Origin of the sequence: Megasphaera cerevisiae DSM 20462, from assembly GCF_001045675.1 — a bacterium.
Classification (GTDB): Bacteria; Bacillota; Negativicutes; order Veillonellales; family Megasphaeraceae; genus Megasphaera; species Megasphaera cerevisiae.
This window is the reverse complement of record NZ_LEKT01000022.1, coordinates 1-47,376: the sequence shown is the minus strand read 5'-3', so window position 1 is coordinate 47,376 and position 47,376 is coordinate 1. Positions and strand designations below refer to the sequence as shown.

General features: G+C 45.7%; 40 protein-coding genes, 1 pseudogene and 1 other annotated feature. Of the genes and pseudogenes, 29 read left to right on the top strand and 12 right to left on the bottom strand.

The window, feature by feature from the left end:
* The coding region (locus tag AB840_RS08020) for a transposase (protein ID WP_048514316.1) at positions 1-227 on the bottom strand (227 nt) is incomplete at its 3' end.
* A 101-nt stretch (positions 228-328) separates the two neighbouring features.
* Between AB840_RS08020 and AB840_RS08015 the strand changes: the two genes are divergently transcribed.
* The 6 genes from AB840_RS08015 to AB840_RS07990 are packed head-to-tail and all read left to right on the top strand — an operon-like array spanning position 329 to position 4,240.
* Positions 329-829 carry an amino acid ABC transporter permease gene (locus tag AB840_RS08015; RefSeq protein ID WP_078791741.1) on the top strand — a complete coding sequence of 167 codons (501 nt, stop codon included), beginning with the start codon at positions 329-331 and terminating at the stop codon, positions 827-829.
* A gap of 12 nt (positions 830-841) precedes the next feature.
* Entirely contained in the window at positions 842-1,588 is a 747-nt protein-coding gene (locus AB840_RS08010) for an amino acid ABC transporter ATP-binding protein (protein WP_048514315.1), read from the top strand.
* Between the two features lie 23 nt (positions 1,589-1,611).
* Positions 1,612-2,805, top strand: coding sequence for an aminotransferase-like domain-containing protein (locus AB840_RS08005; protein WP_048514314.1), 1,194 nt, complete (start codon positions 1,612-1,614; stop codon positions 2,803-2,805).
* Positions 2,806-2,861: 56 nt separating this feature from the next.
* Positions 2,862-3,143, top strand: coding sequence for a hypothetical protein (locus AB840_RS08000; protein ID WP_048514313.1), 282 nt, complete (start codon positions 2,862-2,864; stop codon positions 3,141-3,143).
* Positions 3,112-3,591, top strand: coding sequence for a 2-hydroxyacid dehydrogenase (locus tag AB840_RS07995; RefSeq protein ID WP_048514312.1), 480 nt, complete (start codon positions 3,112-3,114; stop codon positions 3,589-3,591). The genes AB840_RS08000 and AB840_RS07995 overlap by 32 nt, the downstream gene beginning before the upstream one ends.
* A 52-nt stretch (positions 3,592-3,643) precedes the next feature.
* Entirely contained in the window at positions 3,644-4,240 is a 597-nt protein-coding gene (locus AB840_RS07990; protein ID WP_048514311.1) for a cytidylate kinase-like family protein, read from the top strand.
* Positions 4,241-4,706: 466 nt separating this feature from the next.
* Here the strand turns inward: AB840_RS07990 and AB840_RS07985 are convergent, their stop codons facing one another.
* Positions 4,707-5,705 (bottom strand): bile acid:sodium symporter family protein, encoded by a 999-nt coding sequence (locus AB840_RS07985; RefSeq protein WP_234984896.1) that lies wholly within the window; start codon positions 5,703-5,705, stop codon positions 4,707-4,709.
* Between the two features lie 93 nt (positions 5,706-5,798).
* Positions 5,799-6,075 (bottom strand) — a binding site (T-box leader).
* Between the two features lie 210 nt (positions 6,076-6,285).
* Here AB840_RS07985 and AB840_RS07980 point away from each other — a divergent pair.
* The 3 genes from AB840_RS07980 to AB840_RS07970 all read left to right on the top strand — a co-directional run bounded on the left by AB840_RS07980 (position 6,286) and on the right by AB840_RS07970 (position 11,081).
* Positions 6,286-8,205 (top strand): ABC-F family ATP-binding cassette domain-containing protein, encoded by a 1,920-nt coding sequence (locus AB840_RS07980; protein ID WP_048514309.1) that lies wholly within the window; start codon positions 6,286-6,288, stop codon positions 8,203-8,205.
* A gap of 266 nt (positions 8,206-8,471) precedes the next feature.
* Positions 8,472-9,881 carry an FAD-binding oxidoreductase gene (locus AB840_RS07975; RefSeq protein ID WP_048514308.1) on the top strand — a complete coding sequence of 470 codons (1,410 nt, stop codon included), beginning with the start codon at positions 8,472-8,474 and terminating at the stop codon, positions 9,879-9,881.
* Between the two features lie 963 nt (positions 9,882-10,844).
* Positions 10,845-11,081 (top strand): helix-turn-helix domain-containing protein, encoded by a 237-nt coding sequence (locus tag AB840_RS07970; RefSeq protein WP_048514318.1) that lies wholly within the window; start codon positions 10,845-10,847, stop codon positions 11,079-11,081.
* Between the two features lie 106 nt (positions 11,082-11,187).
* Here AB840_RS07970 and ychF read toward each other — a convergent pair whose 3' ends face one another.
* Positions 11,188-12,294 (bottom strand): redox-regulated ATPase YchF, encoded by a 1,107-nt coding sequence (gene ychF, locus AB840_RS07965; protein WP_048514307.1) that lies wholly within the window; start codon positions 12,292-12,294, stop codon positions 11,188-11,190.
* Positions 12,295-12,308: 14 nt separating this feature from the next.
* Positions 12,309-13,550, bottom strand: coding sequence for an LL-diaminopimelate aminotransferase (locus AB840_RS07960; protein ID WP_048514306.1), 1,242 nt, complete (start codon positions 13,548-13,550; stop codon positions 12,309-12,311).
* Positions 13,551-13,702: 152 nt separating this feature from the next.
* Between AB840_RS07960 and AB840_RS07955 the strand changes: the two genes are divergently transcribed.
* A complete protein-coding gene (locus tag AB840_RS07955; protein WP_048514305.1) occupies positions 13,703-14,293 on the top strand; it encodes a flavodoxin family protein in 591 nt (196 codons plus the stop codon).
* Positions 14,294-14,382: 89 nt separating this feature from the next.
* Entirely contained in the window at positions 14,383-14,904 is a 522-nt protein-coding gene (locus AB840_RS07950; protein ID WP_048514304.1) for a flavodoxin, read from the top strand.
* Positions 14,905-15,019: 115 nt separating this feature from the next.
* Here the strand turns inward: AB840_RS07950 and AB840_RS07945 are convergent, their stop codons facing one another.
* From AB840_RS07945 to AB840_RS07935, 3 genes are read right to left on the bottom strand one after another with little or no spacing between them, the layout of a single operon-like run.
* Positions 15,020-16,237: an ABC transporter permease gene (locus tag AB840_RS07945; protein ID WP_048514303.1), complete on the bottom strand. Its 1,218-nt coding sequence runs from the start codon at positions 16,235-16,237 to the stop codon at positions 15,020-15,022.
* The gene (locus AB840_RS07940; RefSeq protein WP_048514302.1) at positions 16,227-16,934 is read right to left on the bottom strand and encodes an ABC transporter ATP-binding protein; all 708 of its coding nucleotides are present in this window, start codon (positions 16,932-16,934) and stop codon (positions 16,227-16,229) included. Before AB840_RS07940 ends, AB840_RS07945 begins: the two co-directional genes overlap by 11 nt.
* 15 nt (positions 16,935-16,949) lie before the next feature.
* A complete protein-coding gene (locus tag AB840_RS07935; protein ID WP_048514301.1) occupies positions 16,950-18,092 on the bottom strand; it encodes an efflux RND transporter periplasmic adaptor subunit in 1,143 nt (380 codons plus the stop codon).
* A gap of 283 nt (positions 18,093-18,375) precedes the next feature.
* Here AB840_RS07935 and cytX point away from each other — a divergent pair, with 283 nt between their 5' ends.
* Positions 18,376-19,539, top strand: coding sequence for a putative hydroxymethylpyrimidine transporter CytX (gene cytX, locus AB840_RS07930; protein WP_048514300.1), 1,164 nt, complete (start codon positions 18,376-18,378; stop codon positions 19,537-19,539).
* A gap of 175 nt (positions 19,540-19,714) precedes the next feature.
* Entirely contained in the window at positions 19,715-19,921 is a 207-nt protein-coding gene (locus AB840_RS07925; RefSeq protein ID WP_048514299.1) for a hypothetical protein, read from the top strand.
* 239 nt (positions 19,922-20,160) lie between these two features.
* On the opposite strand, the gene AB840_RS07920 is transcribed toward AB840_RS07925, so the two are convergent.
* From AB840_RS07920 to AB840_RS07910, 3 genes are all read right to left on the bottom strand, one after another.
* Complete coding sequence (locus AB840_RS07920) at positions 20,161-20,613, bottom strand: desulfoferrodoxin family protein (protein WP_048514298.1); 453 nt, start codon at positions 20,611-20,613, stop codon at positions 20,161-20,163.
* Positions 20,614-20,792: 179 nt separating this feature from the next.
* On the bottom strand, positions 20,793-21,944 hold the full coding sequence (locus tag AB840_RS07915) for a metallophosphoesterase (RefSeq protein ID WP_078791743.1): 1,152 nt from the start codon (positions 21,942-21,944) through the stop codon (positions 20,793-20,795).
* A 33-nt stretch (positions 21,945-21,977) separates the two neighbouring features.
* The gene (locus tag AB840_RS07910; RefSeq protein WP_048514296.1) at positions 21,978-22,592 is read right to left on the bottom strand and encodes a LysE/ArgO family amino acid transporter; all 615 of its coding nucleotides are present in this window, start codon (positions 22,590-22,592) and stop codon (positions 21,978-21,980) included.
* A gap of 171 nt (positions 22,593-22,763) precedes the next feature.
* Here AB840_RS07910 and AB840_RS07905 point away from each other — a divergent pair, with 171 nt between their 5' ends.
* Positions 22,764-24,236: an aminotransferase-like domain-containing protein gene (locus tag AB840_RS07905; RefSeq protein ID WP_048514295.1), complete on the top strand. Its 1,473-nt coding sequence runs from the start codon at positions 22,764-22,766 to the stop codon at positions 24,234-24,236.
* Positions 24,237-24,300: 64 nt separating this feature from the next.
* On the opposite strand, the gene AB840_RS07900 is transcribed toward AB840_RS07905, so the two are convergent.
* The gene (locus AB840_RS07900; RefSeq protein WP_048514294.1) at positions 24,301-26,349 is read right to left on the bottom strand and encodes a transglycosylase domain-containing protein; all 2,049 of its coding nucleotides are present in this window, start codon (positions 26,347-26,349) and stop codon (positions 24,301-24,303) included.
* A 358-nt stretch (positions 26,350-26,707) separates the two neighbouring features.
* On the opposite strand from AB840_RS07900, the gene ppsA reads away from it, so the two are divergent.
* The 6 genes from ppsA to AB840_RS07870 all read left to right on the top strand — a co-directional run bounded on the left by ppsA (position 26,708) and on the right by AB840_RS07870 (position 38,202).
* Entirely contained in the window at positions 26,708-29,098 is a 2,391-nt protein-coding gene (gene ppsA, locus AB840_RS07895; protein WP_048514293.1) for a phosphoenolpyruvate synthase, read from the top strand.
* Between the two features lie 143 nt (positions 29,099-29,241).
* Complete coding sequence (locus tag AB840_RS07890; protein ID WP_048514292.1) at positions 29,242-29,883, top strand: helix-turn-helix transcriptional regulator; 642 nt, start codon at positions 29,242-29,244, stop codon at positions 29,881-29,883.
* A 1-nt stretch (position 29,884) separates the two neighbouring features.
* Positions 29,885-30,706 carry a pyruvate, water dikinase regulatory protein gene (locus AB840_RS07885; RefSeq protein ID WP_048514291.1) on the top strand — a complete coding sequence of 274 codons (822 nt, stop codon included), beginning with the start codon at positions 29,885-29,887 and terminating at the stop codon, positions 30,704-30,706.
* A gap of 86 nt (positions 30,707-30,792) precedes the next feature.
* A complete protein-coding gene (locus AB840_RS07880; RefSeq protein ID WP_048514290.1) occupies positions 30,793-35,661 on the top strand; it encodes a nucleotidyl transferase family protein in 4,869 nt (1,622 codons plus the stop codon).
* A gap of 423 nt (positions 35,662-36,084) precedes the next feature.
* Positions 36,085-37,086, top strand: coding sequence for a Rossmann-fold NAD(P)-binding domain-containing protein (locus AB840_RS07875; protein ID WP_048514289.1), 1,002 nt, complete (start codon positions 36,085-36,087; stop codon positions 37,084-37,086).
* Between the two features lie 12 nt (positions 37,087-37,098).
* On the top strand, positions 37,099-38,202 hold the full coding sequence (locus tag AB840_RS07870) for a flavodoxin family protein (protein WP_048514288.1): 1,104 nt from the start codon (positions 37,099-37,101) through the stop codon (positions 38,200-38,202).
* Between the two features lie 55 nt (positions 38,203-38,257).
* Here AB840_RS07870 and rpmB read toward each other — a convergent pair whose 3' ends face one another.
* Positions 38,258-38,449: a 50S ribosomal protein L28 gene (gene rpmB, locus AB840_RS07865; protein WP_048514287.1), complete on the bottom strand. Its 192-nt coding sequence runs from the start codon at positions 38,447-38,449 to the stop codon at positions 38,258-38,260.
* A gap of 135 nt (positions 38,450-38,584) precedes the next feature.
* Here rpmB and recG point away from each other — a divergent pair, with 135 nt between their 5' ends.
* The 9 genes and pseudogenes from recG to AB840_RS18270 form a co-directional block, all read left to right on the top strand.
* Positions 38,585-40,621, top strand: a complete 2,037-nt coding sequence (gene recG, locus AB840_RS07860; RefSeq protein WP_048514286.1) for an ATP-dependent DNA helicase RecG — start codon at positions 38,585-38,587, stop codon at positions 40,619-40,621.
* 128 nt (positions 40,622-40,749) lie between these two features.
* Positions 40,750-42,207 carry an IMP dehydrogenase gene (gene guaB / locus AB840_RS07855; RefSeq protein WP_048514285.1) on the top strand — a complete coding sequence of 486 codons (1,458 nt, stop codon included), beginning with the start codon at positions 40,750-40,752 and terminating at the stop codon, positions 42,205-42,207.
* 20 nt (positions 42,208-42,227) lie between these two features.
* Positions 42,228-42,965, top strand: a complete 738-nt coding sequence (locus AB840_RS07850) for a WecB/TagA/CpsF family glycosyltransferase (protein WP_048514284.1) — start codon at positions 42,228-42,230, stop codon at positions 42,963-42,965.
* 9 nt (positions 42,966-42,974) lie between these two features.
* Positions 42,975-43,613 carry a phosphatidylserine decarboxylase gene (locus tag AB840_RS07845; RefSeq protein WP_048514283.1) on the top strand — a complete coding sequence of 213 codons (639 nt, stop codon included), beginning with the start codon at positions 42,975-42,977 and terminating at the stop codon, positions 43,611-43,613.
* Positions 43,610-44,284 carry a CDP-alcohol phosphatidyltransferase family protein gene (locus AB840_RS07840; protein WP_048514282.1) on the top strand — a complete coding sequence of 225 codons (675 nt, stop codon included), beginning with the start codon at positions 43,610-43,612 and terminating at the stop codon, positions 44,282-44,284. The genes AB840_RS07845 and AB840_RS07840 overlap by 4 nt, the downstream gene beginning before the upstream one ends.
* Before the next feature lie 20 nt (positions 44,285-44,304).
* On the top strand, positions 44,305-45,555 hold the full coding sequence (locus AB840_RS07835) for a glycosyltransferase family 2 protein (protein WP_048514281.1): 1,251 nt from the start codon (positions 44,305-44,307) through the stop codon (positions 45,553-45,555).
* Positions 45,556-45,569: 14 nt separating this feature from the next.
* Positions 45,570-46,367, top strand: a complete 798-nt coding sequence (gene surE, locus AB840_RS07830) for a 5'/3'-nucleotidase SurE (protein WP_327077814.1) — start codon at positions 45,570-45,572, stop codon at positions 46,365-46,367.
* A 419-nt stretch (positions 46,368-46,786) separates the two neighbouring features.
* Positions 46,787-47,082: pseudogene (locus tag AB840_RS07825) on the top strand (TonB-dependent receptor domain-containing protein); the annotation flags it as partial.
* Between the two features lie 153 nt (positions 47,083-47,235).
* Positions 47,236-47,376 (top strand): helix-turn-helix domain-containing protein (locus AB840_RS18270; RefSeq protein ID WP_152669410.1); only part of this gene is annotated, 141 nt, incomplete at its 3' end.

Below are 47,376 nucleotides of genomic sequence, written 5' to 3'. Positions count from 1 at the left end.
TGGAGCTGTAAAGTACCATATTCCGTGCGAAGTTCGCGAGAATAAAAACCGTTGCGGCTATTACCAGAAGACCAGCCGTTGGAACTATGTTTCTCATATCCTAGAAAACTAGAAAGTTCAACCTTAAGCAACTGGTTGATGGCATCTTCAAGTTCTTGACGAAAGACATCTTCAACAGATTGTTTTTCTACTAGCGCTTGCATGAGTTTTGTGTTAAGATTTGACATTAGGGAACCTCATTTCTTTAGTATCTTTGTTAGCACTTAACACTATACAGGAATGAGGTTCCTTTTCCTATGGGCCTCTTAGAGTTTACACATAAAATTTTATACTATCTTCCTTTTTCCGGGGAACGCCGCTATTGGTGCAATTGTTTTTCTTTGTGTATGGGTTGTTCCCAAATTTATTTTTAACAAAAAATATGCCGCCCATTTGGCATGCTATTCTTTGTTTGAGTTTAGCCTATTCAGCATACATGGCGGAAACGATTCGAGGGGCTATTCAATCTGTTGACAAAGGACAAATGGAAGGCTGTCTGTCTATTGGGATGAGTCAGTTTCAGGCAATGCGCCGAATTATTTTGCCGCAGGCTGTGCACTATATGATTCCCCCTTTGTCTAATAATTTTTTGGAAGTATTTAAAGGCACATCGCTGGCTTCTATGGTAGGAATTACAGAAATGATGCTGAAGGCAAAAATGATGAGTTCTAAAGATCTGCGGTTTATGGAAACCTATTTGGCGGTACTTGTCATTTATTGGGGACTAAATGTTATTTTTACAATTATACAGAAATATCTTGAAACCCAGTTAAACAAAAAATATTCATAAGGAGGGCACTGTATGCTGAAATTTGAAAATATCCGTAAAGTATTTGGTGATAATGAAGTATTAAAATCGGTATCATTGGAGGTTCCGACCGGTAAAGTGGTTGTCATATTAGGTCCGTCGGGAAGCGGTAAAACAACGCTGCTGCGTTGTGGAAATTATTTAGAGCCGCCGACAAGCGGGATTGTTCAGCTGGATGACATCATTATTGACCAAAAAAAATATAGTAAAAAACAATTGAAACAATTGCGAGAAAATTGTACAATGGTCTTTCAAAATTATAATTTATTCAAAAATAAATCAGCATTGGAAAATGTAATGGAAGGCCTGATTATTGTTAAAAAAGTCAAAAAAAATGAAGCCCGGGAAATTGCGGAAAAATATTTGAATAAGGTGGGCTTAGGAGACCGCATGGACTTTTATCCGTCGCAGCTGTCAGGAGGACAGCTGCAGCGCGTGGGCATCGCCAGAGCGATGGCAATGGAGCCAAAGGTGATTTTGTTTGATGAACCGACGGCTGCATTGGACCCGGAATTAGTGGATGATGTGCTGGAAGTGATGAAAAGCGTGGCGGAAGCAGGTATGACGATGGCCGTTGTCACGCATGAAATGCAATTTGCAAGAGAAGTCGCTGATGAAGTGGTCTTTATGGCCGAGGGCTATGTTGTGGAAAAAGGGAATCCGGAGGATGTGTTTACTCATCCTCAGCATGAGCGAACCAAACAGTTTTTAGCTCGGGTACGTCGGGCCGGGCAAGAGTGATTCGAGTCAGGAGTGTGGATAGAATGAGTTTTATGTTACCGGAAAAAACAAGCAGCAGCCGTCCCAGCTTGATCAGAGAAGTTCAGGAACGGGGCGCAAAGATACCGGGATTTATATCGCTGGCCATTGGCAATCCATCAGCGGAGGCTATTCCGCAGGCAGCACTGAAGAATGCGATTAAAAAAGTCACCAGTGAAAATTTGCTGCGAGTTTTTGAATATGGCCCAACAGGCGGAAGCGTTGGGTTAATGGAACTGACAAAACAGCGTCTGTCAGAAAAAAAGAAACTGCCTAAAGACCGGCAGGCCTTTATCATGCTGAATGGTTCCGGTCATGGACTGGGTGTCGCGGCCAGAACGCTGTGCTGTGAAGGTGATGAAGTCTATTTTGAACAATTTTCCTATCCCTGCGCCATATATGCTGTGCGTGCCGTAGGAGGGAAGCCTGTCGGCATTCCTGTTGATAAAGACGGCATGATTCCAGAGGAATTGGAAAAGCAAGCAAAATCAGGCAGAGGAAAATATATTTATCTGAATCCTAATTTTCAGAATCCGACAGGCCTGACGATGCCGCTGCAGCGGAGAAAAGAAATCTATCGTATTGCAGGTGAATATGATTTGCTTATTTATGAAGACGATCCTTATGGAGACATACGCTTCAGCGGTACTGCTGTTCCTAACTTTAAAGCGATTGACATAGAAGGAATTGTATTATTTGCCGGATCTTATTCTAAAACATTGTCACCGGGACTGCGTGTAGGGTATCTGTATGGTGATGAAAAATATATCAAACCCATGGAGGTCATAAAAAATGTCATGGATGGTCAGAGTCCGCTTTTTAATCAATTAATTGTGCAGTATACGCTGCAGGCTATAGATTACGAAAAGCATATCTGCCGCATTTGTGAATTATATAAGAAAAGAGCGGATGCCATGATTCGGGCATTGGAACAGAACGGGCCTTCTGCCGTTCAGTTTACCAGACCGGAGGGGGGCATGTTCATGTGGGTTACTTTGCCGGAATATGTGGATATAGACACCTTTTATGAAGAATTGTTCAGACAGGGAGTCGGTGCTGTTAAAAGCGAAGCCTTTGCCGTCGATGGCAAAAAAACGGGGCATGCTTTTCGCTTGAATTATACCTATGCCCCAATAGAGCAGCTTATAGAAGGAACCACACGGTTTGCTAAAGCAGCTAGGTTGTTTTGCAGGGAATAAGACAGCATAAGTAACTGTGGCAGAGGCCGGAACTTGGTATGAGGAGTGTATGAAAAATGGAAACTGCTGAGAAGAAGGTTGTATTAATTACTGGGTCAGTTCAAAAGGAGATCGTGCCGGCTCTGGCACCCTATTTCAATGTGCGGCAATGGCGGGGAGACGGAGTTATGCCTCTGACGGAGCTGGAAAAACAGATCGGCAGTGCCGATGCGTTGATGTTGGCTTATCATTCGAAGCTGCCGGCAGCAGTGATTGCCCAAGGAAAACAGCTGCACCTGATTGTACAACACTTTGTAGGCTATGAGGATGTTGATATCGCGGAAAGTTTTATACCATAACCGGCATCGCCGCTGTGAATTGGAAAGTAATATGCTGCAGTATGCCGCTTTGCCGGAATTGTACCGTCAAGCGGATGTTATTATCAATGTTTTGCCTTCTAATGCGGATACGTATCACAGTATTGCATTAGCGTCATTTCGTCAGATGAAGCATACTGTGCTGTTTATCAATATCGGCAGAGGCGATACAGTAGTGACGGCAGACCTGATTACAGCGCTGCAGACGGGAGAAATCGGAGGGGCGGCGCTGGATGTGGCGGAACAGGAACCTCTGCCGGCAGATCATCCGCTGCTGCAGCTTTCTAATGTGATTATTACTCCGCATATCGGCAGTGATACAGAAAAAACAAGGCAGCGCAAGTCGGCCATAGCGATACAGAATATTTTCAATTGCTTTTCCGGAAAACCGCTGATTGACTGCGTCAATCCGGAAGTATGGCATTCATAAAGCCGTATTCTTGGCAGTATACGACGGAGCCTCAGGATGGGGGAGACATGATATGAGAAAATTCCATGTTACGATCAACAGGCAATTTGGAAGTCTGGGTAGACCGATTGCTCAGCGTATGGCCGAACAATTGAACGTTGAATTTTATGATCGGGATATTATTGAAATAGCGGCGTCCCAAACCGGGTTACCCTTGAAACGAGCTAGCGATATAGAAGAATCGGCATCTAAAAATCAATTTTTGCAGATGTGCTTTCCGTTGGGAATCGGATCCGGGAATGAACGGGATACACTGTTTCAAGCACAACGGCAAATCCTGTTAAATTTGGCTGATGCCAGATCCTGTATTCTCGTCGGCAGATGTTCTGATTATATTCTGCGGCATGCGGAACACCTCGTGCGGATTTTTATTTATGCGCCTTATGAAAAGCGACTGAAAAATTGTACGGAATTATTGCATATGGATGGGGCAGAGGCCGACAGAATGATCAAAGAGGTTGATGCGGCGCGTGATGAATATCAGCTGCAATATGCGCATTATAAACAGGGAGATTTTCGGCACACGGATATTCTCATCGACAGCAGTATGCTGGGAGTAGAAGAAACAGCTAAGTTTCTGAGTAATATGATCATTGCTAAATTTGGCTGATATTCCGTTATAGGGTCTGTAAGCCTGAGACGATAAAAATACCCCGCCCGATTTAGAGTCGGGCGGGGGTTGTGTATTTCCATGCGAGGGACTGGGCCTCCACTGTAGTTTATACGTCCTGAAGCGTGTCTATGGCCGCTGCTGCGGCTGCACGGTTATAAATAAATAGGAGACAAAAGCAACGCAGTTTTAATTGCTGTGGGTATAGAAAAATACCAAAAGCCCTTTGTCATCATTACTACTCCTCCTTTTTTAAATATGAAACTTAATAAATAATCAGTATTTATACATCTAAAGTATACCATGTAAGTGAACTATTCTGCAATGGGGCAAAGTGAATTTTGTATGCGTATTTTGCAAACAGAAAGAACCGCAGCATATAAGGTCTGCGATTCTTTCGTATTATATATCAGGTACTGCGAAACTGGGGAGAATGCAGCCCTTTATTATATACATATAAAATGGTTTAATGACCTGCTGCCGGTGCTGACGTTTCTTTTGCAATATGCGCCTGCTGACGGGCTTCTTGGGCATCCATATGGCGGGCAAATATGCCGGCGAGCAAGGACCCGGTCACTTGATGGACAGCGGCACCTACAGCTGCCGGAATAGCTACTGCAGGTGCAAAGTAAACAGCTGCAATAGAGATGGCCAGCGCGTCGTTCTGCATACCTACTTCCAGCGTAACAGAGTGCTGCTGCAGTTTTCCAAAACCGAGCTTGCCTGTTGTAAAATATCCCAGAGCAAATCCAAAGAGATTGTGGAGTAAGACAAGAACCACCATGAAGAGGCCGAGAGAAACAATTTTAGCACCATTGACAGCCACGACGCCGCCAAGGATAGAAAGTACGGCGAAGGCAGAAAGAAGAACCAGGCATTTTTGCATTTGCGCTAAATAGGTTTCGCCGACGAGACGATGAACTAAAAGGCCTAATACCAGAGGCAGAAGAATTACTTTCATGACGGTCATGGCCATGGCGAGGAAGGAAACCGTGACCCACTGGCCAGCTAAAGCCCACACAAGAAACGGCATCATGAGCGGAGCCAGCAGGGTGGATACTGTTGTGATGGAAACAGCCAGGGGAACGTCACCCTTTGCCAGAAAGCTCATGACGTTGGAAGCCGTGCCGCTGGGGCAGGAGCCGAGGAGGATCATTCCGACCGCCAGTTCCGGAGTCAGACCGAAAGCCATGACCAGTCCATAGGCGACAAGGGGCATAATCGTGTAATGAGCAACACAGCCGACAAGAACTTCACGAGGGCGCTGCACGACAAGACGAAAATCAGAAGCATGCAGCGTCATGCCCATGCCGAACATAACCACACCGAGCAAAAGCACCGTATTATGAATAGACCAGGTAAAAGCCGCAGGAGCGGCATAGCCGCCGATAATTGTGATCAGCACCAGGTAAGTCAGATTTTTACCAACAAAATTACTGAATCTTGTTATAACATTCATCATCATACATACCTCCATCATACATCAAAAATTAAGTTATTCAGCAAAATAACAAACGGTATGATTGCCCGGGCCAATAAAAAAACACTTTGTCTCTATGAAAGAGACAAAGTGTAATCACTCTGCGGTACCACTCTTATTGTCGCATACACCGTTATACACGACCTCTTTTACAGACATCACCGGAGGATTTTTCCTGCGTTCAATGCCCGACAATATAACGATTGTCACTCGGCCATGCTTACTTACCACAAAGGTGTTCGGCTGGCAGCTCCTGGGTGATTTTCATAATGTGCTTTCATCCTGTTTCGCACCGAATAACAGGTTCTCTGTAATGTCAGCAGACAGTATTACTTTTCCCAATCAACACTGTTTTGTTATTTGTTGATGCCAATTGTACATAACTAACGCCGTATTGTCAAGAGAAAAAATCAAAAAAAGTCAAGAAATATTAAGTTAAAGGTTTAACTATTGGAACCGAAAGAACAGAAATGCGGCTACCCATGAAGGTTCCGAGTATGATATAATTTTATATCAGGCGAGAGCCTTTATGGGTATAGGGATAGGTGCATGAAAGGAATTTTGAATGGGAAGTATAAAAGTACAAAAACTTGCAAAATCATTTGGCATTCATTCTATTTTTAAAAATGTCACATTTGAAATACGGCGGGGAGAACGTATCGGGCTTATTGGAGCAAACGGTGCGGGAAAATCGACGCTTCTCAAGTGTCTGATGGGAGAAGAGGAATATGACAGCGGCGCGTTCATCGTTTCAGAAGGGGAATCTGTTGGTTATCTTCAGCAGGATATCACCTTTGATGACGAAGTCACACTGAAGCAGACCATTACCGCTGCATGGGATGACGTTCGTCATCTGGAGGAACAATTAAAGCTGGCAGAAAAGGAAATGCAGGAACGGCCTGATGATGAAATGCTTATGAACCGGTATGCACGCTTGCAGGAACGGTTTGAATGGCTGGGCGGATATGAGTATGAAGCCTTGTCGCGTAAAATCGTGCATGGACTGGGTTTCATGGAGGAAGATCTGGACCGGCCGGTACAGAATTTTTCCGGCGGGCAAAAAACACGCATCAATTTGGCCAAAGCGCTGGTACGCCGCCCCGATTATTTATTTTTGGATGAACCGACTAATCATTTGGATATGGAAATGCTCGAGTGGCTTGAAGGCTATTTATTGTCCTATGGCGGCGGCATCCTTATTGTATCGCATGACCGGTATTTTCTGGATCATGTGGCTACGGCTATTTTAGAACTGGATCACGGAACGGTTACAAAATATAAAGGAAATTATTCGAAATATGTGGCGCAGCGGGAGCAGCAGCGCAAGGCTTTGGAAAGCGCGTATAAAAAACAGCAGGAACATATTCAGGAAACAGAAGAATATATCCGGAAATATAAGGCCGGTATTAAATCCAAGCAGGCACGGGGACGGCAATCTCAACTGGATCGGTTGGAACGCATTGAACTAGCACCGGAGGCATCAACGCTGCAGTTTCATTTTGCGCCGGCAGAGGAGTGCGGACAAAAGGTATTGGTGCTGGATGCTATCTGCGGAGGTTTTGGTGAAAGGAGACTGTTTGATCATCTGTCACTGCTGCTGCGCCGCGGCGAATCGGCTGCGCTGATTGGTCCGAACGGAACGGGAAAGACTACTCTTATCCGCATGATTATGGGCGAAAAAGAGCCGGTCCGTGGTCATATTACCTTAGGCAGCCGTGTCCACATCGGATACTTTGCGCAGGAGCATACAGAACTGCATGGAGCTTGGAACGTGCTGGAGGAAATCATGAATGCATTCAGCTATGGAGAGGACGAAGCGCGGTCTGTACTGGGGCACTTTCTATTTCGCGGCGACGATGTATTTAAAAGTATTGACAGTCTCAGCGGGGGCGAACAGGCACGTTTGGCACTGCTGAAGCTGTTTTTGCAGGGGCCGAACTTTCTTATTCTGGATGAACCGACTAATCACCTGGACATCCCGACACGAGAAATATTAGAACAGGCTCTGCTGGATTTTGGCGGTACCTATCTCATCGTATCGCATGACCGGTACTTTTTGGATAAAATTACGACGCGGACACTGGTGTTGGAACAAAAGAAAATCAAGGATTTTTTGGGAAACTATACGTATTACCGTGAAAAAGAACGGGAAGCGGCGGAATTAGCGGCACAGGAGCTGGCTGAGCAGGAAAAAGATAAGGTAAAGGCATCACCTGCGGCAGTAAAATCTCCGGCACGAGCAGTTCCCGCTGTGGAATCCCGGCTGCCGTTTCAGAAAAAAACTTATGGCGCGGCGCAAAAGATAGCGCAGATAGAAATGAAAATTGCTGAATTGGAGGCTACCATCAAAATGTACGAAGTACAGATGAATGAACCGGCAAATCAGATTGATTCGGCTAAGATGATGGAGCTTACGAATTTGTATGAAGAAACCCGGTTAAAGCTTGATGCTGCCTACGAAAAATGGGAAATTCTTTCGGAGTAATTTTAAATTAGAATAAGAAACATGCCTAAAAAGTATATGCGTGAAATGCATATCAATCGTAAAACGTAAAACTATCAGCATTTATCATGAAAAGACCACCGTACCTGAGTGAGACAGCACCAGCAGGCAGGTAAAATAGGGCCTTTACAAGGCCGATTTTAGTGCTATACTGTGCTCAATCACCTTTGGAGCCGGTGGTTTTCCTACACTCGCGAGCGGCCCAAGGATGGAAAAGGTACTATTTGAGTGGAAGGAAGCGCTGCATAATGACAAAAAAATTTAATCCGGTAACTCCTGAATTACTGGCTGAACTGAAAAATGTGTTAGGTGAAAAATACGTAAAAACGGATGACGACCATTTAGTAGCATATCAGACTGATGAAGAAGGCAACTCTTATTATTTCCATAAGCCGGAAGTTGTTGTATTTCCGGGATCGACAGAAGAAGTAGCCGCAGTGGTCAAATTAGCCAATGCGCATCTTGTGCCGCTGACGCCGCGTTCTGCCGGGTCCGGTGTAGCTTGTGGGGCAATTCCCGTGTATCGTGGCATCGTTATTGAATTGGAACGTATGAACAAGATTCTGACCTTTGATGCTGAAAACATGTATGCTACGTGTCAGACTGGCGTTATGACCGGTGATCTGCAGGCCGAAGCGCGGAAGCATAATTTGTTGTATGCCGGTGATCCGTCCAGCGCCGAAAGCTGTCAAATCGGCGGCAATGTTGCCAACAATGCCGGCGGGAATAAGGCCGTCAAATACGGGACGACGCGGCATCAGATTTATAGTCTTAAGGTTGTTACACCGACTGGAGATATTGTTGATGTGGGGGCACGCCTTCAAAAATGCTCGACTGGGTTATGTTTGGAACAGCTGATTGCCGGTTCTGAAGGCATATTAGGCATCATTACAGAAGTTACGGTCAAGCTTCGCCCGCTGCCGCCATACAGCTTTAACATGGTATGCGTATTTAAAAGCGATGAAGAAGCTTTTGCGCTCCCCAATAAAATTTTGAAGGCCGGAATTGATCCAACCAGCATTGAATTTATGGATAACGAGGCTTTGGTCATGACCTGCAAATTTTTGGATATGCCTATGCCGCATGTTGATGATGGCTGCGATTACGTGATTGTCACGGTGGAAACGTTTGATGAAGGAGATTCAGACCGCAAAATGGAAAAATTATGCGATCTGGCTGAAGCCAATGGTGCTATTGACGTGCTGGAAGCGGATGCGCGTATCTGGAAGCTCCGTAAGCAATTTGCCGAAGCCGCGCGTAACATTGATATGATGTTTCAGACGGAGGATTTTGTCGTACCGCTGGATAAGATTGCCGATATTACGAAACAAATTCCGGAACTGCGCGAAAAATATGATCTCTATTGTGTCACAGTGGCTCACATTGGTGACGGAAATATTCATGTTCTGCCGTTGAATGTCAAAAAGCTGTCTCCGGAAGCATGGTTTGAAAAAATTAAGACTTTTCATCGTGACCTGTTCCCGCGTGTATATGCGCTGGGCGGGAAAATGTCCGGGGAACATGGCATTGGGTATAAAAAGAAGGAAGAATTTTCCCTTTGTACACCAGCTGGTGAGGTGAATATGATCAAAGCGATCAAAAAAGCACTGGATCCCAATGGAATTATGAACCCGGGAAAACTTGTCGATGTCGATTAAGTAGGTACCGTAAAAAAAATATATAAGGCTGTATTGAAACTGTTTGTTATAGTTTCGATATAGCCTTTTTTTTATTTCAAATCGCCCTGTTGTGAAAAAAAACGTACATTTCACGAAAAATGCTTGGATCAATCTCTTGGAATTATGTATAGTAAAAGAGGATAAAGCAGGTAAGTATATCATTACCCCCCGCATAGAGGAGGTGAAGGAGAATATGAGTCAAGCTGTCATTTGTGATGCAGAACTTAATTTGAAATCGGTTAGGAGGTATGTGAAAAAATACTTCTGATATTTGTGGAAAAGTTGTTAACTATTATTTTTTTTATGCTCCCCCTGTATTTCTGATATAGCCGTGGCAGACAGTTTGTTTTATTTATCTTGATTGGTATTTGTATTCCTGATTGTGAAAAGATAGACATAGTCAGATTGTTAAAACTATATACGTTTAGCAAAAATATTGTGTTTTGGCAATGAGTATCCGGCTGTCAGCTAAAACGAAAGTATTTTCAAAAGCGTATTGACTGCTGCATTCATTTGCATATGATTAGTCGCAGGTAAGTATGGAGACACTTATTCGGGGAAGTCGTATGCAATATTATTGCAAATTGATATTCAATCGGATGGAGAGGGGTTCAGGTTGATAAGATTGCTGCTTATGTGGAAAATCAGGATAATATGGAAGCGGCAGCTGTCTGTAAGAGAGTCGGTCCAGGGATGCCAGACAAGCTATTGAACAAGTAAAACGAGTCTTTGAAAAAGGTACTAGGACAATGCAGCTGCTATGTGAACTGTCAGACCGGGATGCATAGAGCGGTCTGAAAATATTGTTTTACTGGATAAATGGCAGTATAAAAAATTCAGGATACGTATTTTATAATTATTTTTCATCAAAAGAGTATCCGCTGCTGTGGGAGATAGCAGTAATTAAAGTAATATAAAATTAAAATGAAATGGGTGATGTATATGAAATTTTATAGCCGATTAAAATATTTGCGATTAGAAGCAAGATTATCACAGGCCGACGTGGCCAAGGTGCTGTCCTGTTCTCAGGTAGGGTATAGCATGTATGAATTAGGAAAACGGAAAATATCTGTCGAAAAATTAATTTTATTAAGTAAAATGTACCATACCTCTATGGATTATATGGTGGGACTGACGGATGAACGCGAACCTCGTTCCGGGCGGTATAGAAGAGCATAGGCACCGGTTTCTTGGCGGTACTGTGACGTACAGGAGGCATGCAAAAAAAGGACGGACTCTCTTGATTATGGCAAGAGAGTCCGTCCTTCTTTTGCATGCTATTCCATCATACATTAAAACGGAAATAAGTTACATCTCCATCCTGCATGATATAGTCCTTGCCCTCCAAACGTACAAGTCCTTTTTCCTTGGCGGTTTGTTCATTGCCACAGTTAATCAGGTCATCATACGATACGATTTCGGCACGGATAAAACCGCGTTCAATGTCCGTGTGGATTTTGCCGGCGGCTTTCTGTGCTTTCGTGCCGTTGACAATCGTCCAGGCCCGGACTTCATCAGCTCCGGCTGTGAAGAAATTAATCAGGCCCAGCAAAGCGTAACTTGCCTTGATCAATTTTGCCAGTCCGGCTTCCGGCAGTCCAAGCTCTTCTAAAAATACAGCGGCTTCATCTTCCGGCAGCTCTGCGATTTCTGATTCGATTTTTGCGGAAACGGCGACTACCTGGGCCTTCTCCTGTTTGGCAAACTCTTTGAGCTTGGCGACATAAGGATTGCCGTCTGCATTGGCGGCCTCCTCTTCGGCGACATTGGCAATATAGATAATGGGCTTTAATGTCAGCAGATTGAGCTCCTTGATCATGGGCAGCTCATCTGTTGTCAGGCCAGCCTTGCGGGCCGGTTCTCCGTCTTCAAGTGCTGCAAGAATTTTTTTGATGACGGCATATTCAGCTTTAGCCGCCTTATCTCCGCATTGGGCAATTTTGGCAATGCGGTCAGCACGCTTCTGTGTTGTATCCAGATCAGCCAGACATAATTCTGTATTGATGATGTCAATATCACGGAGCGGATCAATAGATCCGGATACGTGGGTAATATTAGAATCGTCAAAGCAGCGCACCACCTCGGCAATGGCATCAGTTTCGCGAATATGGCTAAGAAATTTGTTTCCTAATCCTTCCCCTTTAGAGGCACCGGCAACGAGACCGGCAATATCGACAAAACGCATAACGGCAGGAATAGTACGCTTGGGATGATACATATCCGTCAAAATTTGGATACGTTTATCCGGCACCTCTACCACCCCGATATTGGGTTCGATGGTGCAGAACGGATAATTTGCTGCTTCTGCGCCGGCCTTGGTAATCGCGTTAAACAATGTGCTTTTACCGACATTCGGCAGACCGACAATACCGACTTCCAGATTGGTACTCAATGGTTAAACCACCTTTATTTAAATAATTTCAAATCAGCAATACGCTGGATTGCTTTTATTGTGTTTTCTTTGGAACCAAATGCTGTCAGGCGTAGGTAGCCTTCTCCATGCGGGCCAAAGCCGGTTCCAGGAGTTGTGACAACATGCGCTTTTTCCAGCAGCAGATCAAAGAAATCCCAGCTCTTCATGCCGTGAGGAGTCTGAACCCAGGCATACGGTGAATTTGTTGCGCCGTATACCGTAAAACCGGCTTTGGTAAGACCATTTCGGATGATGTGGGCATTTTCCATATAATAGTTGACATCGGCGAGGCACTGCTTTTGTCCTTCTGGAGAATAGTAAGCTTCGGCTGCGCGCTGAATAATGTATGGCGTGCCGTTGAAGAACGTGCACTGCCGGCGGTTCCACATGGGATTGAGCTCTACCGGTGTGCCGTCTGCCTTGTAACCGGTGCAGGCCTTCGGAACGATAACGTAAGAGCAACGGGTACCTGTAAAACCCGCGCATTTGGAATAAGAACGCAGTTCGACAGCAATTTCCTTGGCGCCCGGAATTTCAAAAATACTATGGGGGACGTTGGGCTCGGTGATATATGTTTCATAAGCAGAATCATAAATGATAATGAATTTATTTTCTTTCGCCGCCTGTACCCAGCTTTCCAGTTCTGCCGTGGTCATGGCTGTACCGGTCGGATTGCTGGGGTTGCATAAATAGACTATATCCACTTTTTCTGTCGGCGGCAGGGCCTTAAAGCCGTTTTCCGCAGTGCAGGGCAGATAAACGACACCGTCGTATATACCTTTTTCTACATTCCAGCTGCCGGTATGACCTGTCATGACATTGGAATCCAAATAGACGGGATATACAGGATCGGCAACAGCAAATTTCAGATCACTTCCGAAAATTTCCTGAATGCAGGCGACATCGGTTTTGGCACCGTCGCCGACAAAGACTTCATCTGTATCCAACTCAATGCCGCGAGTTTCGTAATCCCCCTTGATAATGGCGTTGCGCAGAAAATCATATCCTTGTTCCGGGCCGTAGCCACGGAAGGTTTCTGTTTTGCCCATTTCGTCGACGGCTTTGTGCATGGCATCAATGATTGCCGGAGCCAAGGGACGGGTTACGTCTCCGATTCCAAGACGTATAATATTTGCATCGGGATTTGCCTTTGAAAATTCATCCACTTTTTTTGCGATTGTGGCAAATAAATAATTGCCGGGGAGTTTTAAATAATTTTCATTTACATGAGCCATAAATTGCCCCTCCTTATATAACATCAGTAGTATGTTAACACTTTATATTGTACTACAATACAGATATGTTGAAAAGCTATCTCTATAACTCGTGTATATGATAAAATAAAATTACCATTATTCGAGACATGAATGAAAGGGAGGCAATATGTATGAAAATTTCAATTATGATGGGAAGTCCCAGAAAACGTGGCAATACGGCGCAATGTCTGGTACCGTTTTGTAATGAATGGCAGCGGTTGGGCGGTACGTATACTTTGACCTGGCTTTATGATCAGCAGATCGCGCCTTGCAGAGCCTGTCGGGGTTGCCAGCAGGACTGGAGCTCGTTTTCCTGTGTTATTCATGATGGTATGGATGCTGTCGCAGCAGATATTATGGACAGTGATATAGTATTGCTGGCAACGCCCATCTATTCGTGGTATTGTACGGCACCCATGAAAGCGATGCTTGACCGGCTGGTATATGGCCTGAATAAGTTTTATGGAGATCAAAGAGGCCCGTCTTTATGGGAAGGAAAGAGAATGGCTGTTTTTACAACCTGTGGGTATCGTCCGGAACATGGGACGGATCTGTTTGAAGAGGGAATACGCCGCTACTGCAGGCATTCTGGTTTGCACTATGCCGGTATATTTTCCGAACGCCATTTGGGCTACAACACCGTTTTTATGGATGAAAAAAAAGCAGCTCATGCCAAGCGCTTTGCCAGATTACTGGCGGGGGAATCACTGCGCATGGTTTAGGGCTTGTTCTTCACTATTTCCAGATTTTGCCGTATAATATAACTCGGAAACCAAAATTTTAGTATCGGTGAAGAGATGGGGGAGGCCGCATGAATTACAGAGAGGAACAATGTTTAATTGCGTATTTTTCTCATGCAGGGTGGAATTATGCCAGCGGTGAAATTGTAGATCTGCCTATTGGCAATACAGAACGGGTGGCCAATATGATTCGAGTCTATACTGGCGGTAATTTGTTTCATATCAGAACGGAAATGGTGTATCCTAATGAGTACCGAAAGGTCGTGGAGATTGCCAAGCAGCAGAAAACTAATCATGAGCGGCCGAAGTTGAAAAAGATGGTAGAATGCATGGAGGAATACACCGTCATTTTTCTTGGATATCCGAACTGGTGCGGAACGATGCCCATGGCGATGTGGACCTTTCTGGAATCGTATGACTTGAGCGGCAAGATTATCAAACCGTTTTGTACGCATGAAGGAAGCGGCTGGGGGCATAGTCTGGAAGATATTCATGACCTTTGCCCGCAGGCACGGATCGAACGGGGGCTGACACTGTTGGGGACAACGATTTTGGATGCGGAAGATGATGTGCGGCGCTGGCTCAAGGAGTGACTGCGTATCGGTTTGAATAACAAAAAGGCAGTAATTTCTGGATATGTCCAGGAATTACTGCCTTTTTGTTATTCAAACTCTCATTCACAATACAAAGCAATTGCAATTGATTGTTTTATTCATATCGCAAAGCTTCAATAGGATCCAGACGTGCAGCTTTGCGAGCCGGATAGATTCCGAAAAACAAGCCGATTCCTACAGAAAAAGCAAATGAGATGATGGTTGGGGCCGCAGTTAATACGGTATTAAATTGCGTAAATTTGGAAATAATCAAAGAAATACTGATGCCGCAGGCAATACCAAGAAGCCCTCCAATCACACCGATCACAATCGATTCGATAAGAAACTGCATCATTATATTTCGAAAGGTAGCGCCCAGGGCCTTACGAATACCAATTTCACGGGTGCGTTCTGTTACAGATACCATCATAATATTCATGATGCCGATACCGCCAACCAGCAGAGAAATGGCAGCAATACTGCCTAAAAACAGCGTTAGCATGGTCGTCGTGCTAGTCATTGTTTCCATGAGGCTTGTCAGATTACGTACCGTGAAATCGTCTTCTTTATCACCAACAAGATGATGACGCTGCCGCAGTAATTCTTCTATCTGCTGCTGAACCATATCTATTTTATCGGCGCTCGAAACTTGAATATTGATAGACTTAATATATGTAATGCCCAAGAGACGTTCCTGTGCCGTGGTCAGAGGAATCAAAACCATGTCGTCCTGGTCCGTTCCCATACTGGACTGGCCTTTACTTTCGAGAACCCCTATAACCTTATAGGGCTGATTGTTGATGCGAATATTTTTGCCGACTGGGTTGGCGGCATCAAACAGGTTGGTTGCGACAGTCGTCCCGATCACGGCAACACGGTTTCGGGAATTCAAATCGGATTGTGTCACAAACGAACCAGAGGACACCGTCAGATCACGGATATTCAGATATTCCGGCGTTACGCCGTATACTGAGGAATTCCAGTTCATATTGCCATTGACGATCTGATACGAGCTGTTTACCGTAGGTGCTACATAGTCTATATTTTTGATCTTTTTCTTGATGGCGTCGGCATCGTCCAGCTTCAGCTTTTGGCTGGAACCGGCGGCAGAACGGACCCCACCTTGATTTGTGGATCCTGGCGTGACGATAATCATGTTGCTGCCCAAGCTTGCAATGGAATTTGTTACATTTTGACGGACACCCATGCCGATAGAAATCATGACGATAACGGCGCCGACACCGATAATAATGCCGAGCATTGTAAGAATAGAGCGAAGTTTATTAGATAAAAGGGCAGTAACCGCAATTCGTATGCTTTCACTAAACAACATCCATGACCACTCCCTTTCCTTCATCCCGCGTGATTTGGCCATCACACATCAGAAGCTGCCGGCTGGCACAAGACGCTATTTCCGGCTCATGTGTAACGAGGATGATTGTTTTATGCTCTGCATGAAGTTGCTCAAAAATATTCATGATTTCTCGTGTTGATTTTGTATCAAGATTGCCAGTAGGTTCATCAGCCATAATAATGTGTGGATCGTTAACCAGTGCGCGGGCAATGGCTACACGCTGCCGCTGCCCGCCGGACAACTCGTTTGGTTTATGGTGTGCCCAGGTAGAAAGGCCTACGGCAGTCAATTTATCCATAGCCCGCCGGATCCGTTCCTTGTGATCGACGCCGGCATAGACCAGAGGAAGTGCCACGTTATCCAATGCGGAAATACGGGATAGCAGGTTGAAATTTTGAAAAACAAAGCCGATACGTTTATTTCGTGTCAATGCCAGTTCATCATCTGTCAGATATGCGACTTCCTTGCCGCCCAGCTTATAAGAGCCTTCTGTAGGCCTGTCCAGGCAGCCAAGAATATTCATCAATGTTGATTTTCCAGAACCGGAGGGCCCCATAAGTGCCGCAAATTCCCCCTCCTGAATAGCCAGATCAATGCCGGACAGTGCGGCAAAATCCTCACCGCCGATGTGATATTTTTTTTTGATGTTTGTAAGTTCAATCATAGTTGTGGTCATGGTATATTGTCTCCCTTACATGGGCGGAGGGCCTTGCCGCTGGCTGCTGGAGCTCTTCGTGGAAGACGAGGTTTTGGAGCTCGTCGCATAGGTGATAGATACTTTATCGCCGTCCGTAAGACCGCTGAGAATTTCTACATATTCATCACTGTAAATCCCGGTAGTAACAGGAACCTGTTCCGTCTGACCAGCGTCATTTACGCGCAGTACGTAGGAGCCTTTGTCATTGGTCTTCAAGGCAGCAATCGGTACGACAAGTGCATCTTCCTTTTCTGACGTGTTGATATCAACGCGGGCGGTCATACCTAGGCGCAGCTCGTCATTGGGGTCATCCAGATCCAAGGTGACATAGTAGTAAATGACACTTGCTGAGGAAGAAGAGGAAGAGGAGGAAGAGGAGGTCGTATCCGTTGTATCCCAGGTGTTGCTTGTATCGGTCTGAGAGATTTTAGATACGCGGGCAGTAAAGGTTTGGCCTATGTAGGCATCAACGGTGAAAGAGGCCTCCTGGCCTATTTTTATTTTGCCGATATCTGTTTCATCTATTTTCGCCAAGATTTGCTTTTGTGTCGTATTGGCAATTCGCATAATTACCGTAGGCGTACTATTGCCTTGTACGGCCATAGTACCCGCTGTTTTTGGTTCGCCAACAACGACGCCGTCCATGGGGGCGGTGATGACGGTTTCGGCTACGTCCGATTCTGCTTCCGACAATGCGCTGACCGCCGTATCATAATTGAATTTTGCGTCATCCAAATCCTGCTTAGTGCCGGCACCGACCTTATAGAGGTAGGCTGCCCGGTCATAGTTGAGCTTGGTATTCGTTACTTTGTACTGGGCCTGATCTTTTTTTGCTTCGTAGTCTTTGCCGTCTAATAATGTGACCGTCTGCCCGGCAGTTACTTTATCATTTTCTTTTACCAGTACGCTGCTGATGCGAGCGGTGATTTTGGGAGATACTTCGACAGAATCCACAGGACTGATGGTTCCTGTTGCCGATACTGTCGATTTCAGATCCTTGCGGACGACGTCGGCTGTTTCGATAGCAGCTGCCTGTTTCTCCCTTTGCTGCAGCTGGTAATATTGGTAAGAACCGAAAGCGCAGGCTGCAATCGCGATCACGGCAAGGGCAATTTTAAATCGTTTATCAAATTTCATGGTACTCTCTCCTACAAATGCATTTTTTATAATATATATTATAAAAAGTATACCATGCTTACATTGCAATAATAAAGGTGATATAAAGCTTTAATATGCGATTTTAGTCGAAATTGTAACAAATTACACATATACGTATCTTTTTGTTACAATAAAATGCGCCATGAATATAGAAATAATTTTTCTGCTCCTAAAAATACGTTCATGACCGCAGCTTTATAATATGGTATACTTACTTGTTGTTAGTATCTGTTTTATATATGAAAGGACGGTATAATGTGGGATGAATGAAAATAAAACATCTGCTTTTTCTAATGGGCTATTGTGGTTCGGTGCTGGTGTTTCCATTGCGGAAATTCTGACAGGCATGCTGCTGGCGCCACTTGGATTTGTAAAAGGATTTGCTGCTATCCTTATAGGTCATCTTATTGGCGGGACGATCATGTATTTTGCTGGTCTTATTGGCGGACGGACTGGATACAGTGCCATGGAAACGGTGCGAATTTCCTTTGGCCGTCAAGGAGCGCAGTTATTTGCCGGACTAAACGTTATCCAGCTTATTGGTTGGACGGCGGTCATGATTGCCAGCGCAGCTGCCGCCGCTAATACCATTGCTGGCCTTGGTTCTTCTTTATGGAGCGGTATTATTGGTATATTTATTGCGTTTTGGATAGTGCTGGGATTGAAGCAGCTAGGGAAAATCAATATCGTTGTCATGGCGGCGCTGTTTGTCTTGACGATTGTTCTCAGTGCTATTGTGTTTCAGGGCGATACTCCGCAAGTTCAGGGCGAGATCACTTTTGGAGCGGCCGTTGAATTGGCTGTGGCTATGCCTCTTTCATGGCTGCCGATTATTTCTGATTATACTCGGACCGCGGCTAAACCGGCGTTGGCAACAGCTGTTAGCTGCAGTACTTACTTTATCGCCAGTTCATGGATGTTCATTATCGGAATGGGTGCAGCACTGCTTACCGGACAAGATGACATTGCGGCCATTATGGTCCAAGCAGGTATGGGAATTACCGGTATTCTTGTCGTGCTTCTTTCGACAGTTACCACCACTTTTCTTGATGCCTTTTCAGCCGGAGTCAGCGGTAAAAGCATGTTTCCAAGGCTATCAGAAAAGATACTGGCGTTAATTGTTACTGCTATTGGCGTGCTGCTGGCTGTGTTTACAGAGGCAGATCGGTTTCAAGATTTTCTGTATCTGATTGGCTCTGTGTTCGCTCCGATGACCGCGATCCTTCTGTCGGATTATTTTATTCTTCGAAAAGATCATTCGCAGCAGCGGTGCAATTGGCTGAATATTGCGCTATGGGGGGCCGGTTTTATATTATACCGAATACTTCTTGCAGTAGAAACACCGCTGGGCATTACATTTCCCGTCATTGTCATTATTATGATTTGCAGTACTGTAATTCACCGGTTGGTGGAAAATAAATCATGACGGTGTTGGTGTAATAGTGTGAAGCATCTGGAACCATAAGTATCTTTTCTTTTTCGGTATAATGCGTTTAACTCATTGATATGAATAAATCATTGACATTAAATCATACTTGAGCTATGATAATCACTAAGCGAGAGAGGATTTTATAAATGAACTCGCAAAAGGGGGCTTCTATATGAATAATTTTACATTTGATGATATGATTAACACGATGATGCCCTTGCCGTTAAAGGGTGATGCAAATGGCGAAGGGATTTACTGCCGTGGTGAAGATTTTGTCGCTTCGTTAGGAGAAAAAATACCGGAAAGTGGTATGCAAAAGCAGGAAACGCATAAAAATTTGGAACTGCGTGGTCTTCTTTCCCAATATTGTGTTGATTGATTGTGGGACGATTGCATGATTGTTGTAATAGATTAAAATTTTCTTATAAAAGTGGCATATCTGTTTTGGTATAAGAGCAGATATGCTGCTTTTTTTTTTATGAACAAACGAAAAAAGCTGTATTTATGGTAAGATGCATATAGAGAAAATACTTTTTAGCGCAGCATATGTAAAATTCCCCTCCTTTTTCCGAGAGGGGAATTTTTGAGAAGTGCTCTATGAGGAGGAAAGAAACTAGCTTAGGTATCTTGGAGTATGCAGCCAAATTCCGGCGAGCACACGACTTCCTGAAATTCACCGACGTCACCGAGAGAAAATTCTTCTTTCCACAACCCATGCAGGTTGCAGTAGGCATAGACGACGCCATGATCGCCGGCTTCAAAAACAGCTTTTGGAGGCTGACCTGGTTTTAAATATTTGATTTCTATGTTATTGTCTGTTACCAGGGCGATCCAGACAATATAATGATTTTCTTCCATAGGATGGAAAACGGATCCAACCGTTACCTCCAGGATGTTATCAATTTTTTGGAGTACAGGAACATGTTTTTCTACTGCCGCATCTACCGCACCGGCATATAGATGATCCAATACTTCGCCATTATAGGCCAATTTATTTTGCGCATTGCCGCCGCTTAATACGGCGACAACAACAGAATCTGCTTTATTGTGATAAAACTCTACGTTTTTCATGGGAAACCTCCTGCTGAAAAAAAGATGAATCATTTTTTATGTTTATCGATTAGGAATTATTATTGATTACTGTAGCTACAGTATATCGAAAATAATACAACGTGTCAATACTTTTGGATAATTATTTTCCAAAGATAGGAATTAAAAGTGCATGCATAACAATGCATGCAAAAAATATACTATCCGGTTGTGGACGACGAGTTATGCCGGAGGTGAAGCAGCACTATTTCCGGGGATGGTCCGGTACGCACAGGTATTCCCCAAAATCCGTAACCGCTGGATACGATTGCCAGCAAATGGCCAAAACGGCGGCAGCCGTAATTGAGTGTATATAGCCGCTTGTTGATATAGGTTTCCGGGAAAAACTGGCCGCCATGGGTATGACCGGCCAGATACATATCATATCCTTGCTTCTCTGCCGGAATAATGCGCAGCGGTTCATGATCCACTGCGATATTGAAATCACGTTTATCTACTGCGGGAAGCTGGTCTACCGGTTCATGCATATAATCATTAAGTCCGGTAATGGCAATGTGCGCTGCTGCATATATCCGGTCATTACAGAGAAAGCGGAATGAGGAAAACAAAGCGGCTTCTTTGCGGAGATCGCTGTCGAAATAATCATGATTACCATATACGGCATAGACTCCGAGCGGAGCTTTGATATTCATTAGATGAAGATAACTTTGATCGCGGTATATAAAATCAAGGTGGGCATCAATAATATCACCGCCGAAAATAACCGCATCTGCATGAATGGCATTAATATGCCGCACCATCTTTTTTGCGTACCAATGGCTGAGAAGAGGGCTGAAATGAGTATCAGTCAAAAACGCGATTGTCGTTTCCGGGATTTCTTTTTCCGTTGTCACTTCAATGCGGTGGTACACTGGATGAAAGGCCCGCCAGCTTCCGGCAATAAGAATAAGCATAACCAATATAAAAACTATATTGCTTATCCATACTCTGACAGCATTCCATACGCTCTCGTCACCCAGGAGAGAAACGGTTACATACAGTAGAAAATATATGCAGGCACCCAGCACGGAGTAAATCGTAAATATAAGCCAATATCCCCCGATCCAGGAAAAGCATCTGGCAGCCCATACAGGGACGTCATGAATAGCATTGTGGGACAAGGGAAAGCAGAAGGATAGAATGATAAATGCAATCAGGCTCCACCAAGGATAAAGAAACGAAAATGCGCTTCGGTACATCCACCACATAAGAAAATTTCCTATCAGGGTAAGGCCGCCTAATTTCCAGAAAAAAGTGTAACGATTGAACACAATGGCATCACTCCCTAATATATGATATCCTGCTACTATCATACTCCACTTGAGTGAGCGATTTCAATCATAGGGTTAAATAAAAAAGATAGAGAAAAAAGTCATAAGAAGCTTGGCACCATAGAAAATGATAATCACGCTGCAGAGCTGGTTGATGCGTCGGAGATGCTTTATGGTAAATTTCCGGCTGAAAAAAGAGATCAAAAGACTCAGGCCAGTAAACCATAGAAACGAAGCGGCAATTACTCCAGACATAAACGGAGCGGACTGCTGCAGCGTAAGGGTAACGTGAAATGCTCCGAGTATCATGGTGCCGTCCAACAGCGCTTGAGGATTAAGCCAAGTGACGAAGCAGGCTTCCGAAATCGTTTTTTTTAGGGAGGCTTGAGGGTGAGAGAATTCTTCAACATGAGGCGTTGTCCGTAGAAGGTGGATACCCATGTACATAATAATGAAGCTGCCGGCTAAAAGAACGACAAATTGAAGCCATTTGTAGTGAGACATGATAAGACCAATACCGTAAAAACAGCTGATGGATAGCGTAATATCAAAAAATAAGACGATTCCTGCCGTCAGTAAGGCCCGCTTGCGAGAATACTTCAAGGCGGCGTTGATGACAAATAAGTTCTGCATGCCGATCGGTGCAATATATGCCAGTCCCATGGTTAGACCTTGTAAAAAAAATTGCATAGAATCTCCTTTCTAAAACCAGCCAAAAAAGGGCCGGTATATATGCGATATGGCTTTTTCTGATGTATAATATAGGGGATAGATTTCGCTTTCTTTTTATAGTATAGCAAAGAAGCCGGTGTGTGCAACCAGCCAAAAGAGTAAAATCAGACCCAGCCAAAAGGAGGAAAAATGAAACGAATACTGCCGGTACGTGTTGATTGGCAACCAGATCGTCAAAGTACCATACCTGTATATGAACAAATTGTCCGTTTTGTTTGCCGGAAAATCGCCGATGGAGAATGGTCCATCGGTACGCGGCTTCCTTCACAGCGCGCATTGGCAAGATCGTTTGGAATCAACCGCAGTACTATCGGCATGGCTGTAGACGCGTTGACTGCTTTCGGAATTATTGAAGGCCGCCATGGGGCCGGGACAGTGATTGTCAGTAATACGTGGTCGTTGCTGCTGCCGGGACATACAGACTGGGGAAACTATGTTTCTTCCGGATATTTTCGGGAAAATAATAGGATTGTCCAGGCCATTAATCAACTGGAATTTGTGCCCAATATGGTGCGCTTGGGAACCGGTGAACTGGATCCGCGGTTATTTCCACAGGCGATGATGCGGATAGTTTTAAAACAAGTGGGTAGGCGTATTTCCTCTTTGGGGTATCCCGAACCGCTGGGTCTGCAAGCTCTTCGTCAGGCCGTATCGAAACATATGGAACGCATAGGTGTGTATGCGCCGCCGTCTTGTATTCTTATTACATCTGGGGCACTGCAGGCACTGCAGCTTATTTCGGCCAGCTTGCTGGAAGGTGGGTCTGTGGTTTATACGGAAGCGCCAACTTATTTAAAATCTATTCAGGTTTTTCAATCCGCAGGGATGAGCTTGTCCGGTGTACCGATGGATGACAAGGGTCTGCAGTTTTGGAAAATTGCAGACCGTCTGTCCGGTAATGCGGCATCGGTTCATTCCCTGCTGTACACCATACCGACCAATCATAATCCAACGGGAATCACAATGCCAGAAACGCGCCGGCAGGAATTGCTGGATTTTTGTGCGTTGCACCGGCTGCCGGTCATTGAAGATGGGGCTTATCAGGACCTATGTTTTGACGGTAAGCCTGTAAAGCCGCTGAAAGCATTAGATAAGGGCGGCATGGTAATCTATTTGGGAAGTGCGTCTAAATCGCTGGCTCCAGGTCTGAGAATAGGCTGGATCATTGCGCCGGAACCGATTGTGCAGCGTCTAAGTGACGTAAAAATGCAGGTTGATTATGGTGCCAGTCTGCTGTCCCAATTCGTTTTGACAGAATTTCTGTCCAGCGGTCTGTATCATGCGTATACGGAAGAACTCTGCAGGAAACTGCGGTGCCGCCGTGACAGTGCTCTTGATGTCTTGCAGCGGTATTATCGGGATATTGCGATATGGCATGTACCGCAGGGCGGATTTTATATATGGCTCACGCTGCAGGGAAATGTAGATATGGAACTTTTATTTTATAAAGCAGCCTCCTTAGGTATTCTTATCAATCCCGGTGATATATATGATTTTGGACATAATCGTTCACTGCGGTTGTCTTATGCCTATACGACTCCAGAGGAATTTGAGGCGGCCGCAGTAAAGATGGTGGGTATACTGAAACAACTGGCTCGGTAACATACAAAACGCTGTATAGAGTATAAAAAAAACGCCGCTTTAAACGGCGTTTTTTTTGTTTGCACTACTGCTCTTTATTATTTCGGTCTGCCTGCTGTTTCGCTTGCTGCAGATCTGCTGCGTTTTGCTGTTCCTCGGATTTTTGTTTTGTCTTGCTGCCTGCTGTTTCAGCAGCGCTTTTCTTTTTAATATCCTTTTTTTCAGCTGATTTTTCTTCCTTTGGTTTTTCTACGATACGCTCCATGCCGCTTGGAATGGAGAAGTCGGATCTTTTTTCATCTTCTGTGGCCGCAGACATATAATCATGCCAGATTTCGGCAGGAATCGTGCCGCCGTAGACTTCACCCAGGCTGTGTGCGCCAGTATCATCACCGATCCATACGGCGGTCACAATATCCGGCGTATAGCCGACAAACCATGCATCCTTGTTATCGTCGGTCGTCCCCGTTTTTCCGGCGGCTGGCCGCCCGATAGCGGCTGCCGTGCCTGTGCCATGCGTGATGACGCCTTCCAGCATATAGGTCATTTCATATGCTTCCTTTTCCGACATGACTTGCGTTTTGTTTTTTTCTCCGGAAAGAGACGAGTCGTCTTCCAGCACGTTTCCGTTTCTGTCAAGAATTTTGATGATGGCAGTAGGTGTAACATGGACTCCTTTATTGGCAAAGGTGCCATAAGCGCTGGCCATTTCCAGCGGGGTTACGCCGCGGGTCAAACCACCAAGCGCCATTGCCAGATTGTCATCTTTTGCGTCAAGCGTCGTGATTCCCATCTTCTTGGCATTGGCAATAATATTGCCGGGACCGACCTTATCGGCAAGCTGAACGGCGACGGTATTGACTGATAATGCCAGTGCCTCGCTCAAGGTCATAGTACCGCTGAAACTGTTTTCGGAATTTTTTGGACTCCAGCTGCCATAGGTGACTGGCTTGTCCTCCATTGTACTCATAGGCGTCATATCATGCTGCAGCGCCGTCAGATAGACAAAAGGCTTAAACGCGGAACCAGGCTGACGGACAGCCATTGTAGCGCGATTGAAACTGTCCTGACCGCGGCCGCCTACCATAGCCAGAATATGACCATTTTTCGGATCAATAGATACAATGGCGACCTGGGGCTGAGTCAATCCGTTTTTATCCTTATAATTGTCGGGGAGCTGGCGAAGCGCCCGTACGGCTTCATGCTGTTTTTCTACGTCCAGCGTAGTATAAATCTTCAAGCCTTCCTTGTATAAGGCATCGTCGCCGTATTTTTGAGCGACCTGCTGAGATACGTAATCGATAAAGGAAGCCGTTTCCGAATTTTCGTTAGTCTGTTTCTTTTTTGTCAGCTCTAAATCTGCTTTTTTTGCAGCTTCACCGTCAGCTTGTGAAATATAACCATATTTTACCATTTGATCAAGGACGACATTGGTGCGGCTTTTGGCTTCATTTAGATTATTGAAAGGAGAATAATAATTAGGGCTTTTGGGAAGTCCTGCCAGCAGGGCACATTGCGTCAAAGACAATTGATCGACGTCCTTGTCAAAATAGGTTTTGGCAGCCGTTTGGATGCCGTACGCCCCTTGTCCGAAGTAAATCTGGTTCATATACATTTCTAAAATTTCTTTTTTACTATATTTGCGTTCGATTTCAAGAGCCAGCATAGCTTCCTGAATTTTACGCTTCAGTGTTTGCTCCTGCGATAGGAAGGCATTTTTTGCCAGCTGCTGGGTGATAGTACTGCCGCCCTGAGCAATACCGCGATTCGTCAGATTGGTAATAAGCGCACGGACGATCCCAATGGGATCAATACCGATGTGTTCATAAAAACGATTGTCTTCAGCGGCGATAAACGCGTTCTGCAAGTTGGGCGGTACCTTGTTGATATCGATAGGCAGCCGGTTTTGATCGGAATGAAGCGTCGTAACGAGACGGCCGTGAATATCGAAGACCTGTGATGAAACAGCCGGCCGCATATTGTTTCCTACGGCGGGCAGGCTCTGATATGCCGCAAAAATATAACCAAAGCTTAAGCCGGCGATAATGACAAAACATAAAGCGATCAAAATTCGGATGCGATGCATTGCTCCTGATTTTTTGACGTGTTTAGCGCGGCGTCTGGGTGTGTACATATATCCTCCTAAACGATAATGACATGTTCTTGGTGTTATTATAATTGATAAATAAACTTTACTAATTTCTTATTATAGCACATTCAAATATATTATCCTATATATTATCAGGATATATAGATAGATCACTGCAAAGAGAATTACTCGATTGACATGCATCCGTGCTTTTAATGCTAATGGTGTATAACTAAAACAAAATAACATAACGTAAAACGTTAAAATATAAAAATAACATATGTTATATATAAAGATGATCCAAAGAAAAAGACAAAACTATTGACAAAAAAATACGAATAGAGTACCATAAATAGTGAAATCAACAAATTAGCATATACAATTAGCCAGGGAGGTAAGGGGAATGGACAGAAATAAGGTTTTGGTATTATGGTTTGATGAATTACGCCGGGTTGATGTAGCGCTTGTCGGCGGTAAATCGTCGTCATTGGGAGAACTTACGTCTCAGACCAATGTGCCGGTTCCGTATGGATTTGCAACAACGGCAGAGGGGTATCGCCGTTTTATGAGTGAAACGGGTATGGATGTGAAAATCCGGGAATTGCTGAAAGATCTTACAGATGTAGAAGACCCGGTGCAGCTGCGTACTGTGACGGCGGCCATTCGCAGCGCGATCTGCAGTGCAGAAATGCCGGAAGATCTGGCTAATGCAATTCGGCAGAGTTATATTGAACTAGGTAAGCGTGTGGGTCAGGCGGATCCGTTTGTAGCCGTTCGTTCCAGCGCGACGGCAGAAGATTTGCCGGATGCCAGTTTTGCCGGTCAGCAGGACACCTATTTGAATGTACAGGGTGCGGATATGGTGATCCAGAAAGTTAAGGAATGCTATGCCTCTACCTTCACGGATCGGGCCACCTATTACCGGACAAAAAAAGGATTTGATCATTTGCAGGTAGCGCTGAGTGCGGCTGTTCAAATGATGGTTTTTTCTAAGTCGGCAGGGGTTATGTTTACGGTTGATCTTGTCACTGGTGATGATTCGACAATTACTATTGAAGGCGCATGGGGTCTGGGCGAATATGTTGTTCAGGGGACGGTTACGCCGGACAATTTCAAGATAAAAAAAGATGATCTGACTATTATTTCCAGAATGATTAATACCAAACCGGTAAAACTGGTCCGCAAGCCGGGCGGTGACTGCGAAGAACAGCTTGTTCCTATGGAAGAACAAAAGCTGCCGGTCATTACGGATGAACAAGTGCGGGAATTGGCAAATTATGCCAAAACGATCGAAGCGCATTACGGATGTTATATGGACATGGAATGGGGCGTTGATGAACGGGACAATAAAATATGGCTCCTCCAGGCTCGTCCGGAAACGGTATGGTCTAAGAAAAATAAGGAAAAAACAGCAGAAAGTGGTGTGAGTATAGCAATGACCAAAGATAGAGTAACCGTAGTCAAAGGGCTTCCTGCCAGTCCTGGACAGGCTGCCGGTAAAGCACACGTAATTCTGGATCCATCCCGAATTGAAGAATTCAAAGATGGGGAAATTCTTGTTACGACCATGACGGCACCGGATTGGGTGCCGGCTATGAAAAAAGCAAAGGCTATTGTTACAGATGCCGGTGGCATGACGTGCCATGCTTCCATTGTAAGCCGTGAACTGGGTATACCTTGTATCGTTGGAACGAAGAGCCGCAGTGTGGAGGCGACGACGGCGATTCAGGACGGTATGGATATTACTGTAGACGCGACAAATGGTATTGTATATGAAGGAATTGTGGAAGATATTGCCAAGCCGGCAGCCGCAGGTCCGGTAGGAATTTCGACAGCGGCAGTCGAATTCGTACCGGTTACAGGAACCAAGATATACATGAATCTTGGCAATCCCGATTTAGCTGAAAAATATGGTGTACTCCCCTGTGATGGCATAGGATTAATGCGGGAGGAATTTATCTGGACAACATTTATTCATGAACATCCGCTGTATCTGATTGAAATCGGACATCCGGAACGTGTTGTTGATCAACTGGCTGATGGAATACGCAAGGTATGCCAGGCACTGGCTCCCCGTCCTGTTACCCTGCGGTTCAGTGATTTTAAATCCAGCGAATATCGTAATCTTAAAGGCGGCGATGCCTACGAACCTCATGAAAGCAGTGCTCTCTTAGGCTGGCGCGGGGCTTCACGGTATTATGATCCCAAATATATGGAAGCGTTTAAGCTGGAAGTCCAGGCAGTCTCCAAGGTGCGTGAAGAATACGGTTATAAAAACCTCAATGTAATGATTCCCTTCTGCCGCCGTGTAGATGAAATGGAAAAAATTGTCAAACTGATGGATGCGGAAGGGCTGCATCGCGGACCCGATTTTAAGGTATGGTTGATGGCGGAAATCCCGTCCAACATTATACTGGCAGACCAGTTTAATAAATTTGTCGATGGGTATTCCATCGGGTCCAATGATTTGACTATGCTGATCATGGGCTGCGATCGGGATAATGATACGGTAGCGCCGTTGTTTGACGAACGCAATCTGGCCGTCAAACGGGCTATCCGGCATTTGATTGCTGTAGCGCACAAAGAAGGTAAGACGGTTTCCATTTGCGGGCAGGCTCCGAGCGTGTATCCTGATTTTACGGAATTTTTGATCAAGAGCGGTATTGATTCAGTATCCGTTAATCCTGATGCGGTTATCTCCACTCGTAAAAGTGTTGCGCAGATTGAACAGCGCATTTTAATGGACTCCCTGACTGGCAAGGGCCGTGCCGATACAGAAGATTATACATGGTAAGCAGATAGACTGAAAAAGGCGGAGCCAAAGAAATGAGCGGAATACTTTGGCCCTGCCTTTTTTATGTATATATCATTTCATAAATATGGTACAATATTACCGGTAGTGCTTATTATTTGAAGAATAGGAGGTGAAATCACAATATGTTATCGGAACGGCAGGAAACGATTTTACAAATTGTCAAGGAACACAGCCCGATAACAGGGCAGCATATTGCAAATCAGCTGCATGTGACCCGGGCGGCACTGCGGTCCGACCTGGCGATTCTGACTATGCTGGGACTCGTTGATGCGCGGCCCAAGCTGGGCTATTTCTTTACAGGAAATAAGGAAAAAGATCTGTTGTCCCGGGCCATTACAGATATCAGTATTGAATCGTGCCTGTCACAGCCTGTTATTGTAGGGGAACATACCAGTGCGTATGATTCTATTATTGCCATGTTTACCGAGGATGTAGGGACTGTTTTTGTCGGTACGGATAATATTTTGGCAGGAGTCGTATCCCGTAAGGATTTACTGAAAACCGCAATGGGCAACAACGATTTGCGGGCGCTGCCGGTGCGCATGGTTATGACGCCGGTAAGCAAATTGATTTATGTGGAACCCAATGAAAAAGCACTGGTTGCCGCACAGCGTATGATAGAATACGAAGTGGATTGTCTTCCTGTAGTAAACGTGCTGAGTACGGAAAAGGAAGAAAAAAAAGATTTACAGATTGTCGGAAGAATATCTAAAACCAACATAACTCGTTTATTTGTAGAATGCGGGTTAGGAAGGAGAAATTAACGTGTCGAAACCCATTATTTATGCTTGCTCTGATTCCCTTGGTGATACTGCCGAGCGTGTCGCACGAGCAGCGGCCAGTCAGTATGACAAGCAGGAATTTGATATTGTCCGTCTCCCGTATATCCGGTCGGAACAGCAGATAGAGGAATTGGTGAAAAAGGCTGAAGAAAATAAGGCTATGATTTGCTATACGATCATTTCACCGGTGCTGCGCCGTAAATTAAAGGATCTGACGCAGTCTGCCAAGGTGACTGTAGTGGATATTATCGGGCCTATGCTGTCCGGTGTAGGTACGTTGACCGATACGGAACCGACCATGAAGGCCGGTATGATCCATCAGCTGGATGAAGAATATTTTAAACGTGTTGAAGCTATTGAATTTGCGGTCAAATTTGATGATGGAAAGAATCCGATGGGCTTTCTCAAGGCCGATATTGTCATTGTTGGAGTCTCTCGTACATCAAAGACGCCTCTTTCCATGTATCTGGCGCATAAACGAGTTAAAGCCGCCAATCTCCCGCTGGTGCCGGAGGTAGCGCTGCCGCCGGAATTATTTGAAATACCGGCACGAAAAGTGGTTGGACTTATTATTGATCCTTTTAAATTGAATTTTATCCGGTCTGAACGGCTGCGCAGCATGGGACTTGATTCCAATGCCAGTTATGCTAATATTGAACGCATCAACGAGGAGTTGACGTATGCTCGCAGTATCATGCGCCGTCTGCACTGCCCAATTATTGATGTATCCTCCAAAGCCATTGAAGAAACGGCAAATCTCATTATGGAAATTGTTAAGCGCAATAAGGAGCTGTATCACGAATAATGTGATATGAATTAAGTAAAAGTACATGTTTTCTTATGGCAGGTATAACATAGTATAATCGGCGTGTTTTGCATAGGAGAAGTGCGATGAAAGAAAAGAAAATTGCAGTTTTTGAATTTCTTTGCAAGGCTTTGCAGGACAGCGGCTTCCTGAAAATGACTGGACGGGATAAAAATCAAATGACAGCGTATATTCGTACCAGTCACCTTCAGGAGATGGCAGCACAACTGGCGGAGGACTGCTGTCCTGATGGGCGATTTGATTCCCGCGTGGTCGTAGCGGCGGTCCGGAAATATGTGCCCGTTTTGTCTGAAGAACCGGAAGGCGGCTGGTTGGCGTATTGCTATTGCTATGTCTTGGAACGCATGTTTCCGGGGACAGGCGCCGCTTGGAAAGGCTGGGATGGCGAAGGCGTTGCTCATGCCGCCGGTCGTACCGACCCCTATCGCAGCGGCCGGCAGCTGCTCATGCAGATTCTGCGTGGCCTGTATCAGTATGAAAACAGTGTACTTCCCTTTGATCCGACCCGAATGATTATGCTTCTCGGCGAGGAAGAAGTTCTGGCCCAGGGCTATACACGGGAATATCTGCATATGCGGAAGCTGGCGGCGGACTATTATGTGTATGAATTTATGCGTATAGGCGTGGATATTTCACCGTTTAACACGCTGGGGCATATTGGCGGCGTCCATTATGTTGCTATGTATGCAGCCCGGCAGCTGTGCCAGTTCGCCGTGCCTGTCGATTTGGCACTGATCTCGGGAGCTGCAGCTTGTCATGATATTGGTAAATATGGCTGTAAAAAAAATGAAGAGAAACGAGTGCCGTATTTGCATTATTATTACACGGGAATGTGCTGCCGCCGTATGGGACTGTCGTCTATCGGTCACATAGCGGCTAATCATTCTGTGTGGGATTTGGAACTGGAAAATTTGTCTGTGGAATCGCTGCTGCTGATTTATGCTGATTTTCGCGTTAAGAGCAGTCGGGATAAGGAAGGAAATGAAATCGTTCATTTTTATTCTTTAGCAGAGGCTTTTGACGTCATTTTAGGTAAGCTGGACAATGTGGATGAAGCCAAAAAACACCGCTATCAGAAGGTGTATGCCAAGCTCGCAGACTTTGAAAAATTTATGGTTGAACAAGGTGTAACTGTGGAGCTGCCTCAAAATCTGTCACAGGAGTGGGAAGCTCAGCCGCAGCAGGCCCGTCGCGAAAAGGTGCTGATGGAGGGAGAAGAAATCGTCGATCAGCTAAAATATGCCGCTATTGATCATAATATCCGCCTTATGAGCATTTTTCGTGATGAAAGCGATTTTGGAAATCTCATTGAAGCAGCTCGAAGTGAACGACTGTGGAAAAATGTTCGCACGTATATCGGTATATTTGAAGAATATTCGACATATATGACGGAACATCAGAAAATGATGATCTTGAAATTTCTTTACGAGCTGTTGTCTCATAAAGAGGGCGATATTCGTATGCAGGCAGCTGTTCTGATGGGACGGATAGTGGCAAAATTTAATGATACGTATACCAAGGAACTGCCGCAGGGTGTTTCCCTTCCGGATAAAGCGATTACCAATTATTCCCTGTTTTCACAATATGTGGAAATGATTATCTATCCGGAACTGCGGTTTACGGAACAGCATAAACTTTGGATTGGCTATTGCCTCAGCAGCTTTATTTGTGCTGTCCTCGCCGGCTGCCGGCCGGCTGACCGGACGATCTACATGACGGCCATGAGAAAATATTATGAAACATCGAACTATCCGCCGGAACGGTATATCATCCTTCTCAAAGTTTTGGTGGATGTGGATCGGGACTGCATCACTGCCGATGTTATGGAAACAGCAGCGATATTTATCCGGGAAGCCAGACAGTCTGCGCAAAATGATCTTTGCGTAGCTGCTTTAAATGCGGCTCGTCATTTGTTTCCGCAGTATACACAGGAGCAGTATTACCGTGATTTACTGCAGATCATGAAGCTGCCTGAAGACCGTCGGTCCTTTGCCGAAAAAGAAGGCAATCTTTTCTTGATAGATTTGAAGCAGGGAACGCACTGGATCATCAAGGTAGCGAATATAGAACTGATGCTGCGTTATGTGGATGATCCGTGTGATGTAGGCGGTGTTATGCATTTGGGAATGCATTTGACTAATTTATTGAAGGTCAGTGAAACTATTTTTGTCCGTCGCGCCGCCGGTGAAAGTCTGCTTACTATTTCTTCTAACATGACCTATTCCCAGCGCAATGAACTGGCCGTCGAATTGTTTAATGGCCTGGAAATCGGCGATCCGCAGATTTCCAAATATGTTCCTGAATTTCTGGGGCGCATGATTTTGAAACTGCCGCCGCAGGAGCTGGATGAGTTTGTCAGCACGATTGAAGCGCAGATTTTGACAGTCAATATACCTCTGGCATCGGCAATGGTTCATACCGTAGGCGTTATTTTGGAAAAATTTGCTGAATTTACCGCTGAATTTCACGATGCGCCGGAAATTAACGAATTGCGGCAGCGTCGGCTTTTATATATTATGATTAAAGCTTATGCACATTATGATAAGGAATTGAGTCGGGATGCCTTTCGGGATATTGGAAAATTTATTTTTCACAGTCCGATTATGTCCATGGAACAGAAAAATTTTCTATTTGTTCATTGCTATAAAAAAATGATGGTTCTTCTTGATGAAAATATAGAAGGAACCCTGGACTTTTACAGTAATGCTGCCGTGCTAAATCACATATACAGATACATTGGACTGCATGAGTTTGACGGTATGCCTTTTGCCTTTGCCACGGGACGGCGTGCCTGCTTTTATCCGGGGACCTTTGATCCCTTTAGTCTGGGACACAAGGCGGTAGCCAAAAAAATCAGGGATTTGGGCTTTGACATATATCTTGCCCTGGATGAATTCTCTTGGTCTAAGCATACTCAGCCCCGTCTGATGCGTCGCAAAATCATGAATATGTCCGTTGCTGACGAAGAGGATATGTATCCATTCCCGGACGATATTCCTGTCAATATTGCCAATCCGTCTGATATACGGCGGCTGAAACAGATTTTTTCGGACAAGGAATTATATATTGCTGTAGGGACGGATGTTATTGAAAATGCTTCGGCATATAAAATCAAACCGTCTGCCGATTCCATTCATACGGTTAACCATATTGCCTTTGCCCGGGAAACACGGGAAAACGAGGCGGTTGAACATACCGATGTCAGTCATGGCATTCAGGCCGATGTCATATATCTGACGCTGGATAAATTTTACGAGGACATCAGCTCGACTAAAATCAGGGAAAATATTGATTTAAACCGTGATATTTCAAACCTTATTGATGCCGTAGCTCAAAATTTTATTTATGACAATAATTTATACCTGCGTGAACCGGCATATAAGCATGTTCTGGAGGCACGGGAAATTGGGATTGGCGCCTTCAAGCCGCGCGGGGCCGAAAGTCTCTGGCCGGTCTGCGGCAAACTTTGGGATACAGGCTATGATACCGACATTCTTGATCGTTATGTTGAAAAGGATTATGTCTGGACCTTGTATATCGACGATGCGAGTCAGGACAAGGCTATGATTGCCTATGCGGCAGTGCATCGTGTCGGGACGCTGCATCTTCTGAAGGAATTCGGCGATTCCCGGATCGCAGCGCATATTCGCAGTGCCGCTGCGGGCCGCATTGCCTGTATCGGTTTTCTGTATGCTGACGACAAGTCGGGTATCGCTAACGTTAGTCAGATTATCATTACGGAAATTTTAACAGAACTGATTGCTCGTGATTTTTCCTATGCTGTATATCATCCTGTCGACGAGGCCGGCTATGACGAAAATACGATTGCAGCTCTGGAACGGCAAGGCTTCGTCAATATTGCGCCGCCTGGTGCCCAACGTCCTTTGTATGCCGTTGATATGAAATCACCTATCGTTATTTTTCGAGATGTGGAGACAACGATTAAAAATCCTTTCAATAAAAATCCCCGTGTGCGGCGGGCTATTTACGAAGCCCATAATAATCTGTTGTCAGCGTTAAACCGGATTTATCCGGGCAAGCTGCTGTTATCCTTTAACATGAGTGCGGTACATAATAAAATCATTCGCAAAGTAGCAGATATCAACGGTGTATCAATTATTGAGGATAAAAATAAACGGCGCGGTCCGTATATGTCGGTCCCCTTTGGCAAGGCACTAAGTGATGTTCTCGTGCCCAATACGGTGACGAAAACACTGCATATTGATAAATATTTCAACAGATCCGTTAAGGGCTTTACCATTGCGGAGACGCATCATTATTCATCCGTAAGTAATCAGGTCAAGACTATTAAATCCTTCAACAGACCGGTTATCCTCATAGATGACTTGCTTCATAAAGGCCATCGCATGCGCATGCTGACTCCGTATCTGATGAAAAATGACATAGACATCAAACGAGTACTGGTTGGCGTCATGACTGGTCAAGCCATGGATATGATGGCCGAAAAAAATATTCAGGCAGAAAGTGCTTATTTTCTTCCGACGCTCGAGGTGTGGCTGAACGAAAGAGATTGTTACCCGTTTATTGGCGGTGACAGTATCGACAATGCACATAATTACAGCGGCTATGACAGCAATCCGTCTATCAATCTGGTTTTGCCCTATGTCAAGCCAGCCTTTATCGGCAAGGGAAATGCCAGGGCGGATTTCCTCTATTCTCTGACATGCCTGAAGAATGCGGCCCTTATTATGCATACGCTCCAGGATGTATATCAAGAGACCTATGAAAAGCGGTTGACGCTGAAACGTCTTGGCGAGGTCATTATGTATCCCCGTGTTCCAGATATTGATGTTGGTGTCCGTTTTGATGAAAATATGGATCCGACCCGTTTTATCGAAAATGATATCGAACGGCTTGTCCGTCTGCGGTGGGGTGAAACGGATAACGGTACAGGGGAAACGGTAAAACAATAGAAATCTTTATATACATATATAATATACGTTATGGAAGCCTGCAAGTAAAAAGGCAAGTATAAATTGAAGAACCGTATTGCCTGAAATTTATACATGACAAAAAAGCTGCCGCGTAACGCCAGCTTAGAAAAATTGAGTTGTGCGCGTTTTGTATCCATACGGCTAAGTAAAATACCGGCAGCCGATAACCATTCAGCCACAGGCTCGTAATACCTTCCTGTGTGCTTTCTGACGAGGCGAGTAATATAGCCGAGGTTCTGAATCTCGCTCTTCGTATGACAGACTTTCATACGGACGGTAAGTTCCAGGAGAAAATGCCAGATCCATGCTTCATCCATTCTGCAATTTAAGTAATGAGGTAGACGAGGAACGGTAGCGAACCGCTTTCCTTATCGATACATCTATTGTAATAGGAGGAAAGAAATGAAACGATCCTATCATATTAGTGAGGTGCCGGCAGCCATCGGTGTCTCCGAGCTGCTGCGTCTTGATTACAATCCATTATGCCGGAAACCGAAAAAGGTTCACATATTGGCTCTGGGTGATGTGGGCATGACAATGCTTCTGGGGCTGCGCCTTTTGGGAGCCGATGTTATTCAGTCTCTGGGTATTTGTGATATCAATACAAACAACACGGAACGATTGGAAATGGAAATGAATCAGGTACGGTATCCCTTTGCCGGCACGGCCGATGCGTCTTATCCTATGCTTCCACCAGTCGGCATTATAGATGAAGCCAGTCTGTTTGCGTGTGATGTGTTTATTTTCTGTGCCAGCAAGGGCGTTCCTCCTGTGGGGGTCGTAGGCGATGTGCGCATGTCCCAGCTTGAAGCCAATCTGGAACTGGTACGGCATGCTGCCGCTCTTGCCGGGGAGGCTGCTTTTAAAGGCCTTGTGTGTATCGTATCAGACCCAGTAGACCCGCTATGCCGTGCGTTTTTTATGGAATCGGGTCTCCGCCCGGCCCAGATTCAGGGATACGGACTGGGAGTCATGAATGCGCGGGCCTGTTATTATGCCGAACGAAATGAGGCCTATTCCCGCTATCTCACAGAAGGCAGAGCCTTTGGCCCGCATGGGCAGGATCTGGTTCTTGCGGACAGCTTGTCTGAATATAATGATGTCTTGTCGCGTCAGCTGACCGGTTTGGTCGTTCATGCTAATAGTATGGTGCGGGAACTGGGGTACAAGCCTTATATTGCACCGGCATTATCATCTGCGGCGCTGTCCATTCTGCTTACGTTGCGGGGGCAATGGCACTACGGTTCGGTATATTTAGGTGATGCTGGGAATGGAGCCTATTTTGGTGTCAAAAATCGGATGACGGAGCAGGGCCCGGTGTATGAAGACGCTGCTGTCTGCAGTTTATTGTATGAACGGCTGAAGCAGGCATATGTCAATCTTGCGGAGCTTCCTTGGAAATGAGGTGACAGAAGTATGCTGGCACTTGTTAAGGTAGGATGGAATGAAAATACGTGTACGGAGAGAATCGAGGAAGCACTGGCGGATGCCTTGGGAACCGCAGCATTTGACGTCATTTATACGGAAGCAGCTTTGGAAGCGCTGTGTGCCGCTCAGCAGGGAAAACAGGGAAATATAGTGTTGTTTGCGCTGGTATTGCCAAAGGGGGGCATGAGTTTGGCGTATATACGTCTTATTTCCTGGCTGACCGGACATCCGCAATGCCTGCGCGGCTGGAGCGGGGCCGTTATTGTAGACGGTCCCAGCGAGCTTTTTACAAAAAAAATAGGGCGGGAGCTGATTTTCATAGCCAATCAGGCAGGCTGCGCCTTTCCGGGTAAACCGCTGGTAGAAGCTACGGGTTCGCTTTATAATTTCAGTACGCAGGCCCGGCTGCAGGGAGTAGACAAGCTGCAGGCTTATAAAAACAGTGCGGCTGCTCTGGTACAGAAGACAGCGGCTTTTGCGGCCTGCCGGCAGCGTGGGCTGCCAAAAGAAGCGCCGCCTCGCAGGCTGCGCATATTGGTGCTTCATGCTAGCAGTCGTAAAACCTCCAATACACTGCTTTTGTGGGAACTGATACGTCAGGCTATGGGCAGTCGGGTGGAGACGACGGAAATCTCTCTTCGCAACGGTGCAGTCGTCGATTGCCGGGGATGCAGCTATGAAGCTTGCCTCCATTTTGGCGAGCAGGAAGATTGCTTTTATGGCGGCGTAATGGTGGATAAAGTGTATCCTGCCGTAGGCTGGTGTGATGCGATTATGTTGATTTGTCCCAATTACAATGATGCGGTCAGCGCGAATATTATGGCTTTTTTTAATCGGTTGACGGCGCTGTTCCGTAAGGATGTCAGCGCTTTTTCACAAAAGAAAATCTATGCCCTCGTCGTTTCCGGATACAGTGGCGGTGATCTTGTAGCGGAACAGGTTCTTGATGCAATGACCTGTAATAAAAACTTTATTTTGCCGCCTTACTTTGCACTGATCGAGACAGCCAATGATCCCCAAAGCATCATGCAACGACCGGGAATTCGCGAAAGAGCGGCGGCCATGGCTGAACGGATAGTGGAAAATAATTAAAAAAAGACAATAAAAAAAGATGATTCTATATGGAATCATCTTTTCCTATATGGGATTAAACATCACGTTGTACTTTGCCGGAACGAAGGCAACGAGTGCAAACGTTTACACGCTTTACTTCGCCGTCCACGATGGCACGTACTCTCTGGATATTTGGTTTCCAGGTTTTTTTCGTTTTCAAGTGGGAATGACTGACATTCATGCCGCTCATTGTTCCCTTGCCGCAGATTTCGCAATAGTTTGCCATTAGTTACACCTCCCTGCACCATTACAGTACAACATAGAAAATTTTATCATAAAAAATGAGGGAAATCAAGTGTTATTTAAAAAAGCCTACAAAATATGATACAATAAATACAACTAAAACACAAGGAGTTTTTTTATGGATTTTTTAATTAGTCAAATAAAGGGCATTGGCACACGGAAGGAAAAACTGTTTTATCGCCTGGGAATCCATACGGTAACGGAGCTGCTGCAGTATTTTCCCAGGGAATACGAGGATCGGAGCCATGTGCAGCGTATTGGAGAAACGCCTGCCGGCGCAGCCCCTGTTTTGATTTGCGGTACTGTCGGAATGATCCAGGAGGTGCGTCCCCGGCGGGGCATGACTATTTTAAAAATGGTACTATCTGACGGAAGCGGTGCCGTCGAATTGGTTTGGTTCAATCAGCCTTTTAAAAAGAGGTTATTTAAAACGGGTATGACACTGTCGGCCTTTGGGAAAATAGAATGGGCGTATGGGCGGCGACAGATGAATGCGCCGGAGACGGAACCGGGTCCCGTGCAGGGAAGCGGATTTATGCCGGTCTACGGGCTTACGGATGGCTTGTATCAGACAGATCTGCGAAAAGCTGTTCAACAAGCGTTGAAAATAGCCGCACAGCATCGTGATATAGTACCGGGATGGGAAGGCGCAAGACAATCCGGGTATTCTGTAATGGAACCGCTGGAGGCATATCAGAGCATGCATTTCCCCGTATCCATGGAAGAACAGCAGAGAGCCAGACAGCAACTGGCATTTGAAGAATTATTCGATATGCAGCTGGGACTGTTGCTGCGCCGCCGCCGTGAGGGTTTGCAGCAGGGAATCAAATGTGCTCCTAATGGGCCGCTGCTGCAGTCCTTTATCAGAAAACTTCCTTTTGCTCTGACGCAAGGCCAGACGGATGCGTTTTTGGATATACAAGCGGATATGGAAGGTGAAACACCGATGCAGCGCTTGGTTCAGGGGGATGTCGGCTCGGGAAAGACCGTTGTCGCGGCCATGGCACTAGCTAAAATCGTGGAAAATGGATACCAGGGAGCGCTCATGGCACCGACAGAAATTTTGGCGGTACAGCATTATGAAGAGTTTAGACGCTTATTTCACGGGCTTCCTGTGCGCGTTGGCCTTTTGACAGGACGTATTCCGGCAAAAGAAAAAGCAGGGCTTCTGGATGCGCTGCGGAAGGGGACGATACAAATCCTGATCGGTACGCATGCCCTCATTCAAAAGGACGTGGTATTTTGGGATTTGGGTCTTGTTGTTACAGACGAGCAGCATCGTTTTGGCGTACGCCAGCGGGCGGCGCTCCGGCAAAAAGGACGTGCGCCGCACACCTTGTTTATGACGGCGACGCCGATTCCGCGGACACTGACACTTTCTTTGTACGGTGATCTGGATGTGTCTTCTATTCATGATATGCCGCCGGGACGTAAAGTCGTAAAAACTTATGTCGTAGGAAATACGATGCGCCGGCGCATTTACACGTTCATGGAAAAGCTTATGGCGCAAGGACAGCAATGCTACGTTGTATGTCCTCTGGTGGAGGAATCAGAAACCGTTGATTTGCAAGCCGCGGCTGCGCTCTATGATCAGCTGCGGATATCTGTATTTAAAAACCGGGCCTGCGGTCTGGTGCATGGCCGTATGGCGGGTAAAGAGAAGGAAGCGGTAATGGACGCCTTTCAAAGGGGCGATATACAGCTTCTTGTCGCGACCAGCGTCATCGAAGTAGGCGTCAATGTGCCCAATGCCACGCTTATGCTTGTAGACGGCGCTGAACGCTTTGGCCTGGCTCAGCTGCATCAGCTCAGAGGGCGGGTAGGACGGGGCAACCTGCAGGCCTACTGTATTCTTCTGTCCAAGGGAGGCAGTGAGGAGACCCGGCAGCGGCTGCAGTGGATGGAGACGATCCATGATGGCTTTGTTCTGGCTGAAAAGGATTTGCTTCTGCGTAGATCGGGGCAGCTTTTTGGATATGCTCAGCATGGACTGCCTGATTTGAAAGCTGCTGACATTATCCGGGACGTGTCTCTGCTGGCAGCGGCGCGCGATAAAGCGGCAGACTATCTCAAAGGACCTGTCATGGAACAGACGATTCTTGAGGCATTGCAGCGACGTTTTGGAGCCGCCTTTGAAGGACTGCTGAAGAACTGACAAAATATTACAAAAGTGACTATGTAAATATGTACATATCAGAAGTTATCCGTTATAATTAGGGATAAGCTATTTAGGGATAGTGTTACTATTTTATATTTTTCAAATACAAATACAGAGGTGTAAACATGAGATCTGATAAATTTGGTATGAGAGGTTTGACATTTGATGATGTTTTGTTGGTACCGGCAAAGTCTGACGTATTGCCGACGGAAGTAGATGTGTCGACCAATCTGACGAAGGATATCAAACTGAATATTCCTATTATGAGTTCTGGCATGGATACGGTTACAGAAGCTCCGATGGCGATTGCGGTTGCTCGTGAAGGCGGTATTGGTGTAATTCATAAAAATATGTCTATTGCGGCCCAAGCCCGTGAAGTCGATAAGGTAAAACGTTCTGAACATGGCATTATTATTGATCCGATTTTTCTGCACCCGGACAATTTATTGGCTGATGCCAATGAATTGATGGGAAAATACCGTATTTCCGGTGTTCCTATTACTGTGGATGATAAGCTCGTCGGTATTATTACCAATCGTGATATGCGTTTTGAAGAAGATATGAGCCGCCGCATCGGTGATATTATGACCAAGGAAAATCTGGTTACCGCTCCAGTCGGCACCTCCCTGAGCGATGCGAAAGCTATTTTGCGTCAGCACCGTATTGAAAAACTGCCTCTTGTCGATAAAGAAGGTAAGCTGCAAGGGCTCATTACAATCAAAGATATTGAAAAAGCGCACAAATACCCCAATTCGGCGAAAGATTCCAACGGACGCCTTCTCGTTGCGGCAGCTGTCGGCGTGACTCATGATATGATAGATCGGCTGGATGCTTTGGTAGCTGCTAAGGTTGACGTCGTTGTCATTGATACGGCGCACGGACACTCTGTCGGCGTGCTGAATACACTGAAGGAAATCAAAAAAGCCTACCCGCACCTTCCCGTTATTGCCGGGAATGTGGCGACTGGGGAAGGCACGGAGGCCCTCATTGAATGTGGTGTGGATGCTGTAAAGATCGGTATCGGCCCGGGCTCCATATGCACGACCCGTATCATTGCAGGTATCGGGGTACCGCAGATTACCGCCGTATATGAAGCGGCAAAGGTGGCACAGCGTTACGGCATTCCTATTATTGCCGACGGTGGGATCAAATATTCCGGAGATATGGCCAAGGCCATTGCTGCCGGCGGTAATGTCGTTATGATGGGAAACCTCCTGGCCGGCACGGAAGAAAGCCCTGGGGAAACCGTTATTTATCAAGGTCGCAGCTATAAGGAATATCGCGGCATGGGTTCTTTGGCCGCTATGGAACAGGGCAGTAAAGACCGGTATTTTCAGGAAGATGCCAAAAAACTTGTTCCCGAAGGAATCGAAGGTCGTGTACCGTATAAAGGACCTGCAGCAGATACCATTTTTCAGATGGTCGGCGGCTTGAAGGCTTCTATGGGCTACTGCGGCTGCCATAGCATTAAGGAAATGATTGAAAATACGCGCTTTATTCAAATTACAAGTGCTGGTCTGCGCGAAAGCCATCCTCATGATATCAATATCACGAAGGAAGCTCCGAACTACAGCGTAAACTGATTATGGGACGGAGGGGTACCGTGAGTAGTGTAATCGATATCTTGTCTATTCCCATACGAAATGTCACGCTGCGGGAAGCAGGGGATTTTGTTTTCAAGTGTGTGGAAGAGGGCAAAGTGGCTTCTATTGCGACGGCAAATGCCGAAATGGTTATGTTAGCGCAGGAAGACCGGGAACTGGCTGATATTCTGCGGCATGCCGACATGGTTGTGCCAGATGGCGCTGGTGTACTATGGGCTGCGGAACAGCAGGGAAAGAAATTTCAAGAACGTGTAACGGGTGTCGATTTGGCGTGCAGTTTGCTGCGTGAAGCAGCTGCACGCCAAACGGCTGTTTATCTTTTCGGCGGGGCCGAAGGCGTGGCCGATCAGGCGGTGGCTAACATGAAACGACTGTATGGAGACATCCATATTGTCGGAACTCACTCGGGGTTCTTTTCAGCGGCAGAGGAACAAGGCATTATCGATGAAATCTGTTCGAAAGGAACGCAAATTCTGCTTGTAGCACTGGGAGTTCCCAAACAGGAAAAGTGGATCAGAAATCATTTGTATGAGCTGGGGCCTTGCGTCTGCATGGGTGTCGGCGGTACGTTTGACGTTCTTTCCGGCAAAGCCTGCCGGGCTCCGAAATGGATGCAGGAGCACCGCCTCGAATGGCTGTACCGTCTTATGAAAGAACCGACTCGCTTTAAACGGATGCTGGCGCTGCCGAAATTTGTCGCAGCCGTGAAATGCGGCAAGGGAACTAAGCAGATTTGAGGTGATGTTTTGAATAAACCATTTATTATAGAGGATGGCTACATATTCATTGCAGTACCGGCGATACTGGCTATATTGGCAGGCTATTTCATCAATGCATATGCGGCTGCGGTACCGGCGCTTTTAGCCGCGTATTTTGCCTATTTTTTCAGAAATCCCCGTCGCACGACTCCCTGTGATGAAGACGCATTGGTATCTCCGGCAGACGGGACGGTAATGGGTATTGAAGACGTATACGAGGATATGTATTTGAATCAAAAATGCAGAAAAATCGTTATTTTTCTGTCTATTTTTAATGCTCATGTCAATCGATCTCCCTTGGCAGGGACCATCAATTTTCAGCAATATACCTGCGGTCGGTTCCGTCCGGCCTATAAGGATGGCGTAGGCTATGAAAATGAACGCTATTCCATCGGGATAGACAATGGCCGGACTCAGATATTGGTTACGGTTATTGCCGGTGTTTTGGCACGGCGTATTGTGTCGTGGGTCACGCTGGGAGATACACTTCTTCACGGACAGCTTTACGGCATGATCAAATTCGGTTCCTGTACCGAAATCTATGTGAAGGACGATGTGGAGATCACAGTGCAGAAGGGCAGCTGTGTACGCTGCGGTGAAACCATCATTGGGAGGATTAAAAAATGAAAAATATAATACCATGTTTGTTTACGTCGGGCAATCTCGCCTTTGGCGTTCTGAGTATGATTATGACCTTGCACGGTATGTTTGCCGGCGCTGGTCTATGTATTCTGCTGGCCATGCTATGTGATGCCTGTGACGGACGCTCGGCACGGGCCCTGGGCGTGGCAGGAGAATTTGGGAAGGAACTTGATTCTCTTTCAGACTGTGTATCCTTTGGCGCTGCTTCCGGGTTTCTTATATATACATACGCGCTGCAGGATCTGGGATGGATCGGCGCGGTGCCGGCGGTACTATATGCTGTTTTCGGCGGTCTGCGTCTGGCACGATTTAACCTGAACACGACCGTCGTGCATGGTTATTTCCAAGGTATGCCGATTCCCAATGGCGGCTGCCTCATTGCGACCTATGTCATTTCGGGAGCGGTCCTGCCATCTTGGCTTGTCGGCATTTTTGTTCTGGCATTAGGCTATCATCTGGTCAGTAAAATACATAATCCGGATTTCAAGGGTGCCAGTCCAGATACTCTCCACAAATCGGCGTTGGCCATTTCCGTCATTTTTGGTATTCTCGTGTTGATCTTTGTTGATTGGCATCTTATCATTACGATGCCGTTCTTGCTGTATATTGTATTCGGCCTGGTCAATACAGCGATGAATGCAGCTTCTGCTCACTAAGTATTTAGGGAGAGTCATGTATGGAACATATATTGGATATCCTTATGATACCCATCCAAGTAATCATTGTATTTTATTCTTTGTATTACTTCATATTGGCCCTTTTTGGCCTGATGAAAAGAAAAGAACGGATAACAGCAGCTCCTAAAAATACGTTTGCGGCAGTGATTTGCGCACACAATGAAGAAGCCGTTGTCGGACAGCTTATTGATAACTTGAAACACCTTCACTATCCGCAGAATATGTATGACATTTACGTTGTTGCTGACAATTGTACCGATCAGACCGCTCAGGTCTGTGTGGCTCATGGCGCCATCGTCAAAGTCCGGCAGAACCAAGAGGATGTTGGCAAGGGATATGCACTGGATTGGATGTTTGCGCAGATGCTGGCACAGGATAAGCAGTACGATGCCTTTGTCGTCTTTGATGCGGATAACCTGGTCCATCCCGAATTCCTTCGGGAAATGAACAACCATTTGTGCAAAGGAGAAAAAGTCATTCAGGGGTACATGGATGCTAAAAATCCGACAGATACGTGGATTGCCGGGACATTTTCGATTGCCTTCTGGCTGGTCAATCATATGTGGCATCTGGCCAAGTACAATATAGGCTTATCGACAGCGCTGGGTGGTACGGGAATGTGTATTGCCGCGGAAATTGTACGCAAATATGGCTGGGGCTGTGACTGTCTGACAGAAGACATGGAATTTTCCATGAAAGTTCTTTTGGAAGGCGTGCGTACCTGTTGGGCTCACGATGCCATTATTTATGATGAAAAAGCGCTGACCTTTATGCAGTCCTGCCGCCAGCGCAAGCGCTGGGCTCAAGGCCAGTGCGACTGCGGCAGCCGGTTTATCCCAAAGCTGTTTGCCCGGGGCATACAAAAAGGAAATATCCGCATGCTGGATGGCATCATTACTCTTTCGCAGCCCTTTTTCATGATGATGTCGACGCTGTATGCCGTCATGGCCTATATCAATGCCTATATTCCGCTGTATACTAATATCCTGTATCAGATCGTACCAGTGCAGATGTGGACCGTCCTCGGCGTGGGACAATACCTTATTCCGATCATTGTTCTTCTCCAGATCAAAGTACCTGTAAAATCCTGGTTTTATTTGATCATTTATCCCCTGTTTATATACAGCTGGATACCTGTTACCTTTCTGGGCTTCAAAGACCGGCATAAAAAGAAGTGGAGCCATACGATCCATACCCGCGCTGTATCTTATGACAATGCCTCTCTGCTGCGCAAGGAAAATAAGAAATAGGAGACTGCTCTATTATGATGCATATTCTTTTGACGAATGATGATGGCCTGCGTGCTGCCGGCCTGCAAATTTTGAAGCGTGAGCTGGCTGCCCGCGGCTGCCGCATAACTGTCGTTGCCCCGAATGGGCAGCGCAGTGCCGCTTCTCATTCCATGACGATCAACAAAGCATTGTATTGCAAAGAAATAAAGCGATCGGAACCGCACGTAAGGGAAATCTCCGTCTCAGGAACACCTGTAGATTGCGTCAAAATGGCGATGGAATATTTTTTGACGGATGACAAGCCGGATCTGCTGTTGTCCGGTATCAATAATGGGTACAATCTGGGCAGTGACGTTTTGTATTCCGGCACCGTATCAGCTGCTATGGAAGGGCCATATTACCAAATTCCGTCCATTGCCGTGTCCATGGGCAAGCTGGACGAAGCACGCTGTATCCGCACTGCCGCGATGATTCACCAGCTCATCGAACGTGTTATCGTCCATGGCCGTTTCCCCGGCATATTAAACGTCAACGTGCCGCCGGACGGTGAAATCTCTCTAGAAAATGCGCGTGTCGTACCGCAGACGGTGCAAATCTATCATAATGTCATTGCCGAAAAAAAAGATATTGACGGCAGTCTGTGCTATCATATTGTCGGGGACATTGACATGGAATCGGCGCCGCCGCACAGTGATGTTGCTTGTATCCGCAGCGGGCATGTAGCGATTACTCCCCTGCGATGGCAGCAGACAGCAGAAGCGGTTATGGATATGCTCCAAAGTTGTTTGCAGGCTGAGGTATCGTTTTGTAATAAAAAATCTGTAGAATAGAAAAGTACGCTGTACTTTTTTCGTGTTACCGGGACCCCTGATTTCTGAGGTAAAAGACAGAAATTAGGGGTTCGTTTTTGCTGTTATTTTTACCGGCATAGCAGCTGTATTTTATTGATAGCCGCACACGTTTCGAAGACAAGTAACGTCCGTATCAAATACTGCATCATCAGCAGTCGTTGTAAAATATATTGAGAAAATTGACAGTATATGCAACTTTGACGGCGATGAAGATGTAAAAAAGTTGCCGCCCCGATACCGACTGTGTTGGTCTGCCCGCAATGGGTGATCAGGCACCTAGATATTGCTCCTATCTTTTTTTGGGGGGTAAGCCCCTAAATAGTACCAAGTAATTGGCAACAGGGATCGGAACCAGCTGGTCTCTTTTGTCATGTAAATAATCAAAAAATACGGGCAAGAAACGTAACAGTCACCGCCGCCTGAAGGCTAATTTTGGCACGGGATATACGGAACCGGGTATGGGTGAACTCTATTATAACAAATGTACAGCGGCAGTGCGGCAGGGATAGGTACGGGCCGGCTGGGCTGGTATTGGATCGACAATCCCGACCTGAAGCCGGAAAAGTCCGTCAATATCGATCTGTCTGTGGAGGGAGAAAATGCCCATACCTATGCCCGGGCTGGACTCTTCTACAACCGTATTCGCAATTATATGACCACCTATTTTACAGGGAGTCTCCTCGATTTTCATCCTGAAATTAATGAAAAAGATATATCAGGACAAGTAAAATTTTTAAATCGTAAATTGTAGAATGAAATTGAACACTAAAACTAAATAAAAAGATCCATAGGATTGCATCAATGGTAAAATTAAGTTACGACACAAAATTAACCGGAGGCAATCACTATGGACTACCTAAATAATACCATTAATACCCTACCTCGCGAAAGAGGACAACACTTAAGATTTGAAGATCGATGCGAAATCAAAGCGCTCCATAAGCAAGGTTACTCTTATCGCCAGATTGCAAAAGCACTTAATTGCTCA

Bases quoted from the DNA above. Each gene is read 5' to 3' on its own strand.
- AB840_RS07905 (WP_048514295.1), top strand. From the start codon at position 22,764: ATGAAACGAATACTGCCGGTACGTGTTGATTGGCAACCAGATCGTCAA.
- AB840_RS07875 (WP_048514289.1), top strand. From the start codon at position 36,085: ATGAAACGATCCTATCATATTAGTGAGGTGCCGGCAGCCATCGGTGTC.
- AB840_RS07925 (WP_048514299.1), top strand. From the start codon at position 19,715: ATGAATAATTTTACATTTGATGATATGATTAACACGATGATGCCCTTG.
- AB840_RS07890 (WP_048514292.1), top strand. From the start codon at position 29,242: ATGTTATCGGAACGGCAGGAAACGATTTTACAAATTGTCAAGGAACAC.
- rpmB (WP_048514287.1), bottom strand. From the start codon at position 38,449: ATGGCAAACTATTGCGAAATCTGCGGCAAGGGAACAATGAGCGGCATG.
- AB840_RS07935 (WP_048514301.1), bottom strand. From the start codon at position 18,092: ATGAAATTTGATAAACGATTTAAAATTGCCCTTGCCGTGATCGCGATT.
- AB840_RS08010 (WP_048514315.1), top strand. From the start codon at position 842: ATGCTGAAATTTGAAAATATCCGTAAAGTATTTGGTGATAATGAAGTA.
- AB840_RS07840 (WP_048514282.1), top strand. From the start codon at position 43,610: ATGAAAAATATAATACCATGTTTGTTTACGTCGGGCAATCTCGCCTTT.
- AB840_RS07900 (WP_048514294.1), bottom strand. From the start codon at position 26,349: ATGTACACACCCAGACGCCGCGCTAAACACGTCAAAAAATCAGGAGCA.
- guaB (WP_048514285.1), top strand. From the start codon at position 40,750: ATGAGATCTGATAAATTTGGTATGAGAGGTTTGACATTTGATGATGTT.
- AB840_RS07990 (WP_048514311.1), top strand. From the start codon at position 3,644: ATGAGAAAATTCCATGTTACGATCAACAGGCAATTTGGAAGTCTGGGT.
- AB840_RS07985 (WP_234984896.1), bottom strand. From the start codon at position 5,705: ATGATGATGAATGTTATAACAAGATTCAGTAATTTTGTTGGTAAAAAT.
- AB840_RS07940 (WP_048514302.1), bottom strand. From the start codon at position 16,934: ATGACCACAACTATGATTGAACTTACAAACATCAAAAAAAAATATCAC.
- AB840_RS07910 (WP_048514296.1), bottom strand. From the start codon at position 22,592: ATGCAATTTTTTTTACAAGGTCTAACCATGGGACTGGCATATATTGCA.
- recG (WP_048514286.1), top strand. From the start codon at position 38,585: ATGGATTTTTTAATTAGTCAAATAAAGGGCATTGGCACACGGAAGGAA.
- cytX (WP_048514300.1), top strand. From the start codon at position 18,376: ATGAATGAAAATAAAACATCTGCTTTTTCTAATGGGCTATTGTGGTTC.
- AB840_RS07915 (WP_078791743.1), bottom strand. From the start codon at position 21,944: ATGATAGTAGCAGGATATCATATATTAGGGAGTGATGCCATTGTGTTC.
- AB840_RS07955 (WP_048514305.1), top strand. From the start codon at position 13,703: ATGAAAATTTCAATTATGATGGGAAGTCCCAGAAAACGTGGCAATACG.
- AB840_RS07880 (WP_048514290.1), top strand. From the start codon at position 30,793: ATGAAAGAAAAGAAAATTGCAGTTTTTGAATTTCTTTGCAAGGCTTTG.
- AB840_RS07870 (WP_048514288.1), top strand. From the start codon at position 37,099: ATGCTGGCACTTGTTAAGGTAGGATGGAATGAAAATACGTGTACGGAG.
- AB840_RS07970 (WP_048514318.1), top strand. From the start codon at position 10,845: ATGAAATTTTATAGCCGATTAAAATATTTGCGATTAGAAGCAAGATTA.
- surE (WP_327077814.1), top strand. From the start codon at position 45,570: ATGATGCATATTCTTTTGACGAATGATGATGGCCTGCGTGCTGCCGGC.
- ppsA (WP_048514293.1), top strand. From the start codon at position 26,708: ATGGACAGAAATAAGGTTTTGGTATTATGGTTTGATGAATTACGCCGG.
- AB840_RS08000 (WP_048514313.1), top strand. From the start codon at position 2,862: ATGGAAACTGCTGAGAAGAAGGTTGTATTAATTACTGGGTCAGTTCAA.
- AB840_RS07980 (WP_048514309.1), top strand. From the start codon at position 6,286: ATGGGAAGTATAAAAGTACAAAAACTTGCAAAATCATTTGGCATTCAT.
- AB840_RS07975 (WP_048514308.1), top strand. From the start codon at position 8,472: ATGACAAAAAAATTTAATCCGGTAACTCCTGAATTACTGGCTGAACTG.
- AB840_RS07920 (WP_048514298.1), bottom strand. From the start codon at position 20,613: ATGAAAAACGTAGAGTTTTATCACAATAAAGCAGATTCTGTTGTTGTC.
- AB840_RS07960 (WP_048514306.1), bottom strand. From the start codon at position 13,550: ATGGCTCATGTAAATGAAAATTATTTAAAACTCCCCGGCAATTATTTA.
- AB840_RS08005 (WP_048514314.1), top strand. From the start codon at position 1,612: ATGAGTTTTATGTTACCGGAAAAAACAAGCAGCAGCCGTCCCAGCTTG.
- AB840_RS07950 (WP_048514304.1), top strand. From the start codon at position 14,383: ATGAATTACAGAGAGGAACAATGTTTAATTGCGTATTTTTCTCATGCA.
- AB840_RS07835 (WP_048514281.1), top strand. From the start codon at position 44,305: ATGGAACATATATTGGATATCCTTATGATACCCATCCAAGTAATCATT.
- AB840_RS07995 (WP_048514312.1), top strand. From the start codon at position 3,112: ATGTTGATATCGCGGAAAGTTTTATACCATAACCGGCATCGCCGCTGT.
- AB840_RS07945 (WP_048514303.1), bottom strand. From the start codon at position 16,237: ATGTTGTTTAGTGAAAGCATACGAATTGCGGTTACTGCCCTTTTATCT.